The organism is Pseudomonas sp. GM74 (genome assembly GCF_000282455.1).
In the GTDB taxonomy this organism is placed as follows: Bacteria; Pseudomonadota; Gammaproteobacteria; order Pseudomonadales; family Pseudomonadaceae; genus Aquipseudomonas.
Genome location: NZ_AKJG01000083.1, coordinates 1 through 53,934 on the forward strand (window position 1 = coordinate 1; position 53,934 = coordinate 53,934).

Consider the following 53,934-nt stretch of genomic DNA (forward strand, 5'->3'; position numbering starts at 1 on the left):
CCCAGCTGAGCTAATCACCCTTTACCTTCGTTGCGGGGCACATTATGCCACAGGTTTTTATAAAGTGTTGATTTATTTGAAGTTTTTTTCAAAAAAATCTAAAAACCGGTGAAACGATGCAACCTTCAGGAACAACATACAAACTTGGAACAGAAAAAAACCCGCGTTAGCGGGTTTTTCCGTGGTGACCTGGCGTTCAGTGTTCCAGGTTACCGAATATGGCGCAGCGGACGGGACTCGAACCCGCGACCCCCGGCGTGACAGGCCGGTATTCTAACCGACTGAACTACCGCTGCGCGTAACACTGAAAACGAATGGTGGGTGATGACGGGATCGAACCGCCGACATTCTGCTTGTAAGGCAGACGCTCTCCCAGCTGAGCTAATCACCCTTCGCTTCGGTGTGGCGCGCATTCTACGGAGCGACCCAACCTCTGGCAAGCACTTTTTAAAATAATTTTCTCAGCCCTTCCAAAGGCTTAGAGAAAGGTTGGCCTATGGCACGGCGAAGACAATAATGCCCCCCTTTGTATAAAGGAGAGACTCACCCCATGTGGTTCAAAAACCTGCTTATCTATCGCCTGACCCAAGATCTGCCTGTTGATGCCGAGGCGTTGGAAACTGCACTGGCCACCAAACTGGCGCGCCCATGTGCAAGCCAGGAGTTGACCACCTACGGTTTCGTCGCGCCGTTCGGCAAAGGCGAAGATGCGCCACTGGTACACGTCAGCGGTGACTTCCTGCTGGTGTCCGCGCGCAAGGAAGAACGTATTTTGCCGGGCAGCGTCGTGCGTGACGCGGTCAAGGAAAAGGTCGAAGAGATCGAAGCCGAGCAAATGCGCAAGGTCTATAAGAAGGAACGCGATCAGATCAAGGATGAAATCATCCAGGCCTTCCTGCCCCGCGCCTTTATCCGTCGCTCGTCGACCTTCGCCGCCATCGCGCCGAAACAGGGCCTGATCCTGGTCAACTCGGCCAGCCCGAAACGCGCCGAAGACTTGCTGTCCACCCTGCGTGAAGTGATCGGCACCCTGCCGGTGCGCCCGCTGACCGTGAAGATGTCCCCGACCGCGACCATGACCGAGTGGGTCACCACCCAGAAAGCCGCGGACGACTTCTTTGTGCTGGACGAGTGCGAACTGCGCGACACCCACGAAGACGGCGGCATTGTGCGTTGCAAACGCCAGGACCTGACCAGCGAAGAAATCCAGTTGCACCTGAGTACCGGCAAAGTAGTCACTCAACTGTCCCTGGCCTGGCAGGACAAACTGTCGTTCGTCCTCGACGACAAGATGGTGGTCAAGCGCCTGAAGTTCGAAGACCTGCTGCAAGACCAGGCGGAACAGGACGGCGGTGACGAAGCCCTGGGCCAACTGGACGCCAGCTTCACCCTGATGATGCTGACCTTCGGCGACTTCCTGCCGGCACTGGTTGAAGCGCTGGGTGGCGAAGAGACTCCGCAGGGGATCTAAAAACTTGTGATCTCAAACTGTGGGAGCGGGCTTGCCCCGGGCGGCGCTCCGACGAAGGCGGAGTGTCAGTCAGTATCTATGTCGACTGACACTCCGCCTTCGTCGGAGCGCCGCCCGGAGCAAGCCCGCTCCCACATTTGGTTTGTGGTGCTACTTAATAACAAGGATCAAGCCATGCGCGCACTGGCTGCATTGAGTCGTTTTGTCGGCAACACCTTCGCCTACTGGGTACTGATTTTCGCTGTCGTGGCGTTCCTGCAGCCGGCATGGTTCCTCGGCCTCAAAGGCGCCATTGTGCCGCTGTTGGGGCTGGTGATGTTCGGCATGGGCCTGACCCTCAAACTCGAAGACTTCGCCGAAGTCGCTCGCCATCCCTGGCGCGTGGCCCTGGGCGTGGTTGCCCATTTCGTGATCATGCCCGGCGTGGCGTGGTTACTCTGCCAGGTGTTCCACCTGCCACCGGAAATCGCCGTCGGCGTGATACTGGTCGGCTGCTGCCCAAGCGGCACCTCGTCGAACGTGATGACCTGGCTGGCCCGTGGCGACCTGGCGCTGTCGGTGGCCATCGCCGCCGTCACCACCCTCCTCGCCCCCCTGCTGACGCCGGCGCTGATCTGGCTGCTGGCCTCGGCCTGGTTGCCGGTGTCGTTCATGGAGTTGTTCTGGTCGATCCTGCAAGTGGTGCTGTTGCCGATCGTGCTGGGCGTGGTTGCCCAACGGGTACTCGGCGACAAGGTTCGCCACGCCGTGGACGTGTTGCCGCTGGTGTCGGTGGTCAGCATCGTGATCATCGTCACGGCAGTGGTGGCCGCCAGCCAGGCGAAGATTGCCGAGTCGGGCCTGTTGATCATGGCCGTGGTCATGCTGCACAACAGCTTTGGCTACCTGCTGGGTTACTTCACCGGGCGCCTGTTCAAGCTACCTCTGGCCCAGCGCAAGTCCCTGGCCCTGGAAGTCGGCATGCAGAACTCCGGGTTGGGCGCCGCGCTGGCCAGTGCACATTTCTCGCCGCTGGCGGCGGTGCCAAGTGCATTGTTCAGCGTCTGGCACAACATTTCCGGGGCATTGCTCTCCACGTATTTCCGCCGCATGAGCGAGAAACAGGATCGGGAAATGGTGGCGCAACAGGTCAGCGACTGACTGGAAAACTTGATCCCCGGGTTAATGCTGGGCACTATATTGCCCATCGCGAGGACGACCTCGCGGCTCGATCGAGTCATTAATCAGGGGACGACCCCGTCAGACGATGGAGGTCTTCATGTCCTGGATCATTCTGTTTTTCGCCGGCCTGTTCGAAGTGGGCTGGGCCGTCGGCCTCAAGTACACCGACGGTTTCACCCGCCCGCTCCCCACTGTTTTGACCGTTGCGGCCATGGCTATCAGCCTTGGCTTGCTCGGCCTTGCAATGAAGGAACTGCCGCTGGGTACGGCCTATGCGATCTGGACCGGTGTCGGCGCCGTTGGCACAGTGATCGCCGGGATCATTCTGTTTGGCGAGTCGATGGCGCTGGTGAGGCTGGCGAGTGTGGCGTTGATCATTAGCGGGTTGGTTGGGCTCAAGGTCAGCGCTTAGGCCACTGACGCCATCGCGGGCAAGCCCGCTCCCACAGGTTTCGTGTACTCCCACACATATAGAGCACACCATCAATCCTTGTGGGAGCGGGCTTGCTCGCGAAGAGGCCAGCACAGCCACCGGCTATCTAACTGCCCCGCGCAAATCCCCCACCAACGCCTGCAACTTCACCGGCTGCGCCACCTCAACCGCCACCGCCGGCCCGGCAACCAACGTCACCCGTGACCACAACCGGCGAAACAGCCCTTTATTCGGATCGCGGCTGAAGAAACTCCCCCACAACCCCTGCAAGGCCAGCGGAATCACCGGCACCGGCGTCTCTTCGAGAATCCGCGTCAATCCGCCCTTGAACTCGTTGATCTCGCCATCGGCGGTCAATTTACCCTCGGGGAAGATGCACACCAGCTCCCCGTCCTTCAAGTACCGGGCAATACGCGTGAAGGCTTGTTCATATATCTGGATGTCTTCCTGGCGCCCGGCAATCGGAATCGTCCCCGCGGTACGGAAGATGAAATTCAGCACCGGCAGGTTGTAGATCTTGTAGTACATGACAAAGCGAATCGGCCGACGCACCGCGCCGCCAATCAGCAAGGCGTCGACGAATGACACGTGGTTGCACACCAGCAACGCCGCGCCTTCATCGGGGATCAGATCCAGATTGCGGTACTCGACGCGGTACATGGAATGGCTGAGCAGCCAGATCATGAAACGCATGGTGAACTCGGGAACGATCCTGAAGATATAGGCGTTGACACCGATGTTCAGCAGCGACACCACCAGGAACAGCTGCGGAATCGACAGCTTGGCCACACTCAGCAAGACGATCGAGACAATCGCCGACACCACCATGAACAACGCATTGAGGATGTTGTTGGCGGCAATCACCCGCGCCCGTTCGTTTTCCGCGGTACGTGACTGGATCAGCGCGTACAGCGGCACGATGTAGAAACCGCCGAAGACGCCCAGGCCGAGAATGTCGAGCAACACCAGCCAGCTGTGGCCAAAACCGAGGATATCGATCCAGCCATGGCCGGTGGCGCTGTCCGGGATTCCACCGGAATGCCACCACAGCAGCAGACCGAAAACAGTCAGGCCGAACGATCCGAACGGCACCAGGCCAATCTCGACTTTGCGCCCGGAGAGTTTCTCGCATAACAGCGAACCCAATGCGATGCCGACCGAGAACACCGTCAGAATCAGCGTCACCACGGTTTCGTCGCCGTGCATCCACTCCTTGGCATAGGCCGGGATCTGCGTCAGGTAAATCGCCCCGACAAACCAGAACCACGAGTTGCCGACAATCGAGCGTGACACCGCCGGCGTTTGCCCCAGGCCCAGTTTCAACGTGGCCCAGGACTGGCTGAATATGTTCCAGTTCAGGCGCATTTGCGGCGTGGCGGCCGCCGCCCGGGGAATGCTGCGACTGGCCAGGTAACCGAGCACGGCAGTGCCGATGATCGCCACGGATACCACCGGCGCGTAATGCGCCGAAGACATCATGATCCCGGCGCCAATGGTGCCCGCGAGAATCGCGAGGAAGGTACCCATTTCCACCAGGCCATTGCCGCCTACCAGCTCATCTTCATGCAGGGCCTGCGGCAGGATCGAGTACTTCACCGGCCCGAACAGCGCCGAGTGGGTGCCCATGGCGAACAGCGCCACCAGCATCAACCACAGGTGATCGAACATGAAGCCGACGGCGCCGACCGCCATGATGGCGATTTCCCCAAGCTTGATCAGGCGGATCAACGCATCCTTGGCGAACTTTTCCCCGAATTGCCCGGCCAGGGCCGAGAACAGGAAAAACGGCAGGATAAACAGCAGCGCACACAGGTTGACCCAGATCGAGCGGTCACCTTCGATAGTCAGCTTGTACAAAATGGCGAGGATCAACGACTGCTTGAACACATTGTCGTTGAATGCCCCAAGGGACTGGGTAATGAAGAACGGCAGGAAACGCCGGGTACGCAACAAGGTGAACTGTGAGGGGTGACTCATCTTCCATGTGTCCCTGATTATGTAGAGAGTGGCCTGGATACTGTAATTGGAGTATCGAAACTCGATCCAGGCCACACCTTACCTAATCTTTGCCGGTTATTTCTTCAAACCGGCAATGCATGGCGAGACAAACAGTTCGCCACGCCAGGCGCCCAGCACCGTGCGCTTGCCGACGATCAGCCACATCACCGCCAGCAACGCCACCAGCACACAGCCAGACACACTGAAAAACGTCAGGTTCAAGGTACTGGCCAGCTTCAACGTCGCCAGAGAATAGACGCCCAACGGGAAGGTGAAGCCCCACCAGCCCAGATTGAAGGGGATGCCGGCACGCAGGTAACGCACAGTGATCAGCAACGCCATCAGCATCCACCACAGACCGAAGCCCCACAGGGTGATGCCGGCCACCAGGCCCAATCCCGCAGCAATCTCACCGACTCCCGGCAAACCGTTGGCGGCAAAAATCAGCGGTGCATCGCCGCCCAGTACCAGCATGCCCAACGCGCCGGTGCCGATCGGGCCAAGGGCCAGCCAGCTCGAGGCGGCCATGTTTTCGTGGGGCAGTTTATGCAGGGCCATGCGCAGCAACAGGATGGTCAGGATGCTGAAAGCCACCGGCAAGGAAAATGCCCAGAGTACGTAGCTGGTCACCAGCACCACCAGTTGCGAGTGAGCGTCGGCCAAATGCGGCGCCAACAGGCCACCGCTGGCGGCCGCCACTTCTGCCGCAACCACCGGCAACAACCAGACAGCGGTCATCTGGTCGATACTGTGCTCCTGGCGGGTGAACATCATGTAGGGAATCAGCACGCCGCAGGCCAGCGACATCGCTACATCCATCCACCACAGCACCTCGGCGAGGTGGATCACACCTTCGCCCCAGCGTGGCAGGCCGAAGACCAGGAAGCCATTGATGATGGTCGCCAGGCCCATGGGGATGGTACCGAAAAACATCGAGACCGTGGAGTGGCCGAAGATCCGTCGTGCTTCGTCGAAAAACAGCAGCCAACGCGCGGCGTACAACGCCGTAAACAGCAGGAACAACGCGATGTTGAACAGCCACAGGGCTTCGGCAAAGGCGTGCAAGGCAGGTGTGGCGACCGGCAATTGCGCCAGTGCCAGCGCCAGCACACCGGTGCCCATGGTGGCCGCGAACCAGTTGGGGGTGAACTGGCGGATCACTTCGCGTGGGTGCTGCAGGTGACTGAACGGTTTGAATCCGGGCTTGATGCTATTGGCGCATGTCATGGCGAACTCCTGTCCTCTCGTGAGGTAGAGCCCATGTTAGATCCGAATCGAATATCTATATAACGGGTAATATCTCTATATGTTATCTATTACATAGATATTTTATCAGGAGCTGGCCTCCCATGCCCTGCCTGAACGCGAGCGCATCAAACCTGCCAAAGCGCCAAGGGCCAGAATAATCAACACGGCGCCATAACCGTCGACGGTCACCACCAAACCGAGGGTTCGGCTCAGGTTCCCGGCCAGCAGCGATGGCAGGCAGAAAGCGAGATAGCTGAGCGCGTAGTACGTCGACACCAGCCCGGCACGCTCATGGGGCAAGGCCAGCGGCACCAGACTACGCAAGGTGCCAAGAAAACCGGAGCCGAAACCACAGCCTGCGACCAGGGTGCCAAGGAAGAACAGCGGCAGGCTGGCACTGTGCACACCCAGCAAAATCATCACGACACCCGCTGGCATCATGCTGGCGCCCAATAACAATGATTTGCCGGCGGGTCGGTTGCGCATGCTGTAAATCATCAGCGCACCGGTCAACGTCAAGGCGGCAACAGTCGCCCCGCCGATCATGTTCGAGGTCGAGCCTGTGGCCGTGCGCACCAACGAAGGCGCCAGGGAAGCGTAGAAACCGCCAAGGGCCCACAGGGCAGTATTGAGCGGCAGCACCCGCCACAAAGTGGAGCGCGCTTGCAGCGGCACATGCAGAGTCGGTCGCAATGAGGCCCAAACCCCGGCCTGCCGCGAGACGCTTTCCGGCAAGCGCCAGACATACAACGCCTGCATCACAAACAAAGCCAGCAGCAGCCAGTACGTCAGGTGCAACGGCGCCGGGGCGAACTCGGCCAACACACCGCAGCCCAACCCGCCAATGGCCATACCGGTCAACGGAGCAACGCTATTGACCAGCGGCCCCCGTTCGCGGTCGGTATCCAGTAGCGTTGCGCCCAGCACCGCGGTAGCCATGCCGGTGGCAAACCCCTGCAGGACTCGGGCACTGATCAGCCAGGTGACGCTGTCGGCGTGAATGAACAGCAGCATCGCCAGGATATTCAGCACCACCGCCGTGAAAATCACCGGTTTGCGCCCCAGGTAATCGGACAACGAACCGACGGTCAGCAACGCCACCAACAGGCTGAGGGCGTACACGCCAAAAATCAGGGTCAGGGTCGCGGCCGAAAACTGCATCTGCTCCTGATACAGGTGATACAGCGGCGTCGGCGCAGTGGAGGCCGCCAGGAAACTGAGCAAGGTAACGGCGAGAAACCACAGGCTGGCACGATTTGAATGAGAACTGGGCATGGGCGCGCTCCACAAAAGCTAACTTTTTGCTTTTGCGGAGTGTGCTACTGGATCCCTCTTAAAGCAAATTCTTTGTGTTAAGGTCCGAGGCATGGCTTTTACAGGAACCCCAGGATGACAGCTCCCACCTTACGCCCGGGCGGCCGCAGCGCGCGGGTACAAGAGTCGATTCATTCGGCCGTGCGTCAACTCCTCGAGGAGCAGGACCGCGCCAGCGTGACGGTGCCGCAAATTGCGGCGCGGGCGGGCGTCACACCGTCCACCATCTATCGACGCTGGGGCGATGTGTCGGCGCTGCTGGCCGACGTCGCCCTTGCCCGCATGCAGCCCGACAGCGAGCCGGCCAATACCGGTAGCCTTCACGGCGACGTGCGGGCCTGGGCCGAGCAGTATCTGGACGAGATGAGCTCCGAACCCGGTCGCAACATGCTGTGCGACGTGCAGGCGGCGTTGAAGCCGAGTTATTGCGCGACCATCATTGGCGGGCAACTGCAGACGATTCTGGATCGCTATCCGGATCAGCCCAAGCCCAGTGTCGATCGCCTGATCAATCTGATCGCCGCGCCGACGGTGTTTCGCATCCTGTTTGCCGAGGCGCCGCTGGAGGTTGAAGAGTTGCATCGATTGATCGAGATTGCGTTGATTCCGTAATACCGCTATTCGCGAGCAAGCCCGCTCCCACAGGTGATCGCGTTTTTCCTGAATGTGGGAGCGGGCTTGGTCCGGGCGGCGTTCCGACGAAGAGGCCTGTCCAGACACCCGAGACTCAAAGGCCAGCCCCCTGCGACACCCCGTCACGCCACGACCTTGGTCGACACTGACTAACGCTGGCGGTCGTGCGAGACTGTCTGTCCGGGCGCAAGGACCGGGTGTCTTTTGTCTGGAGTCCCCATGTCGCTGTCCACCGGGCTGATTGCCGTCGTCGCCCTGGCCTATATGGCCATCATGTTCGCCATCGCCTTCTATGGCGACCGTCGCAGCGCGCCTTTGCCGCCGCGTGTGCGCGCCTGGGTGTACAGCCTGTCGCTGGCGGTCTATTGCACCAGCTGGACATTCTTCGGCGCCGTGGGCCAGGCCGCCGAACAGCTCTGGTCGTTCCTGCCGATCTACCTCGGGCCGATCCTGTTGCTGGTCGGCGCGCCGTGGGTCCTGCAGAAAATGGTGATGATCAGCAAGCAGGAGAACATCACCTCGATCGCCGACTTCATCGCCGCACGCTATGGCAAATCCCAGTCGCTGGCGGTGGTGGTGGCGCTGATTTGCCTGGTCGGCGTGCTGCCCTATATCGCGTTGCAGCTCAAGGGCATTGTGCTCGGCGTGAACCTGCTGATCGGTGCTGGCGCCGACGCCATGGGCACCCGGGCCCAGGACACGGCGCTGATCGTATCGCTGGTGCTGGCGCTGTTTACCATCGTCTTCGGTACCCGCAACCTCGACGCCACGGAGCACCACCGTGGCATGGTGCTGGCCATTGCCTTCGAATCACTGGTCAAGCTGTTCGCGTTTCTTGCCGTCGGCGCGTTCGTGACCTACGGCCTGTACGACGGCTTCGACGACCTGTTCGACCAGGCCATGCTGGCGCCGCGTCTCGAACAGTACTGGAAGGAAACCATCAACTGGCCGTCGATGGTGGTGCAGACCGGTGTGGCAATGATGGCGATCATTTGCCTGCCACGGCAGTTCCACGTGACCGTTGTCGAGAACATCGATCCCCAGGATCTGCGCCTGGCCAAGTGGGTATTCCCGGCCTACCTCGCCCTTGCTGCCTTGTTTGTCGTGCCGATCGCCCTGGCCGGCCAGATGCTGCTGCCCAGCTCGGTGTTGCCGGACTCGTTCGTCATCAGTCTGCCCCTGGCGCAGTCGCATCCGGCGCTGGCCCTGCTGGCGTTTATCGGTGGCGCATCGGCGGCCACCGGCATGGTGATCGTGGCCAGCGTGGCGCTGTCGACCATGGTGTCCAACGACATGCTGTTGCCATGGCTGCTGCGTCGCAACAACGCCGAGCGCCCGTTCGAAGTGTTCCGCCAGTGGATGCTGTCGGTGCGCCGCGTCAGCATCGTGGTCATTCTGCTGCTGGCCTACGTCAGTTATCGTCTGCTGGGCTCGACCGCCAGCCTGGCGACAATCGGCCAGATTGCCTTCGCCGCCGTGACCCAACTGGCCCCCGCCATGCTCGGTGCGCTGTACTGGAAACAGGCCAACCGCCGCGGTGTTTTCGCCGGCCTCGCCGCAGGCACCTTCCTGTGGTTCTACACCTTGATCCTGCCGATTGCCGCCCTCAGCCTCGGCCTGTCCTTGAGCACATTCCCGGGTCTGGCATGGTTGCACAGCAATCCATTGAACCTGCCGATCACCCCGCTGACCCAGGGCGTGGTGCTGTCGCTGGCAGGCAATTTCACGCTATTCGCCTGGGTTTCGGTTCTGTCGCGCACCCGGGTTTCCGAGCACTGGCAGGCGGGCCGCTTCATCGGCCAGGAAATCAGCGCCCGCCCCAGCGCACGCTCGATGCTGGCGGTGCAGATCGACGACCTGCTGCAACTGGCGGCGCGCTTCGTCGGCGAAGAACGCGCCCGTCAAAGCTTCATCCGTTTTGCCTATCGCCAGGGCAAGGGCTTCAACCCGAACCAGAACGCCGACAGTGAATGGATCGCCCATACCGAACGCTTGCTGGCCGGTGTACTCGGAGCCTCCTCGACCCGCGCGGTGGTAAAGGCCGCCATCGAGGGCCGGGAGATGCAACTGGAGGACGTCGTGCGCATCGCCGACGAAGCCTCGGAGGTGCTGCAGTTCAACCGTGCCTTGTTGCAAGGCGCCATCGAGAACATCACCCAGGGCATCAGCGTGGTCGACCAGTCGCTGAAGCTGGTGGCCTGGAACCGTCGCTATCTGGATTTGTTCAACTACCCGGACGGCCTGATCAGAGTCGGCCGGCCGATTGCCGACATCATTCGCCACAATGCCGAGCGCGGCCTGTGTGGCCCCGGCGAAGCCGAAGTGCACGTCGCTCGCCGCCTGCACTGGATGCGTCAGGGCCGCGCGCACACCTCAGAGCGCCTGTTCCCCAATGGCCGGGTGATCGAGCTGATCGGCAACCCGATGCCGGGCGGCGGCTTCGTCATGAGTTTCACCGACATCACCGCGTTCCGCGAAGCCGAGCAAGCGCTGACCGAAGCCAACGAAGGACTGGAGCGACGGGTCACCGAACGGACCCACGAACTGTCGCAACTCAACGTTGCCCTGACCGAAGCCAAGGGCACCGCCGAGGCGGCCAACCAGTCCAAGACCCGTTTCCTCGCCGCCGTCAGCCATGACTTGATGCAGCCCTTGAATGCGGCGCGGCTGTTCTCCGCCGCCCTCTCCCATCAGGACGACGGGTTGTCCGGCGAAGCACAGAAACTGGTCGAACACCTGGACAGCTCGCTGCGCTCGGCCGAGGACTTGATCAGCGACCTGCTGGACATTTCCCGCCTGGAGAACGGCAAGATCAACCCCAATCGCCAGCCATTCGCCCTCAACGAACTGTTCGATACCCTTGGCACAGAGTTCAAGGCGCTGGCGCGAGAGCAAAAACTGGAGTTCCGGGTTCGCGCAAGCACGTTGCGGGTCGACAGCGACATCAAACTGCTGCGGCGGATCTTGCAGAACTTCCTGACCAACGCCTTCCGCTACGGCAAAGGGCCGGTGCTGCTGGGGGTTCGCCGGCACAAGGATCAACTGTGCCTGGAAGTCTGGGACCGTGGGCCAGGCATCCCGGAAGATAAACTGCAGGTGATTTTCGAAGAGTTCAAGCGCCTCGACAGCCACCAGACACGGGCCGAAAAAGGCCTCGGCCTGGGGCTCGCGATTGCCGACGGGCTATGTCGCGTGCTCGGTCATACCTTGCGCGTACGTTCCTGGTCGGGACGCGGTAGCGTGTTCAGCGTCAGCGTGCCGCTGGCTCGGGCGCAAACCGCAGCACCGGTCAAGGTCACCGAACTCAATGGCAAATTGCTCAATGGCGCGCAGGTGCTGTGCATCGACAACGAGGACAGCATCCTGATCGGCATGAACAGCCTGCTCAGCCGCTGGGGTTGCCAGGTCTGGACCGCGCGCAATCGCGAGGAATGCGCCGCGTTGCTGGGCGAAGGCATGCGCCCGCAATTGGCGCTGGTGGATTACCACCTCGATCATGGCGAGACCGGAACCGATTTGATGGCCTGGTTACGCACGCAAATGGGTGAACCGGTTCCGGGAGTGGTGATCAGCGCCGATGGCCGGCCGGAGACGGTCGACCTGGTACATGCCGCGGGGCTGGATTACCTGGCCAAACCGGTGAAACCGGCGGCGTTGCGGGCGTTGTTGAGCCGGTATTTGCCGTTGTAGTCATTCTGGCTGGTAGTGCTGCATCTGACGCCTTCGCGGGCAAGCCCGCTCCCACAGAGGATTGTGGCGAAGCACAAAAACTGTGAACTTCACTGATTCCTGTGGGAGCGGGCTTGCTCCGGGCGGCGATCCGACGAAGCTTTTGATTGAAAGCTACTCCGGTAACTCTACCAACCCATCGACATCTGTCATCGCCCGCTCCAGCAAATCCGCCGGCAGGCTCTTGCTCGCCCGCGCGCCCAGCAGCTTGAGTTGTTCACTGCGGCTGACCAGGTTGCCGCGCCCCTCTGTCAGCTTGTTTCGGGCCGAACTGTAGGCCTTGTCCAGTTGCTGCAGACGATTGCCGACCTCGTCCAGATCCTGAATGAACAGCACGAACTTGTCGTACAGCCACCCGGCCCGCTCGGCGATTTCCCGGGCATTCTGGCTCTGGCGCTCCTGCTTCCACAGGCTGTCGATCACACGCAGGGTCGCCAGCAAAGTGGTGGGGCTGACGATCACGATGTTGCGGTCAAATGCCTCCTGGAACAGCGTCGGCTCAGCCTGCAACGCAGCAGAAAACGCCGCCTCGATCGGCACGAAGAGCAACACGAAATCCAGGCTGTGCAAGCCATCGAGGCGCTTGTAATCCTTGCCGGCCAGGCCTTTGACGTGATTGCGCAACGACAGCACGTGCTGCTTGATGGCGATCTGGCCGATGGCCTCGTCCTCGGCCGCAACGTATTGCTGATAGGCCGTCAGGCTGACCTTGGAGTCGACCACCACCTGCTTGTCGCCCGGCAGATAAATGATCACGTCCGGCTGGAAGCGCTCGCCGTCCGGCCCCTTGAGATTGACCTGAGTCTGGTACTCGCGCCCCTTCTCCAGACCCGCATGCTCAAGCACGCGCTCTAGAATCAGTTCGCCCCAATTGCCCTGGGTCTTCTGCCCTTTCAAGGCGCGGGTCAGGTTGGTGGCTTCATCGCTCAAGCGCAAATTCAGCTGTTGCAGGCGCTCCAGTTCCCTGGCCAGGGAGAAACGCTCACGGGCCTCGTTCTGATAGCTTTCCTCGACACGTTTCTCGAAAGACTGGATGCGCTCCTTGAGCGGATCGAGCAATTGCCCCAGGCGCTGCTGGCTGGTTTCGGCAAAACGCTGCTCGCGCTCATCGAAAATTTTCCCCGCCAGCTCGGCAAACTGCGCGCGCAACTCGTCCCGAGAACCTTGCAGGTCGTTGAGGCGTTGCTGATGACTGTCCTGCTGCTCACGCAATTCGGCGTTGAGCGACGCGGCCTGGGCATCCAGACGGCGCAATTCGGCTTCTTTGCCGGCGCGTTCGATATTCCACGCATGGGCGGCGTCCCGGGCGTCGTCGCGCTCGATCTGCAGCAGTTCGACTTCACGACGCAGTGCAGCCAGATCGGCCTGTTTGGCGGCGTTGGCCTGGGTCAGGTCTGCCGCCTCATCGCGACTGGATTCCAGCTGGGCATTCAATCCGTCCTGCGCCAGTTGCGCCATGGCCAGGCGCTCCTGGAGCAGCGCGACATCGGCTTGCGTGCTGCTGGCCCGACGCTGCAGTTGCCAGGCCAATACAAGCAACGGCAACGCAGCCGCTGCCAGACCCAGCAATACGCTGGTCAAGTCCATTGCCATAGCCACTCCAGCCATTCAGATAAAGCCTGAAGGTTAACCAAGAGGTCCGGTCTTGGACAGCTCAGTCTTCGATCAGCCCCAGTTCCTGTTGAGCGCGGTGATCGCCTGCCCGAGCGGCCTGACGCAGCAGGTCCTGACCGATCCGGCGGTCTCGGGCATTCCCGCACTCGCGGCACATCAACTGGCCAAGGCGGCTTTGCGCAGCCACCACGCCTTCACGGGCCGGTTGCTTGAGCAAACGTCCGGCGATGTGTTTGACGTTACGGTTTTCGCCCAGATGCGGACTGTCCAACAGCCACTCCGCCACGCGCATGGAAAAGCGCTTGGTAGGGGCAACAGAGGGCGGTGTGGAAGAAGAGGAAACAGGGGCTGAGCGAAACTTCATAAAGCACTGTGGGGCAGATCAGAAGGCGCGCAACTTTACTCTCTTTTTCTTACACGTAAAGCTGAAAATATCCCGGCACGCCCGTCCTAGAGCAAGCGCTCGGGACAATCCACAGAAGCTGTGGATAACTCAGTGGACAACCGCCCTCGAACCCGCTCAAAGCCCTGTGGAATGGGGCTCGCAGTCAAACTGACGATTTTTTCACCAGTAAAAAAAAGCGATGTTTTTCATTGACTTAAATTTTGGTTACAGGCAGCCATTACGCTTGAACGTGAGATGACAGCAGGGTGACAGACCGCGCAACTAATGTGCACAAGTGCCTTTGCGATGGTTATATCGACGCCCTTTTTCGGCGCATTTTTTTGTCGTGCCTGGGGATAAGCCCTGGCAAACCCGATGTCCAGACAGCTGCGCCGCTACAAACGTCGATGACCGGTGGTCGAATTTTGTGCCGAAACAGGGCGTATCAATCCCAGGCCGTGCAGTTTTATACGCTCTTCCACAAGGCAAAACTGCCCGGCCAGGCACCGGCCGGGAAATTCTTTTCGCTATCACACTTCCCTTGGCCAGTTCAATCCGTTAGTATCTGCGGCGTTAGTACCAAGCTGAAAGTCAATTCTGGTCGAACAAATCCCCCCGGTCAGCCTTCCCGACGGAAGCCTCCACCGAACAAGCGGGATCGACCACCTCGATGGTTTCCAGGTAAATCTTGCGCCAACACGACCTTTGAATCGAAAGCAAAGGGTGTTGTTCCGCCTGCCTACTCTGCTCGAACCAACCTGCAAATTGATCAGGATCTTCACCCCGGGCCCAGAACCTTTGCCCTCGATGTGTTGCCTGCCCTCCTAAGTACCTACCTGCCAGCCCAAGCGCGCCAACTTGTCAGCGCTTCAAACTGGCTGCTTTGTTCCAGTCGGGTTCTTCGTTCGATCAATGGTGATCGACGTTACTGGAACGTTTTAACGTTGCACGGTTCTTATCCGTGTCATTTGTAGGAACACCCAATAATGTCTACTCAAATCCAGACTCAGGATGCCATTCGCACCCTAACCAACGCTTTTGCACCAATGAACTGCCTGATCATGGCCGCTCGCAAAGGCTGCTTCAGCTTCACCCTGGTCAACGAACACGGTATCGCTCGTCACAGCGAACGCCTGTACCCCGATCAATACTCCAGCGCCGAGCCGCTGCAGGCCGTGATCGAGCGTACCCGTCAGGCACTGGTTGCCTGACGCGCCAGAAAGGCTGAAAAAACCGAAAGCCCTGCCCGAAAAGCGGGGCTTTTTATTGCCCGATATTTCCTTTTCCTCGAATCACGACTAAGCACGATCCGATATAACGGTTATAACTGGTCGCTGGAAATATTTTAAAAACAGGCCTTTACAGCGCGAATATGACACTACACTTCAACTCAAGCGGCTTGACCCGCTTGCGGCGAGCCTGAGCCGATTCACCGCTGCCAAGCCCCCTTTCAGGTATCGCCGTCCATTTAAGGTTTCGAGGGTTTTATGGGTATCGCTGCCAGCGAACTGTGCCGTTATGTGATTCGTCCGACCTTGATCTACCTCGGACGTCATAGCGCTACTGCCGAATCCCTGCTGCTGGGCATTGCCGCCAGCCAGTCCGCCCTTGGTTCCGCCCTGCATGACCGCCGTGGGCACGGCCTGTACCGCATTGCCGAGCCCCGCCACCAGGCCCTATGGGACCATTACCTGGCCCTTGATCCGGAGCGTGCAAGCCTGGTCCGCGGCCTGGCCAGCCAGCATGCGTTTCTCAGTGGCCCGCACCTCGAATTGACCGTCAACCTGCGTTACGCCACAGCCATCGCCTGGCTGCTGGTGGAAGAACAGAACACCCCCCTCCCCGCCCCTGATGATCTGTTGGGCATGGCCAGGATCTGGCGCCAGACATTTCAGCCCCAAGGGCGTCTGCGTGATTTCACCAGCGCCTGGCAAACCTGTGTTTCACCCCTGAATCAGGTAGCCTGCTGACACCTCTGGATCCAAAGATCGCGCAACACGCCGCGAATCTGGTCGGATTGTCCTACAAAACCGCTCTAAATCAAGGCATACAGCCTATGGCGCCGGGACGAAAATGTTGGTAATTTTCGCCCCGGTGATCACCAGGAGTTCTAATAATGAAAAAAGTAATGCTCAAAACCACCATTAGTCTCGCCGTTGCCATGGCATCCACCCAGATCTTTGCAAGTGGCTTTGCCCTCAACGAACAAAGCATCAGCGGGATGGGGTCAGGTTTTGCCGGGCGATCTTCCTCTGCCGACGACGCATCCACCATTTTTGGCAACCCTGCCGGCATGTCGCGCATCAAGCGCGAACAAGTCACCGGCGGTGTTGCAATGATCGACGCACACACCGACATCAGCCACGCAAGCTCCTCCCCGAACAACCATGGCAGCAATGACGGCGACATGGTTCCGTTCATCGCCGTGCCCATGGGTTACTACGTCAAGCCAATCGACGACCATTGGGCCTTCGGTATTGGCATATACGCCCCGTTCGGCCTGGTAACCGACTACGAAAACGGCTTTGAGGGTCGTTACTTCGGCAGCAAGAGCGAAGTCAAGATCGTCACCGTGCAACCGACTGTCAGCTACGCCTTCAACGACAAGGTTTCCATCGGTTTCGGCCCGACCATCAACCGCATCGACGGCACCCTGGAATCGAACATAACGGCCTTGCCGACCTTAACGAATTTGCCCGATGGTCAAGTCAAGATCAAGGGTGACGACACCGCCCTGGGCTACAACATCGGCGTGCTGGTCCAAGCCACCGACAGCACCCGTGTCGGCCTGACCTACCACTCGAAAGTGAAGTACAAGCTCGAGGGTGACACCAAGGTCAACTACAACCTGCTGAGCCTGGTCGGCCAGAACCCGAGCCAGAAATACGATGCTTCGCTGGATGTGACCACGCCTGAATCGGTGGACTTTTCGGTCACTCACCAGCTCGACGACAAGTGGACTCTTTACGCAGGCAGCACCTGGACCCGCTGGAGCCGCCTGAAAGAAATCACCGTTGAAAACAAAGGTGTTCCGGCTGTTCTGAACGGCCAGTTCGGCACCATCACCGAAGAACAGAACTGGCACGACACCTGGGCTCACGCCATCGGCGCGGCCTACCAGTTGAACAAGCAATGGGTACTGCGTACCGGCCTGTCCGTTGACCAGGCACCGACCAACAACGTCAACCGCTCGCCACGCATCCCGACTGGCGATCGCACGATTTTCAGCGTGGGCGCCGGCTGGAGCCCGACCGACGACCTGACCATCGACCTGGCGTACTCGTACCTGCGCGAGGAATCGGTCAAGGTCAACGGCGACGACCATAACCAGAAATACAACGCCAAGTATGAAAACTACGCGAACGGTTTCGGTCTCGGCGCGACCTACCGCTTCTGATGATTCCCGGCGAGCCTGAACCGCTCGCCACCGGAATCAAAAAAGCCCCGCTCTCTTCACAGAGGCGGGGCTTTTTAGTGGGTGCGGATCAAGGTTGTGAAGCCAGGGCTTGTTCCACCGCTGCAATGAATTCGGGATCATCGGGCCTGGTCAGGCTGGAAAAGTTGGCGATCACCTTACCCTTGCGATCGACCACGTATTTGTAGAAATTCCATTTTGGCGCACTGCTCTGTTCGGCCAGCACCTTGAACAGATGGGTTGCGTCGGCGCCACGTACCGACTGCGGCTCGGTCATAGTGAAAGTCACGCCATAGTTGACGTAACAAACCTTGGCGGTTTCGGCACCGTCCCTGGACTCCTGCTTGAAGTCATTGGACGGAACACCCAGCACTTCCAGCCCCTGTCCTTTGTAACGCTGATTCAGCGCCTCAAGGCTTTTGAACTGCGGGGCGAAACCGCAGAAGCTCGCCGTATTGACCACCACCAGCGGCTTACCTTCATACCGTTGGCACAGGTCGATGGATTCCTTGGCGCGCAGCTTTTGCAGTGATCCTTGCAACAGCTCCGGACACTCGGCCGCGTAGGCCAGCCCGGTAAACGTCAGCAGCCACGCGGGGACTGCAATCGAGCGCATCAGCATGTCGGTGCATCCTTGATAATTCGTCAAAAGCGACGTTACTCGCCCTCGCCGCTCGCTAGCAAGCACCCATGCCCAACTGCATCAGCGCCAGTCCGCCCTGATGCCAGCCCCACCACGACAACGCCAGCAATAAGGCGCAGACGGCGGCAACAGCGATCCGTGGCCAAAGGTTGTTCATATCGCACTCATTTGTGATTGCAGACGCTCTACCGGCCGCTCACGCACCGGCCAGTTGAGGGCAGCGGCCAACAGGCTCAAGAGAATTGCCACTTGCCAGATCAAGTCATAACTCCCGGTTCGGTCATACACCACCCCGCCCAACCAGCCGCCCAGAAACGAGCCGAGTTGATGAAACAGGAAAACAATCCCGCCGAGCATGGACAGGTTTCGTACACCAAACAAGGTCGCCACCGTGCCGTTGGTCAATGGCACCGTCGACAGCCACAAAAAGCCCATGGCCATGCCGAACAAGTAGGCCGTGGTAGTCGTCACCGGCGCCCACAGGAACAATGCAATGACCACCGCCCGCAGCAAATACAGACCGGTGAGCAAACGCGGCTTGGACATGCGCCCGCCGAGCCATCCGGCGGTATAGGTGCCGAAGATGTTGAACAGGCCGATCAGCGCCAGCACCGTGGTGCCGACCGTCGCCGGAAGGTGTTGATCCACCAGATAGGCCGGCAAGTGCACACCGATGAACACCACCTGGAACCCGCACACGAAAAAACCGAACGCCAGCAGCCAGAATCCGGAATGGGAGCAGGCCTCACGCAGCGCTTCCCCAAGGGTCTGTTCGTGGCCCAGGACAGGCAACGGCTTGTCCTTGAGCATGCCCACCAGCGGCACGATCAACGCCACCAGCAAGCCCAGCGCCAGCAGCGCCGCGGACCAGCCAAGCCAGCCGATCAAACCGAGTGTGCCGGGCAGCATTGCGAATTGGCCGAACGAACCGGCCGCGCTGGCAATCCCCATGCCCATGCTGCGTTTTTCCGGCGGCACTGCGCGCCCGACTACCCCCAGGATCACCGAGAACGACGTACCGGACAGTCCGATGCCGATCAGCAGGCCGGCACTCAGGGACAGGGTCAGCGCCGAGTCGGAGAGCCCCATGCAAATCAGCCCGGCCGCGTACAGGACACCACCGATCAGCACCACTTTCGCCGCGCCGAAGCGGTCGGCCAGGGCACCGGTGAACGGCTGAGCCAGGCCCCAGATCAGGTTCTGCAAGGCGATGGCGAAGGCAAAGACTTCACGCCCCCAGCCGAACTCGGCGCTCATCGGCGCCAGAAACAGCCCGAAGCCATGGCGAACGCCCAGCGACAACGCAAGGATCAGCGCACTCCCCAACAGAACCCAACCGCATGTACGCCACATCGATGTCATTGTTGTTCTCCGGTAGCGGGTATATACCCGCTTATGTTCGGAAAAACCGGCTTCACGCCAGTTCGTCCAGCAGCTTCATTAAGGTTTCGCGCTTCTCGGCACCCAGGCGATCGATCAAGCGTTGCTGCGCGGCTTCCCAGGCCGGCAACGCAGCCTTCAGACGCTCCGCCCCGGCCTCGGTCAGCAGGACGATGCGGTTGCGCATGTCCTCGCCCTCGACCAGCGTCACCAGGCCATCACCCTCCAGCACCCGCAAATTGCGCCCCAGGGTGCTGCGATCCAGGCCCATGGCCTCGGCCAGGGTCGAGATGCTCGGCTGATCCAGGCGCTGCAGATTGCACAGCAAAGAATACTGCGCAACGTTGATCCCGAAGCCGTCGAGAGCGCCGTCGTAGTGCCTGCTGACGCCACGGGCGGCGCGACGCAGGTTGATGCATAAACATTGGGAATCGAGCATGGTGCGTGTATATACCCGCGAGTCGGTAAAATCAAGTTGCATGGAAGTGGCAACAGATAGATTGCCATCGCGAGCAAGCTCGCTCCCACAGAGATTTTCGGTGTGCCCACTTTCCTGTCAACAAAAACGAATCCCTAATGAAATAGCTACCCCCTCACACCCTGAAGTCTCAGAGGTGCCACACCCCAGGGCTCACAAAAAATGCCCTGGCGTTATCCTCCAGACTCTCCAGATGATACCCGCCCTCCTGCACAATCAGGCATGGCAACCCCAGGCTGCGAATCCGCTCACCGAGCACGCCGAACCCTTCGCGGGTCACCGCCACCTTGCTTTGCGGGTCCAGCTCGAAAATATCGAAGCCCAGGGACAGCACCAGCACCTCGGCGCCAAAGTCCGTCACCGCCTTCAGCGCTACCTCCAATTGCTCAAGGAAGTCCGCCTCGCTGGCGCCATGGGCCATCGGCAGGTTGAGGTTGAAACCCTCGCCCGCCCCGACACCGCGCTCATCGGAAAAACCTGCGACGCCCGGATAGAAGTTGGTCGGATCGCCGTGCACCGAGACGTAGAGCACGTCATCGCGGTCGTAGAAGATCTCCTGGATCCCTTGCCCGTGATGCATGTCGGTATCCAGCACCGCTACCCGAGAAAAACCGCCGCGTAATACCTGCGCCGCCACCGCCGCATTGTTCACATAGCAGAAACCACCCGCCGCTTCGGCCCGGGCGTGGTGACCCGGCGGACGACACAGGGCATAGGCTGCCGGCTCGCCATCGAGCAACGCCCGGGCACCGGCGATGGCGCTTTGCGCCGACCAGTAGGCCGAACGCCAGGTCCGCTCGCCCACCGGGCAGCTGCCATCGGCCAGATAGCGCGCCGCTTGCGCGAGAATCCCGCGCAGGGCATTGGGTTCGCGGACAAAGATGTTCGACATCACCTCGTCGCCCCAGTCCTCGGGAATCTCTTTCCAGTGCTGGTGGGCCTCCTGCAAAAACGTGAGGTACGGCGCACCGTGCACCGCCAACAGTGGATCAAGCCCGGCATCGGCCGGTTGCTCGACCTTGAAACCCAATGCGTGAGACGCCTGCACCAGACGCTGCGCGCGCTCCGGCACTTCCTGCGGCGTGCGCATCTGACCACGGGAGTAGTAACTGCGTGGATGGTGGAGCAATTGTTCGGGGTGGAAAAAACTGCGCATGGGGTTATTTCCTGTCAGTTAACGTAAATCTTGAAGGCGGACGCATTCTCACAGTGTCCTGCGTTCAGTCGATTTTTTCGGCGCGGGCCAACACCGCGTTGAGCAGCACATCCGTGCCCTGGCGCACGTCTTCAGGCAGCACGTCTTCGGCTTCGTTGTGGCTCAGGCCGCCCACGCACGGGATGAACACCATGGCCGTCGGGCAGTACCGCGCCAGGTGGATCGCGTCATGCCCGGCGCCGCTGACAATCGATTGCTGAGCGTAGCCCAAGGCGTCTACGGCCTGTTGCACCGCCGCCACGCAGTCGGCGTCGAACGGCGTCGCCGGGCTGATCCAGTGCGGGGTGATCGCCAGTTTCAAACCGCGAGCGTCGGCTATCACCTGAAGTCGTGCACGGACCTGTTGCTCCATCGCCTCGATGGTTTCATCCCGGTGATGACGCAGGTCGACGGTGAAGTTCACCAGCCCCGCAATGGTGTTGCGTGACGACTTGTTGATGCTCAACTCGCCGACCGTGGTCAGACCTTCGGGGGCAAAGTCCGTCGCCAGGCCTTCGATGGCCTGGATCATCTGCGCCACGCCGTACAAGGCATCCTTGCGCAGCGGCATAGGCGTGGTGCCGGCGTGGGCCGCCATGCCTTCGACCCGTACGTCAAGCCAGCGAATCGCCTGGCCGCCGCTAACCACGCCGATGCTCTTGGCGTTGTCTTCGAGGATCGGCCCTTGCTCGATGTGGGCTTCAAAGTACGCATCCACCGCGCCGCCCAGCGGACGCTCGCCGGCATAACCGGTACGTTGCAGCGCCTCGGCGACGCTGATGCCATCGATGTCACGCATCGCCAGCGCGGCGTCCAGCGCCATGATGCCGGTGAACACCGCCGAGCCGAACATCGCCGGGGTGAAGCGTGCGCCTTCTTCGTTGGTCCACACCGCCACTTCCAGCGGCTTGCGGGTCTGGATGCCCAGATCGTTCAGGCAACGCACCACCTCCAGGCCGGCGAGCACGCCATACACACCATCAAACCGTCCGCCTTCGGGCTGGGTGTCGAGGTGGCTGCCCATCATCACCGGGGCAGCGTCAGGATCGGTGCCGGCGCGACGGGCGAACAGGTTGCCGATGGCATCCACGCTCAGGGTCATGCCGGCTTCGCGGCACCAGTGGGCAAACAGTTCGCGACCGGCCTTGTCCTCGTCGCTCAGGGCCAGGCGGCAGCTGCCACCACGGGCGGTAGCGCCGATTTCGGCCATCGCCATCAGACTCGCCCAGAGGCGTTCGCCATTGATCTTCAACATGTGTTTCTCCAGGAAAACTCAGGGGTCAGGCCTTGGCCAGTTCGATGCGTTCGGCGCTGGCATGGCGACGGGCAAGGGCCAGCACACACAGCAGCGAAGTCGCGGCGATCAGGCTGTAGAACACCGCCATCGGCCACCACTGGCCGGCGAACCTGTGCGCCAGCAGCGTGCCGATCAACGGCGTCAGTCCACCGGCCAGCGCACCGCAAATCTGGTACGCCAGGGAAATAGCCGTGTAGCGCACGCGGGTCTCGAACATGCCGCTGACATAACCGGCGATCACCGCATAGAACGACGCCATGCACACCACCGCCAAGGCAATGCCGAGGATGATCAGCGGCGCCTGGGCCGAACTGACCAGCACGAACATCGGGTACGGCGAAGCCATGGCCAGCAGCGACACCAGGCACAGGAAGCGGGTCGCGCCTAACTTCTCGGCGACCCAGGCCGCCAGCGGTTGAATGCAGAACTGGATGATCGCGACGACGAACAGGCACTCAAGGATCAACGAGCGTGGAAGTTCGAGTTGCTGGGTGGTGTAGGCGATCATGAAGGTGTTGGTGAAATACACCCCGGCAATCCCCAGGGTATTGGCGCCGATGCACAACAGCAGAGGACGCCACGCAGTGCGCAGCACCTCCATGACCGGCGCCTGCTCCTTGCGCTGGCTTTTGCTGGCCTGCTCGCGGCTGGCAAGAAACTCCGGCGACTCATTGACCCCCAGACGAATCGCCAGGCCCACCAGCAGCAACAGCGAACTGGCCAGGAACGGCAAGCGCCAGCCCCAGCTCATCAGGTCTTCTTCCGGTAAACGGGTGACAGCGCTGAAGGCCAGCAGTGACAGGATCAAACCCGCCGGGCTACCCAGTTGCGCAAACGAGGCGAAGAAATTGCGCCGGCCTTTCGGCGCATGCTCGCCGGCCATCAACACCGCCCCGCCCCACTCGCCACCCACGGCGATACCCTGGACGATGCGCAGCAGAATCAGCAGCACCGGCGCAGCGGCGCCGATTTGCGCGTAGGTCGGCAGCAGGCCGATGCACACCGTGACCACGCCCATCATCAACAAGGTGATGATCAGCGACTTCTTGCGACCGATGCGGTCACCGATATGACCGAAGACAATCCCACCCAACGGCCGTGCAAAAAAGCCCACGGCGAAGGTGCCGAAAGCGGCCATGGTGCTGAACAGCTTGTCGTCGGAGGGGAAGAACAGCGCGCCGAACACCAGCGCGGCGGCGGTGGCATAGATGTAAAAGTCGTACCACTCGATCATGGTGCCAATGAAGGCAGCGGCTGCCGCACGGCGTGGCTGGGACGAAGCGGGAGGCTTCATGGGGGGACTCCTTTGGTTATTTTTCTGGGCAGGAGAGAAACGGCAAATCCGCGGCGCTCTGGCGGCGCCGGTCTGGGGATGATTTTTCGTTTCAGGACCATGATTAGTCAATTTTCTATTTATTATTCGAAGTATTACTAGAACTTATAATAGAGAGCGGCATCCATCTGTGAACTTCGACAAGCTGGGGACGAAATGCAAAGACTGAAAATGCGGCGTCCAAAAAACGCTGGCAAAAAAAAGGCCGCCCCAAAGGCGGCCAGGAAAACAGGTGTTTATTCAAAGCAGGAGCTGGCGATTGCGCGCGAGTTATCGTACTGGCCTTTCGATTTCAATTTTATGTTCAGCGCACGGATCAACCGGCTCTTTCCAAAGCGGAAAACAGGCTGACGAATTCCAATGAAAGCTTATGGCGTGGCGCCAGATGGATCATAGGCACCGACGCTTCATGGGACTCACGCATTTTGACCGTGCTGCTCAAATAATCCGGCAACACGGGCAAGCCTTCTGCCACCAACTCGTCGATCAGCATCTGGTGCAAACTGGCTCGCGCCACAAATTGGTTGACCACCACTCCCTCCACAATCAACGACTCATTATGGTCAGCTCGCAACTCGGCCACTTGCGCGATGACGCTGTAGAGCGCCTGACGGGAAAAGCTGTCGCAATCGAATGGAATCAGCACGCGGTCGGCGGCGATCAATGCGCTGAAGGTATAGAAATTCAGGGACGGAGGCGTATCGATGTAAATGCGTTCGTAATCTTCGGAAAGCTCCACCAACAAGCGGCGCAGCTTATTGATCTTGAATTTCGACTCAAGCTTTGACTGCAGGTCGGCAAGCTCGCGGCTAGCGGTGACCAGGTGCAGATTGTCGTAGCGAGTATCCGTGATGGCCACCCGATTCTTTTTGCTGGCCGGACCGCTGGATAAGGTTTGCTTGAAGAAATCGGCAATCCCCACAGGGATATCATCGCCTGTCAGCCCTGTCAGGTAGTGGGTCGAGTTAGCCTGGGGATCGAGATCCACCAGCAGCGTCCTGTAGCCTTCAGCAGCACTGACAGCCGCGAGATTGCAGGCGATGCTTGATTTGCCAACGCCTCCTTTTTGATTGAACACAGCTCGACGCATGGGGGAGTTAACCTGAAAAAGATCTCCCTCGATCATAGGATTGAAACATTTCAGTAATATTTCTAAGCGACAATTTTGTTTCATTTTTAAGACAGCAACTGCCATTCCCTGACTGCGTCATCCGACATGCAGTCAACGATAGGCGTGCCTGTACTTATGGCATTACAAGGAGGTCGACAATGCAATGTTCACTGGATGAAATACGCCACCAGATCCTGGACGCACAACCCGTGTTGAAACGACTCGATATCGAGATGGAAGGGATTCAGTTTGATCCGCTGGTGCCTTCAAGCGTCACTGCTGCCTACGCCAAGGTAGATCGGGTGATTGAGCATCTGTTGGCCCGGTTCAAGGCAAACCCCATCCTTGGGCCGTTAACGACAGAGCTGAAGTCCCAATATCTTGATGGCATTCGAGCGAAGGTAGCGCATGCCAGGAATGGCAAGTAGCCTGGAACTTCGTCGGCAGCGACCGGTTGAATCCGGTCAGTCTGGAAGGACCGACTTTTTCAGCAGAATCGAGCAAAAGCTAACCCTCAGCGGCCCGGTGTCGCTTGGGACTCTTCAAAATGATGCCGTAACAATGGCATCTCTCGCTAATAGCCAGCGTAGACACGTTCTCGCCGATAGAAACCCTCCTTGGCAGCGCTATAAGTAGCTAGCTATTTGTTAATAAAAGTCTGAAGTATTCATTTGAACTTTCGGATTCTTTCAGTCTGCGGCCTGTGCCTAACATCGACTCCACAGCGAACCAGCCTATTGGCCTGGCGCCGTCGAAGTGCTTTTGCAGCAGGCCCTGGGATTTTTGAGGATCACCGATGAAGCTGGAAATTTTCCGCACGCTGTGGGGTTACACCGCCAGCAAGGCTCAAGCGCTCGAGGAGTTGCTGCACGCGGGCTTCGATGGCATGGAAGCACGCCTGCCACTGGACGCCCGTGAACGGGCCGAGTTCGCCGCCTTTCTCCAGGCCAATCGCCTGGGCTATATCAGCACGGTCTTCACTGCGTACGACGTGTTGCCGGATCAATCGGCAACCCCTGCCGTGCACCTCAATGACCTCGACCAGAAACTCGCCTGGGCCGCCGAGCTCGGCCCACGCTTCGTCAACGTGCTGGCGGGCAACGATCGCTGGTCCTTGCCACAGCAAGTGGAGTTTTTCGGTCAGGCGCTGGATCTGGCGCGCAAGCACGGCCAGGTCTGCAGTTTCGAAACCCACCGCTCGCGTTCGCTGTTCAACCCCTGGGTAACCCTGGAGTTGATCCGGCAATTGCCCGAGCTGTTGTTCACCAGTGACATCAGCCATTGGGTGGTGACCTGCGAGCGCCTGTTGAATGACCCGGCCGATGACCTCAGTGCTTTCATCGAGCGGGTTCACCATATCCAGGCCCGGGTCGGTTATGACCAGGGCCCGCAGGTTCCGCACCCGGCGGCTCCCGAATATGCAAGGGAACTGGCCTTCCATCAGCAGCACTGGGAAAGCATCTGGCGCTCGCAGCAAGCCCGCGGTTACCAGGTCAGCACCCTGACCCCGGAATTCGGCGCCGACGGCTACCTGCATCATTTGCCCTTCACCAATGTCCCGGTCGCCGACCTGTGGTCATTGAACGTGTGGATGGGCCAGACCGAGCGTGAACACTTCGACCGTTTCAGCCATTCAAGCCATCCTTAGGGAGCCGATGCGTCATGCCTGACAACAAAAACAACAGCGCAAGCACTGACACACACAAAGCCAACTTCAACAGCATACCGGTGGTCAACATCGCCGGTCTGTTCAGCTTTGAACTGGAACACCGCCTGGCCGTGGCCGAACAATTGGGGCGCGCCGCCAGCGAAGTCGGGTTTCTCTATATCACCAACCACGGTATCGACCCGCAACTGATCGCCAACCTGCGCAAGGCGGCCAAGGACTTTTTCGACCAGCCCCTGGACGCCAAGATGCGCCACTACATCGGCACCTCGCAAACCCACAAGGGCTTTGTGCCCGAAGGCGAAGAGGTCTACTCCAAGGGCAAGCCGGACCACAAGGAAGCCTTCGACGTCGGCTTCGAAGTCCCGGCCGACGACCCGCTGGTGCTGGCCAACACCCCCTTGCTGGGGCCCAACGACTGGCCGCAACTGGCAGGTTTCAAGGCCTCGGTGCAGGCCTACTATGAAGCGATCTTCGCCCTGGGCCGGCGCCTGTTCAGCGGCTTCGCCCTGACCCTGGGGCTGCAAGAAAACTATTTCGACAGCCTGGTTACCCGTCCGCCGTCCAAGCTGCGCCTGATCCACTACCCCTTCGACGGCGCAGCCCATGACGCACCGGGTCTTGGCGCCCATACTGATTACGAGTGCTTCACCATCCTTTTGGCCGACAAACCGGGCCTTGAGGTGATGAACAATCTTGGCCAATGGATCGATGCACCACCGATTGCCGATGCCTTTGTGGTCAACATCGGCGACATGCTGGAAGTGATGACGGCAGGCGCTTTCGTTGCCACCGCGCACCGGGTGCGCAGCGTGAAGGAGGAGCGTTATTCCTTCCCGCTGTTTTATGCCTGCGACTATCACACCCAGATCAGACCGCTGCCCGGTTTCGCCCAGGCAGGCAACGACTACGAAGAAATCACCATCGGCGAACACATGTATGGCCAGGCGTTGCAGACCTATCAGTATCTGCGCCAGAGGGTGGCCAACGGGGACGTTCAACTGCCAGGCAAGGCACGCAAGCCCGCCAGTTTCGGACATTTGAAAAATCAGGCCCAACCGTCCTGATTGAAGTTTTCAGCTAAACCCCTACCTACGCCGGAGTCAGCACATCATGACAAACAACAAGAAAAACCTTTTGAGCCTGGCTGTATTGGCAGCCGGCATGTTCGGTGCCTCGGTGAGCATGGCCGCGACAGACTCGTTCAAGGTCGGCATGGAGATCACCTACCCTCCCTTCGAGTCCTATGACAAGGACAAAAACGTGGTGGGTTCGGACCCCGAACTGGCAACGTCGCTGGCCAAGCACATGAACGCCAAGGTCGAGTTCGTCGACACCAAGTTCCCGAGCCTGATCCTGGGGCTGAACTCCGGCAAGTACGACGCGATCATTTCCGGCATGTACATCACACCGGAGCGCCAGACCCAGGCCCAGACCATCGCCTACGCCAACACCGGTGCCGCGGTCATGGTACCCAAGGGCAGCGAGATCAATGCGAAAAAACCTGAAGACCTGTGCGGCCTGAAACTGGGCCTGGAACAGGGCACCACCTGGGTCAAGGAATTCAAGAAGCTCTCCGACGAATACTGCGTGCCGAACAACAAAGGCGCGATCACCGTCAGCGAGTACCCCTCGGCCCCCGAAGTGACCCAGGCCCTGCTGTCCAAGAACATCCAGGCCCAGGTTGAAATCGCCGGCGCGGCAAAAATGATCGCGGAAAAGACCAACGGCCGGGTGGTGATCACCACCGAGCATCCGATTTATCAGCAAACCCTGGGCATCTTCGTCAAGAAAGGTAACGACGAAACCTTCCAGGCCGTGCAAAAGGCCTTCGAGGAGAGCAAAAAGAGCGGTGAATACGCCGCGATTCTCCAGAAATATGGCCTGGAAGAACCGACTGCCAACTAAGAACCTGTCCTTTTAGTCTGGTCATCTGCCTCCCCTGCACCGGGGCGGCAGATCGAGGTGCCCCATGCAATTCGATTGGTCGTATTTCTTATCCCTGTTCTCCCTGCCGGACTTCTGGAAGGCCTGCGTCACGGTGGTCCAGCTCAGCGCCCTGGCCTGGTTCATCGGCATGCTGCTGGGTTTTGTCCTGGCCACGGCCAAGCTGTCCCAAACGCCCTTGCTGCGCATTCCCGCTGCGGTCTACATCTGGTTCTTCCGCAGCATCCCGTTGCTGGTGCTGGTGGTCTTCGTCTACAACCTGCCGCAATTGTTTCCCGGCAGCGGACCGATTCTGTCCAACCCCTTCTACGCAGGGTTGCTGGCCCTGGTGGTCACTGAGGCGGCGTACATGGCGGAAATCCATCGCGGTGGCCTGATCTCCGTGGCCAAGGGCCAGAAGGAAGCCGGGCGCGCGCTGGGTGTCGGCCTGCTAGGCATGCAACGCCTTATCGTGATCCCCCAGGCCTTCCGTATTTCGCTGCCCACGCTGATCAATGAATACATCACGGTGGTCAAGCTGACCTCACTGGTCTCGGTCATCTCCCTGACCGAAATCCTCACCGTCGGCCAACGCCTCTATGCCACCAACTTCCTGGTCATGGAGACCCTGGCGGCGGTAGGCGTCTATTACGTGTTGATCGTCACCGTGTTCGGTTATTTCCTGCAGCGCCTGGAGCGCTACCTGGACCTGAACTTCCGCAAGCCGCACACACTCGACGCGGCCACCATCGCCAGGTTCAAGGCCAGCGCCGAAGCCTTGCCCGACACTGCGCGCAAAGCCGCCGGCAACAACACGACGCCCATCCTGCAACTGAAGAACATCCAGAAGAGCTATGGCACCCACAAGGTGCTGATGGGTATCGACCTGAATGTCGAATACGGCCAGGTGGTCTCGATCATCGGGCCATCCGGCTCCGGCAAGACGTCGCTGATCCGCACGGTCAACGGCCTGGAAACCATCGATACCGGCGACATCCTGTTGTTCGGCGAAAAATTCATCGAAGCATCGGACAAACCCAACAGCACCCGCCTGCGCAAAGGCGTGCGGCACATCGGCATGGTGTTCCAGAACTTCAATCTGTTCCCGCACCGCACCATTCTCGACAACGTCACCCTGGCACCCCGTTACCACGGCCAACCGGGCGAACTGAGTGAACATCGTGCCTATGCGCTACTGGACAAGGTCGGCCTGCTGGCCCATGCCCACAAGTACCCGCACCAGCTCTCCGGCGGGCAGCAACAGCGTGTAGCGATCGCTCGGGCCCTGGCGATGGAGCCGCAGATCATGCTGTTCGACGAGCCGACCTCGGCCCTGGACCCGGAACTGGTCAACGACGTGCTGAACGTGATCCGCGACCTGGCCAAAGAGGGCATGACCATGCTGATCGTGACCCACGAAATGGACTTTGCCATGTCGATATCCGACCGGGTCGTATTCATGGAAAACGGTAATATCCAACTGGATGCCGCACCGCAAACCATACGATGCGATGCCGAAGGGGAACGAGTGCGGCGCTTCATGGGCATCAGTACCCGATCGCCCAACCTGTCTGCAACGCTGGATCATGCATGAGCAGGCAACCACTTTCTTCGAGCTTCCTTCATTCAGGAAAACACGCATGAATCTTGGAATAGCAGGACGCTGGGCGCTGGTATGCGCCGCCAGCAAAGGTCTGGGCAAAGCCTGCGCACAGGCACTGGTTAACGAAGGCGTGAACGTGGTGATCACCGCGCGCGGCGAACAGACGCTCAATGAAACAGCCCGTCAGCTCAGGGCGATAAACCCTGAAGTGACGGTCATTGCCGTCGCCGGAGACATTTCGACGCCCGAGGGTCGGGTGGCAGCGCTCAAGGCCCATGAGCATTTCGATATTTTGATCAACAACGCTGGTGGCCCTCCCCCCGGGGATTTCCGCGAATGGAATCGCGACGCCTGGCTCAAGGCGCTGGATGCCAACATGCTGACCCCTATAGAGTTGATCAAGGCAACGGTCGACGGTATGGCGGCACGTGGATTTGGTCGAATCATCAACATCACGTCGAGTGCCGTGAAGTCCCCTATCGAAAGCCTGGGCTTGTCCAACGGCGCGCGCAGTGGTCTGACGGGGTTTGTCGCGGGGCTTGCCCGGCAAGAAAACATTGCCAGTCGCAATGTGACGATCAACAACCTGCAACCGGGCTCCTTCGACACCGATCGACTGCGTGACAACCTGGTCGCTGCTGCCCAGGAGTCAGGGCAAGACAGCGAGGAATTCCTTGACCAATGCCGTAGCGAAATTCCCGCCAAACGCTTCGGCTCAGCCGAGGAGTTCGGTGCGCTGTGTGCCTTCGTATGCAGCAGCCATGCGGGCTACCTGACCGGGCAGAACCTGTTGATTGATGGAGGGGCCGTTCGCTCCAGCCAATAATTGGCCGCCAACCGGATCGGCACCCCATGGCGGTGCCGGACGGCCTGTTGCAGGCCGTCACTCCCACATCGGGTTAATCAGGGTTTGCGCGCAATGATCACCTGACTTTTCGCCACCACCGCATCCAGCGCCTGCTTGATCTGCGCGCCCCGTGGCGAGCCCAAAATAGCCTGCCAGGTATCCGCCCAGTGGTTGAGCAACGGATGGTCCGGGTTGCTGAAATCGACCTTGGCTTCCCAGAACAGCAGCATCCACATCGACCAGTAGAATCCGTACTGGCTGTGGCTGATCACCTCCAGGCCGGCATCACTGACCATGGCCTTGAACTGCTCTTCGCTGATGATGCGGATGTGGTTGGGCTTCTGGAAATACTCCGCTGCCGCAATGTCTTTCTGCAGGTCTTCGGAGCTGGGGTGCGGGACGCTCAGCAGGTACAACGCGCCCGGTTTGCCGACGCGCACCAGTTCAGCGAGGAACTGCGCCGGATCGTCCACGTGCTCGATGACCTCGGTCGACACCACCCGGGTGGCGGTCCCATCGGCAATCGGCAGCGGGTTGCAGTCGGTGACATGACATTCGACGTCGCGAGCTGGTGTATCGCCCAAGCGCTGACGGGTCGCCTCGACCTTGGCCGCGTCGATATCGGCGATGATGATCTTCGCCCCGCGCATCCCGCAGAAATGCACGTTTCCGCCGTCTCCACAGCCGACATCGAGCAGCGTGTCCTCGGGGGTCACCGGGAAACCGGTGAACAGTTCGCCGGTCTGCTGATTGAACCAGCCGCTGAGCATCGCATCGTGCAGGCCGAGCATGTAGGGGTCGACTTTCTCCGCCACTAGCGCCGCGGACGGTGTCTCTGGCTGTACAGGCGCGGGCGTGCCCGCCGTGAGTTTCTTCAAAAGGCTCAGCATGAGGTGGCTCCAGAGGATGGGACGGCTGTTCGGGAGGTGCCCAGGCGTTTGACCAGCGAAGCGCCGCGGTTGCGCATGGGCATTTCAATGAAGCGATAGTTGAGTTCGCTCAGCAGCACGATCAGGCCGCCAGCCATCAGCAACATCAGAATCGGATGGCCAGCCGGACTGGGCAGCCCGGCAGCCTGTAATCGGAAAATGAATTCACGAACCAGCAAGTAGGCCGGGATATGGATCAGGTAAATCCCGTAGGAACGACTGCCGACCCACGTCATCAGGTTTTTGAACACGCCGCGCGACAACAGGTAATCGCGGTTGTAAGAAGCGATCCAGACCAGCAGCGCGCACAGCACCGCAATCACGCCGATCCGGTAAGAAGTGAAGGTGAATCGATCCGTTGCCATGAAGCTGAGCAGCAGCGACACCGTGATCAGTGCGGCAACACCCGCCCATGGACGACGCAAGAATTTTGGCTCCCAGCGCAGGTACGACGGTTGCGTACTCCACATCGCCAACAGCACGCCAAGGGCCAGCGCGTCGGTGCGCACCACCATCAGGATCGGTGTGCGCAAGGTGAACAATTGAACTGCCACCAACGCCAGCAACGCCCACACCAGGTGCTTGCGAAACAGCACGATCATCAGCGGAAACAGCAGATAGAACTGCTCTTCCAGCGACAGGCTCCAGTACACGAAACTGGTGCCATATTCGTAATGATAAAAACTGTCGGCAAAGCGAAAGTTGGCGTACTGGGCGATGCCGGCCAGGGTCGCCTGAAGGTTCGCGTGCAGGGTACCGAACGCACCGGAGCGGTTGAGAAAAAGGCACGCCAGCAACATCAGCGCCAGCCATAACCAGGCCGAAGGCAGCAAACGAAAGGCCCGGCGCAACCAGAAATTGCGCGTCTGTTGCCAATATTCCTGACGCGTTGTGCAGCGGCGCATGGCCGGGATCAGGCTACGGGCAATGACGAAACCCGAGATCGCGAAAAACAGATCCACGCCCCACCACGGCTGGCTGTACAGCGTGATGGCCTGCAACACCGGCACCGCCGCCGCGAACAGGCTGTCCTGCAGGTGATGAAACAGCACGCCAAGCACCGCAATGCCGCGTAGCAACTCGATATCCATGATCCGGTTTTCGTTGCTCATGCGCCCCCCTGGACATGAGGTTTGCGGGCAATGATCACCTGGCTCTTGGGCATGAACCGGTCCAGCATCTGCTTGATGGCCAACCCGTCGGGCTGGGCCAGCAAGTCCTGCCAGGTTTTCGCCCAGCTTTCCATCAACGGTGGATACGGCGCCTGAATCCGGTCGCGAACCGCGCCGCCCAATTCACGCCCGGCAGCCCGCTCGCTGGCCCAGAAAAAAATCATGCCCATGACCCAGAAAAACCCGGTGGCCTGGCGATGCTCGATGACCAGGCCCGCGTCTTCCACCAGCGCGGCGAATCGCTCGGGGCTGAAAATCTGCACGTGATTGGGTGATTGAAAATAGCTGGCCGGAGCGATGCCTTTCTGCAAATGCTCGCCCACCGGGGACGGCACGCTCAGCAGGTACAGAGCGCCGGGGCGGCCCATACGCACCAGTTCGGCCATGAAGGGTTCTGGCTGATCGATGTGTTCGAGCACTTCCATGCACACGACTTTGCTGGCGCACCCATCGGCCAATGGCAGCGGCAAGCTGTTACTGACCAGTCCCAGGTTCGGTTTGTCCGATTGCGCCGCCACTTGCCGGGCAAGCTCGCTGACCTTGTCGTGCTCACTGTCGGTGAAGATCACCGAAGCGCCCTGGCGGACCGCGAACAAGGTCGCCACCCCTTCACCGCAACCGACATCCAGCAAGGTGTCGTCGGCGGTGATGGCAAACCCTTTGAGCAATTCGCCGCTGTCACCCGAAAACCAGCCGTCATGCATTGCATCGTGCAAGCCCACCTCTCTTGGCGACACACGGGATTGCTCGACCGGTGACGGCGCGGGCCGGGGCTCGGGTTTCGTCTCTGGAAAGAAACGTCTGACCAATGCGCGAATCATGCCTCAGGGGTTTCCACGACACGGTTCTCGAACAGGCGCTCAAAAAATACGCCGAGCCTCTGCTCGGCAGTGGCCTGACTGCAGAATTTCCTGAGGCTGGCCACTGCGTGCACGGACATCTGTGCATAACGCCCGGGATCACCCTTGGCCACGTCATAGCTCGATTGGTAAGCCCTGCACAACGACGCCCAATTGGTGACGTAACGCAAGGTACGAAACGCTCTGCGCGGGTCATGAGGCCAGGCCGTCAGCTCATCGGTGGAGTCAATCAGGAATGCATTATCGGCATCCAGATAATCGATCATCGCCGTGGTTCGTGGCGCCACCGCCGGTTTGCCACAGGACATGAACTCCATCAGTGGAAGACATTGGCCTTCGCCGTAGGACGTGTTGACCACGTAACTCGTGGCTTGCACCAGTTGCTCATAGTCCGCGTCAGCCAGATAGCCGTAAATCAGCACGACCCGGCAGCGGTAAGACTGGTTTTTGTACAAGTGGTGAAGGATGTCGGTCAGCGCTTCCTCGGCATCGTGGTGCGTCAGTTTGAGCACCAGCGTTGCGTCGTCCACCTCGCGAAACGTCACGCAAAAGGCGCTGAGCATGTCTTCCCAATTCTTGCGCCCGTCACCGGGGTTGAACACCGAGGTGTAAATCACGCCGTCGAGGATCAACTCGTGTTCACTCGGCGGGGCCTTGAAATCAATACCCGTACCTTCGCGAGTGGCCACGGGGCCGAAGGCTCGCAAGTCGAGTTCGCGGCTGTCGGCCAGCAACCCCTTGAGCTTCAACCGCACCTGGCTGGCCAGGGGCTGACGTTGCAAGTGGGCGCCGCGTTCGGAAAACCGGTCCCATACCGGGGCCGGTACCGCGATGATCGGATAGTCGACGCCCATCGCCTCGCGCACCGCATTCACGGTGTAGCTGGAATGTGTAATCGCCGCACCTGCTGCCTGCAACACCGTGCGCCAGTCATTGAGCGGGTCACCGGCAAAGGGTTCGTTGGGGATGGTGCTGAATTCCCACGCGAACACCGGCAGCGTCGGGCAGGTGAAATTGACCGGCGTGCGATGGGGCGGTGAGAACGACAGGAACACGCACGCTTCACCACGGGATAAACAGTCCATGTACAAGGCATCGACTTCGGCCTGCGGGTCGCTGACTTCTACCACTCGCCCCAGTCGCTCCAGCACGGGTCGGTACTCCTTGAGCACGAAGTAATAGCTGTACTCCGAGCGGCCAAGGTTCTGGGCAATGGTGTGCTGGTTGGTTTCCGAATGAATGATGATCAGCATGAGGCGGTATCCGTCACGGTTGCTGTCGGCAAAGCCTGTGGCGCCAGCCCGAAAAAATCCGCCAAGCGTTTGTGCACCGGGGCGAATGCGCAGTAATCACGCATGCGCTCGACGGCGGCGAGGGACATGCGCTGATACTCCAGCGGTTGTTCCTTGGCCAGGCGGTAGCTGTTTTCGTAAGCGGTTTTCAGCGAACCCCAATCCGGCCGGTAACGCAGGGTGCGGTAGATGATGCGAGTGTCCTGCGGCCAGATGGTCAGCTCTTCGCTGGACTTGACCACAAACGCCACACGCTCATCGATGTAGTCCTCCATGGCCGTGTGATCCGGGGCAATCACCGGTTTACCGCTGGCCATGAACTCCATCAACGGCAGGCACAGCCCTTCGCAGCGCGAGGCATTGACGTAATAACTGACGGCTTCGTACAGCCGGGCGTATTGCGGGTCGTCCAGGTAGCCGTGCATGACCACCACCCGACAGGCGAACGGCGAAAGCTGTGCGAGCAACGTCATCAGTTCGTCGTGGTAGGACGACAGATCGCTTTGGGTAATCTTCAGCACCAGTGTCGCGTCAGACGTTTCACGAAACGCCCAGCAGAATGCGGTGATCAGTTGATGCCAGTTCTTGCGACCGTCACGCGGGTTGAACACGGTGACGTACACCACACCGTCAACCTGTGTTTCGACCTGGGCGGTGGTGTCCGGCCACTGTCGCGGTTCTGGCTCGGGTACTGCAACCGTCTGCGGGCCTGCGATGGCCGGCAACCAGCCAGCGAGACGCTCATGGGCGGCATCCGACAACAAGTCGCGTATTCCTTCCCAATACCACTGACTTAGAAAATGCGTGCGATGCACCGGGACCGGTAGCGATTTACCTTTGTCCAGGCGCCACATATGCAGGTAATGCCGAGCAATCACCAAGCGACGCTTGAGCGTCAGCGGCGGAGGCTTCAATGCCTCCAGCTCGGCCTCGAGCGCCGCCAGTTCCTCGGCGGTCGGCACGACGGGAATCAGTGCATCGGCGCTCAGCCCGAGTGTGCGCGTATCGAAGATGCAACCCTTGATGCCCAGGGTCGAGCCGGCGCTGATCGGGACGCTGGTGTGGCGACTACGAATGTCGGCGAAGTTTTCCCACAACGGCGTCGGCAACACCAACACCGGAAAGTCTTCGCCCATGGTCCGACGAATCGCCCGGGCGGTATGGCTGGAGAGTGTGATCACCCGGCCCTGGCGCGCCAGCATTTGCGTCCAGTCCTGGCGCGGGTCGTTGTCCCATTGTTCATCGGGAATCGAATCAAACTCCCAGGCCACTACGCAGATCGTCGGGCACTCAAGGTCGTTCGGGGTTTTCTGTGGCGGCGTAAACGACAGGAACAGACTGTCTTCGCCGGCGGCCAATAATTGTCTGTAGAGGGGATCGACCTCGGCGGTGGAGGACACCACATGCACTCGCCCAAGGCTTTCGAGTACAGGGCGATACGCCTTGAGCACGAAGTAGTAACTGTACTCGGGACGGCCGAGACTCTGGCTGATGGAGCTGTCGTTGACGTCGGAGTAAAGAATAAAATTCATGGTATCCCACGGTGACGCCGCCATCCCGGCAGCCTCACGCCATGACGGGGAGAACACGGTTCGAGTCAGTGATTACTGGCGCTCGTCCATCGTCTTGCTGCCCGTCTTCGTTCTTGTTTTAGTGGTCAGTTTCTCGCAGTTTCGAAGCGACGCTGCCGAACCCCGGATAATCGTGACGATGGGCATTCTAACCACATCCGTTGAGGATTCGTGAACCGCCCGACGAGAATAAATCAGGCTACGCTGACGAGAACTGACCGGTCACGATTGGACCTGTTGAAATTGCCGAGCAAATGGCACAGATTGACCACCAAACAACTACAACAAACATTTCATCTGTCTTTGCGAGCGATCCTGTTGGTTCGTAAGACCTTTCCATCAAGCCAATCTGGAATGGATGAAATGTATGACCGGGGGGTCGCTGTTGAAAAAGCGTCTGTTTGTCACGGGCCTGACTGGATTCACAGGGCAACACATCCAATCGCGTTTGCAGGCCGATACCTCGGAATGGGAACTTCTGCCTGTTCCTTGCCGCTACGATCTCGCCGCGCCGGACAGCCTCGAAGGCTTGTGGCCGGAATTGCCCGATGCGGTAATTCACCTGGCTGGCCAGACTTTCGTCCCGGACGCCTTTCGTGATCCGGCGCACACCCTGAACGTCAATCTGCTGGGCACCCTGAACCTGCTGCAAGCTCTCAAGGCCCGCGGCTTCACCGGCACGTTCCTGTACGTCAGCTCCGGTGATGTCTATGGCCAGGTCACTGAAGCCGATTTGCCCATCACTGAAATACAGCCTCCCTGCCCGCGCAATCCATACGCTGTGAGCAAACTGTCAGCCGAGTTCCTGAGCCTGCAATGGGGCCTGAGCGAGGACTTGCCCGTACTGGTCGCCCGCCCGTTCAACCACATCGGCACCGGGCAGAAAGACAGCTTCGTCATCGCCAGCGCAGCACGTCAGATCTGCCGGATCAAGCAAGGCCTGCAAGGGCCACAACTGGAGGTCGGGGACATCGATGTCACCCGCGATTTCCTTGATGTCGGGGACGTGGTCTCGGCCTACCTGGCCTTGCTGGAAAAAGGTACACCGGGACAGGTCTACAACATTTGCTCAGGGCGCGAGCAGAGCATTCGCAGTCTGATCGAACAACTGGCGGATCTTGCCCAGGTCGACCTGCAACTGGTCCAGGACCCTGCACGGCTTCGCCGCGCGGATCAGCGGCGTGTGTGTGGCAGCCCTGTGAGGCTGGCCCAGACCACCGGATGGAAATCTGAAATCACAACACAACAATCCCTGCGGGCGATCCTGTCCGACTGGGAGAAGCGAGTACGACAAGAATGACTAAAAGTGCATTGATCACAGGTATCACCGGCCAGGATGGCGCGTATCTGGCCAAACTGCTGCTCGACAAGGGCTACAAGGTCCACGGCCTGGTGGCGCGCCGCAGCAGCGACTCGCGCTGGCGCTTGCGCGAGATGGGGGTCGAGGCGGACATCGTCTACCTGGAAGGCGACATGGCCGATGCCTGTTCAGTGCAGCGCGCGGTGATCAAGTCGGCGCCGGACGAGATCTACAACCTTGCCGCGCAAAGCTTTGTCGCGGCCTCCTGGGATCAACCGGTGACCACCGGCATCGTCGACGGCCTGGGCGTGACCCACCTGCTCGAAGCGATCCGTCAGTTCAGCCCGCACACGCGCTTCTACCAGGCGTCCACCAGCGAAATGTTCGGCCTGATCCAGGCCGAGCAGCAAGACGAGAACACCCCCTTCTATCCGCGCAGCCCTTATGGCGTGGCCAAGCTGTACGGCCACTGGATCACCGTGAACTACCGCGAAAGTTTCAACCTGCACGCCAGCAGCGGCATTCTGTTCAACCATGAATCACCGCTGCGCGGCATCGAGTTCGTGACGCGCAAAGTCACCGACGCCGCCGCCCGCATCAAGCAGGGCAAGCAGCAGGAACTGCGTCTGGGCAACATCGACGCCAAGCGCGACTGGGGCTTTGCCGGGGACTACGTCGAAGCCATGTGGCTGATGCTGCAACAGGACAAGCCCGACGACTTCGTGGTGGCCACCGGTGTGACCACCACCGTGCGCGAGATGTGCCGGATCGCCTTCGATCATGTGGGCCTGAACTACCGCGACTACGTGAAGATCGACCCGGCGTTCTTCCGCCCGGCCGAAGTCGAAGTGCTGCTCGGCAACCCGGCCAAGGCCCAGCGTGTACTGGGCTGGAAACCAAAAACCGATCTGGATGCCTTGATCCGCATGATGATGGATGCGGACATGAAACGCGTCGCCAAGGAGTAGGCCATGCTGATTCCCGTGATTCTCTCCGGTGGTGCCGGGACAAGGTTGTGGCCGGTGTCGCGTGAAGACCATCCCAAACCGTTCATGTCATTGCCCGACGGCCAGTCGCTGCTGGGTAAGGCCTATCGGCGTGCCGCGCAACTGATCGCCGGCTGGGGAGATATCGTCACGGTGACCAACCGCGAGTACTACTTCCAGAGCAAGGATCACTTTCGGGACGCGCACCTGGGCCGTCATCGCGGGCACTTCCTGTTGGAGCCGACGGGTCGCAACACGGCGCCGGCCATTGCCGCCGCCGCCCTCTCCCTCCAGGCCCTGCATGGCGACGATGCGATCATGCTGGTCATGCCCGCCGACCATCTGATCGTCAATGTCGACGCACTGAAGGACGCGGTCGAGCATGCCGTGACATTGGCCAGGTGCGGTCACCTGGTGACCTTCGGTGTCGTGCCGACCGCTGCGCAAACCGGTTTTGGCTACATTGAAACCGGCACATCGCTGGACGACAAAGGCGCTGCCCGCGTGCGGCGCTTCGTCGAAAAACCCGACCTGCAAACCGCGACTCATTTCCTGGAAAGCGGCAACTTCCTGTGGAACTCCGGGATGTTCTGCTTCTCGGTCGCCAGCGTACTGGCCGAACTGCAAACCCATGCTCCCGATTTGCTGGAGCAGACGCGAACCTGCATGGCCGCCAGTGCCGCGGTGGAAAACGCGGGGTGTTTGCAACAGGAACTGTCGCCGGCCCTGTTCGGCGAAATCATGGACATTTCCATCGACTACGCGTTGATGGAGCGCTCCGACAAGGTAGTCGTCGTGCCGGCCCGTTTCGACTGGAGCGACATCGGTTCCTGGGGTGCGGTGGCCGCGCTGGTACCGGCGGATGCACAAAACAACCGCACCGTCGGCGAGTCGATTTTTATCGACAGCCATAACAACTTCGTCCACAGCGAAGACCGTCTGGTCGCGACCGTGGGCGTGGACAACCTGATCATCGTCGACACCGCCGACGCGGTGCTGGTGGCCCACGCCGACCGCGCCCAGGATGTGCGCCGGGTGGCCAGGCAACTCAAGGATAAAGAGCACGAAGCCTATCGCCTGCACCGTACGGTCAGCCGGCCATGGGGCACCTACACCGTGCTCGAGGAAGGCCCGCGCTTCAAGATCAAACGCATCGTGGTCAAGCCTGGCGCCAAGTTGTCACTGCAAATGCACCACCATCGCAATGAACACTGGGTGGTGGTCGAAGGCATGGCCAAGGTCACCAACAATGGCACAGGCACTCGCCTGGTGGCCAAGAACGAATCGACCTTCATTGCCGCGGGTCACAAGCATCGCCTGGAAAATCCCGGTGTGATCGACCTTGTGATCATCGAAGTGCAAAGCGGCGAATACCTGGGAGAGGACGACATTGTCCGCTTCGAAGATCAATACGGCAGGACGGTTTGAATGCTGCTTTCCCTTTACCGCACGCTGAGCAGCTATCGAGGGTTCATCCTCGGTAGCGTCCAGCGGGAGTTTCAGGCGCGTTATCGCAATTCGTTGTTCGGTGCCCTCTGGACCGTGCTCAATCCGCTGTCGATGATCATTGTCTACACCGTGATTTTTTCCCAGATCATGCGCGCGCGTTTGCCAGGGGTAGATGACGGCATGGCCTACAGCATCTACCTCTGCGCCGGGTTGCTGACTTGGGGCTTGTTCGCGGAAATCACCGTGCGCAGCCAGAACATGTTTCTGGATAACGCCAATCTGCTGAAAAAAATCAGCTTTCCACGGATCTGCCTGCCGGTGATCGTGCTGTTGAATGCCGGTATCAACTTCGCAATCATCATCGGCCTGTTCCTCGGCTTTCTGTTGATCACCGGTCGACTGCCGGGCCTGGCGCTGTTTGCGCTCATTCCTCTGCTGGCGTTACAGGTGATGTTCTGTGCCGGGTTGGGGATGATTCTTGGCGTACTGAATGTGTTTTTTCGCGATGTCGGGCAATTTTTCGCCATCTGCCTGCAATTCTGGTTCTGGCTGACGCCAATCGTTTACCCGATGAGCATCCTGCCCGATTGGGTGCAGCGCTTGCTGCAACTCAACCCCCTGACCAACCTGATCACCAGCTACCAGAACATCTTCCTGTATGGCCAATGGCCCGTCTGGAGTTCGCTGCTGCCGATCCTGGTCGCCAGCGTTTTGTTTCTCGTCATCGGGCTGCGGCTGTTTCGGCAGAGGGTCGGTGAAATGGTGGATGAACTCTGATGGGGCACATACGCGTCACCGGCCTGGGCAAGGCCTATAAACAATACCCTACCCGGTGGAGTCGACTGGTCGAATGGCTGGTCCCGTTCTCGCCGATCCGTCATCGCCAGCATTGGGTGCTACAAGGCGTGACCTTCCAGATTGCCCCCGGAGAATCGGTGGGTATCGTCGGGGTCAACGGCGCCGGCAAAAGCACCTTGTTGAAGATGATCACCGGTACCACCCAACCCACCTGCGGCACCATTGAGCTCGAAGGCCGCGTCGCCGCCCTGCTGGAATTGGGCATGGGTTTTCATGCGGACTTTACCGGCCGGCAGAATGCGGTCATGGCAGGGCAACTGCTGGGCATGCAGGTCGAAGAAATAGAAGCATTGATGCCGGAAATCGAACGCTTCGCGGAAATAGGCGACGCCATCGACCACCCGGTGCGCACTTATTCCAGCGGTATGCAAATGCGTCTGGCGTTCAGTGTGGCCACCGCGCGGCGCCCGGACATTTTGATCGTCGATGAAGCACTGTCGGTGGGGGATGCCTACTTCCAGCACAAAAGTTTCGACCGCATCCGCAGTTTTCGCAAAGCCGGTACCACGCTGTTGATCGTCTCCCATGACCGCTCGGCGATTCAGTCGATCTGCGACTCGGCGATCCTCCTGGAAAACGGCCACATGGCCATGCACGACACCCCCGAATCCGTCATGGATTACTACAACGCCCTGCTCGCCGAGCGTGAAGGACAGACCGTGCGCCAGGAAGCCCTCGCAGGCGGCCAGGTCAGTACCATTTCGGGAACGGGTGAAGCCAGGATCCTGACCGTGCGCTTGCTCGACATACATGAACGCTCCATCGACGCCGCCGAAGTCGGCCAGCCGGTCGTGCTGGAGGTGAATGTCGAGGTTCGCCAGGACATCGAACGGCTGGTATTGGGCTTCATGATCAAGGATCGCCTGGGCCAGGCCATGTACGGCATCAACACCCATCGCCAGGATCAGGCGCTGACTGACTTGCGGGCTGGCGAGCGCGTGACCTATCGCTTTGCTTTCGTCATGGGGCTGGGCAAGGGTAACTATTCCGTGGCGTTGAGCCTGTCACGCCTGGATTCACATCTGGACCGCAACTTCGAGTGGCGCGATTACGGGTTGGTGTTCCATGTGATCAACAACCGCCAGGAAGATTTTGTCGGCTGCTCGTGGCTGGCCGCGAAGACCACCGTCACGCGCTCGAGCGCGCCGGTGACCTCGGGGAGCACGCCATGACGCGTCTTTTGGTGGAATGCACGCACGTATTCCAGCACCCCAAGGTCAATTCGGGTATTCAGCGGGTGGTGCGCAACGTCGTCAACCAGCTACCGGAGTCGGTCGGCGATGTTGAATGCATCCCGGTTGTGATGCTTAAGGGCAAACTCTATCGGGTACTGCAACTCGGCGCGCTGAACATTCCGTTTTTCGATGCCTTGATGATCTTTGGTGGACGACTTGGGCGCTTGGCTCACCGCTTCTGGCAATTGCATCAGCGCTTGCACAATCGAAGCAACTCGCGAGTGATCAAGCGTTTGCTGCACGTGGCCTACCGGGTGACAGCGGTCACCTGTTTCAGCCTTCCGCTACGTGCGATCGAGGGCATCAACCAGTATCAACTGCCCAAACGTTGCACGCCGCTTCAGCACCAACCGGGGGATCAACTGGTGCTGCTGGACTCGTCCTGGCACACCGATTTCTTCCCGTTTGCCGAACGCCTCAAACGTGAAGGCGTGGGCATCGTTTCGGTGATTTACGACCTGATTCCCGTGACGCATCCGCAGTTTTACGACACGCGGTTAGTGCAGGTTTTCAACGAGTGGTTCGACTGGATCACCCAAACCGCCGATGGCTACGTGGCCATTTCCGCCACGGTGCGCGATCAGGTGCGTGATGAATTGCAGCGCCGCCTGGGTCCTGCCAAGGCCAGTGAATTGTGGTTCGACTATTTCCACCTCGGCTGCGAACTGGACCTGAGCGAAGTCACGGCCGTCGTCGAGCCGCGCCTGACGCATATTTTCAAAACGCCGGAACCCGTGTTTTTGATGGTCAGTACCATCGAGCCGCGCAAGAACCACGACTACCTGCTGGACGCCTTCGAACGGGCCTGGGCGGCAGGCTCCAATGCCCGGCTGTGCATTGCCGGGCGAATCGGCTGGAAATGCGATGCACTGCTGACCCGGGTCCGTAATCACCCGCAGTTGAACCAACAACTGTTCATGTTCAACGACCTGAGCGACACCAGCCTCGAACATGCCTACACCCACGCCAGCTCACTGGTGTTTCCGTCTTTTGTGGAAGGCTTTGGCCTGCCGCTGGTAGAAGCCATGCAGCGTGGACTGCCAGCCATGGGCAGCGACATTGCGGTCTTTCGCGAAATCGGCGGCGAGTTCATGGCGTACTTCGATCTGGCCGAACCACAAAGCCTGGCTGACCTGGTCATTCGTTTCGAGAGCAGCGGTCAATTCCCGGCCACTCGTGACGTCGCGGACTGGCGCTGGATCGGCTGGCGTGAAGCCAGTGCGCAATTGGCCGAACACACCCTGCGCAATCTTTCGGACGTGCCGCTCGTACAAGAGAGGCAATATGCGCATTGCCCTTAACGCCCGCATCCTCCAGGCGCCGCGCACCGGCATCGGCCACTACGTCGTCGAACTGGCGAACGCCCTGGCGAGTGAACCGGATATTGAACTGGCGCTGTTTCATGGCTGGGGCTGGAGTACTGTGCTGCCTGAGGCGGCCATGCCCGGTTATTCCCGACTGACACCATTGCTGCGGCAGATTCCGGGGGCCTATCAGGCCCGACGGTGGCTGGAGCAGAAACGCTTCGATCAAGGCCGCGGGCAGGCCATCGACCTCTACCACGAACCGAGTTTATGGCCGCTGTCATTCGACGGCCCGACAGTCATCACCCTGCATGACCTGACTCACCTGCACTATCCCGAAACGCAGCCACCGGCGCGCTTGCGAGAAATCGAACGGCGCGTGACCGGCGGCGTGCGACAGGCAAGCCTGATTCTGACCGACTCGCAGTCCATTGCTGACGAAGCCCAGGCCCATTTCGGGTTACCGGCCGAGCGATTTGTCGTCGCCCCACTCGGTGTAGCCGCGCGTTTTCACCCGCGGTCCCCCGAGGCTATGGACGCCGTACTCAAGACCCATGGCGTCGAAGCGCGGGAATACTTCCTCTGTGTCGGCACCCTGGAACCGCGCAAGAATTTGTCCCTCGCCCTGCGCGCCCACGCCCGATTGCCGGAATCAGTCCGTCAGCGTTTTCCATTGCTGATCGTCGGCATGGCCGGCTGGCAGCGCGAGCAGTTCAGCGAAGAATTGCACCAGGCCCTGGCCTGCGGTTGTGTCTGTTTGCTGGGCTATCTGCCTGACGAGCACGTTGCGCAGCTGTTGGCCGGTGCCCGGGCATTGATTTTTCCGTCGCTTTACGAAGGTTTTGGCTTGCCGGTGCTGGAGGCCATGGCCTGCGGCACACCGGTCATTCTGACCAGACGTTCGGCCATGCCCGAAGTCGCAGGCTCTGCGGGTAACTATGTTGAACCGGATGAAACAGACGGCTTGCGCGATGCAATGAGTCGTCTGATCGAGGATCTAGCGCATTGGCAGGCATGCCGAGAAGCCGGATTGCTACAGGCAAGGCTTTTTACCTGGGAGCGCTGCGCGCAAGTGACGGCCAACGCTTACCGCCAGGCTCTGGGAGGTTGAATGCGAGTTCTTCATTTTTTCAAGACGTACCTGCCTGACTCGGTCGGCGGGATCGAACAAGTGATTTTCCAATTGTGCGAAAGCGGTGCCCTGCACGGCGTTGAAGGCAAGGTGCTGACACTCAGCGCCGATCCGACACCGCCGGTGATGCAGATCGCTCAACATGAAGTCCATCGAGCCAGGCTCGACATTCAGTTCGCCTCCACAGGGTTTTCCTGGAGCGTCTACAAACAGTTTTGCGAGCTGGCAGCCGAGGCCGACGTGGTCAATTACCACTTTCCATGGCCGTTCATGGACCTGGTGCATTTCGCCAGCGGCCTGAACAAGCCCAGCGTGGTGACGTACCACTCGGACATCATCCGTCAGAAACAGCTGCTCAAACTTTACCGGCCGCTGATGAATCGCTTTCTGCACAGCGCCGACCGGATCATCGTTGCATCGCCTAATTACCTGCACACCAGTGATGTGTTGCAACAGTTTCAACACAAGACCCGAGTGATCCCCTATGGATTGAACAAGACCGGTTACCCACAGCCGGACAGCGATCGAACGGCCCACTGGCGGCAAAAGCTTGGCGATAAGTTCTTTCTGTTTGTGGGTGTGATGCGCTACTACAAAGGTTTGCACATCCTGCTCGACGCCCTGAAGGACCTGGATTACCCGACAGTGATTGTCGGTGCCGGCCCGCTGGAACTAGAGCTGCATGCCCAGGCGGCCGCCTTGGGTTTGCGCAATATTCACTTCCTCGGGCGTCTGGGAGACGAGGACAAGGTAGCGCTGCTGCAACTGAGCTACGCCATCGTGTTCCCGTCGCACCTGCGCTCCGAAGCCTTTGGCATTTCGCTGCTGGAAGGCGCGATGTATGGCAAACCGATGATCTCCAGTGAAATTGGCACTGGCACCAGTTACATCAACATCCATAACGAGACCGGGCTGGTGGTGCCACCGAGTAATCCTTTGGCGTTTCGCGAGGCGATGCGCACGCTTTGGGAAAGCCCGGTGCTGGCGGCGCAAATGGGCGAGAAGGCACAGGCCCGTTATCAGAATCTGTTCACGGCGGACGAAATGGGTCGCAAATGGGCAACGTTGTATGAGGAACTGCTGGAAGAAAAAACCCTCGCCTACGCATGAGGCCTTCCGGCAGATCCGAGTTACCCCTGCTGCTGCGTTGCAACAGTGTTACGATCGGGCAACTGTAGATTTTCCATGGCTTGCGCACTACGTGTGCAAGCCATGGACTGTCCCTATTGGCCCCTGACTTCCTGCTGACCGCCTATGCAACGCCTGCTCAATGACCGCCTGGACTGGAACCTGCTGCGCACCTTTCGGGTGATTGGTCAGGAGCAGAGCATCAGCCGCGCCGCCGCCCGCCTGCACCTGACGCAACCGGCAGTGAGCCAGGCACTCAAGCGTCTGGAAGAACAACTGGGCCGCCAACTGATTGCCCGTCGCGGGCCACGTTTTGTCCTGACCGAAGTCGGCGAGCAGATCTTCGCCCTGGCCGGGGAAATCTACGGGCAAATGTCCCAGGTCAGCAGCGTGCTGGAACAACCGGCCGACGAAGTGATCGGCAAGGTGCGGTTGCTGATCATCAGCCGGATTTTCTCCGAGCGCTTTGATGACTTCCTCGCCGACTTCCATCGCCAATACCCGCGAGTGGACCTGGAAGTCGACGTGATGCGCAGTTCCGACATCGTCAGCGCCCTCCAGGAAAAAACCGCGACCCTTGGCCTGAGCCTCAATCGGCGTCCGCAGCCACGCCTGGAGCAGCGCTTGTTCCTGCGTCAGCGCTATGCGTTTTTCTGCGGCAAGCACCATGGAATGTTCGGCCAACAGGACGTCGCCGAAGGGGATCTGCAACGGGAGAACTTCGTCAGTTTCACCAGCGACCAGATCGGCGGCATGCTCTCGCCGTTGACGATTTTCCGCGATCAGCAGGGTTTCAGTGGCCGCATCGTCGCGTCCTCACCGAGCCTGGAGGAAGTCCGGCGACTGGTCATCGCCGGCTTCGGTATCGGCTGTCTGCCCGAACACGTGGTGGCGGCCGACGTTGACGCCGGATTGCTCTGGCGCCTGCCGCCCCACGAAGGGATTGCCGATGTAGACATTCATTTGCTGTGGAACCGCGAACAGCGCATGAGCCGTGCCGAGACAATCTTTCTTGAAAGCCTGCAACAACGGCTGACGAACTAAACGCGCAAGACCTGCGTCACCGGTTCACCGGCCAGCAAACGTTCGAGCAGTCGCGGCTCGGCGCGATCCGAGGCCAGCGCCTGCTCGATGACAGCCTCCGCCGATGCCGTGTCGAGAAACAACACGCCGTTGTCGCCGCCAGCACGTCACCCGGCCTGATTTGCGCCAGGGCCCGGTTGACGGCGATGGCATCGGCGCCCGCCAGTTTCAGGGTCAACGCGCGGCCAACGACTTTCACATTGGGCACCATGGCCCGCAGTTGCGGGTCGGCAAAACCCTCTTCGAGAAAATGCCCCAGGGTCGGAAAGCTCACCGCCTTGAGCCGTTCGATCAGTTGCGAATCATCCATGTTGCGACTCCCCGGCAATCAGTTCGGCAACGCAGTCGATCTCCAGCGATACGCCCCCACAGCGCACCCGGGTGCCGGGTGCGCCGGACTTTTCTGCGGACGATAGATCGCTCATCACTGTCTCCAGGAATTCATCAAGAACTCGTTATTTAATTGTTTTGACTGGCAGTAAAACGGATGAGGCGAAGGTTGTTGTTATGGCTCACCCAACCGGGCGGGCGAGTTCGCAGGGCATTTTCTATTGGTTGGATAGCGCTGGGCTCAATAACCCAGTAATCGGTCGGCACAGTTCAATAACGGTTCACCGTTATTCAATCGACGGAAGTTTTCCGCCACTTGTTCGGCAATACAGTCATGGGAAGCCGCCGAAGCCATGTGCGGGGTGATGGTGACACCGGGCATTGTCCAGAGCCGGTGATCGACCAGCAGAGGTTCCTGTTCGAAGACATCCAGCAAGGCGCCGCGCAACTGCCCGTTCGCCAGGGCCTGTTCGAGGTCATCGATGTTCAAATGACCGCCCCGGCCGCAGTTGACCAGTGCCGCGCCGCGGGCGAGCCGCTCGAAAGTGGTCCGTTCGAGAATCCCGCGGGTTTCGCGGGTGAGGGGCAACAGGTTGATCAGCAACTCGACACCGTCGAGAAACGGATGCAACGCATCAGCCCCGGCGAACGTGCGCACACCCGGCAAGTCCTTGTTGCGCCGTGCCCAGCCACGCACGTCGTAACCGGCTGCGACCAGATCCAGAGCAATCGCGCTGCCCAGCGATCCGAGCCCCATTACTCCGACCTTGAACTGCCCCGCCGCCCGTTGCAGCGGCCGCTCCCAGCGTTGCTCCCGCTGTTGCGACAACACCTGATCGAAACCGCGGTGATAGTGAATCACGGCCCAGCGCACGTATTCGGTCATGCCCTGGCGATGACCCGGGTCGACCACACGGCAAACCGGCAGGTCCGGGCACGACGGGTCGTGATCGAGGTGATCGATACCGGCGGCCACCGAATGGACCACCTGCAGGTTCGGCAATGCACCGAGACTGCCCGGCAAGGGAAACCAGCACGCCGCCATCTGTGCATCCGCCGCCCGGGAATCCTCGGCCAGCACGGCGATAAGCTGCGGCGCACTGCGGGCAAACGCCGCCTGCAATTGCTTGAGCAGCAGGGTGTCGCGGGACAACAGGACCACGGTATTGATGACGATGCTCATGACAAATAAGACTCGCGCTGGGATTCGATCAGGGTCAAAGCGGCCTCCCAGGCCAGGTCGATGATGTTGTCCTGCTCATCACGGTCAAACTGTTCGGCGGTGTGCGCGCAGACTTCCGGCGACGGGTAATGCAGTGCCGAACCACCGGCCAGTGCCTGCACCTGGGCCTGACAGGCGCGTTCCAGGAAGTGGATTTCCTGGAAGGCCTGGGCCACGCCCGAACCACCCACCAGCAAACCGTGGTTGCGCAGGATCATCGCCCGGTGCGGACCGAGGTCGGCGATCAAGCGCTCGCGCTCATCCAGCGACAGCGCGATGCCCTCGTAGGTGTGATAGGCCAGCTTGCCGTAGAACTTCAGCGCGTGCTGACTGATCGGCAGCAAGCCCTGCTTCTGCGCCGCGACCGCCATGCCGGCCGCCGTGTGGGTGTGGATCACACAGTTCAGGTCCGGACGCGCCATGTGGATCGCCGAGTGAATCACAAAGCCGGCGGCGTTGACCCGATGGCCGGCGTACTCCGGGTCGACCACCCGCCCTTCCTGATCGATGCGCACCAGGTCCGAGGCGCGCATGCGGTCGAAGATCACCCCGTAGCGGTTGATCAGGAAATGGTGTTCAGGCCCGGGAATCCGCAGCGTGATGTGGGTGTCGATCAGGTCAGTCATGCGAAAGTGCGCGACCAGTCGATACAGCGCCGCCAGTTCGCAACGGGCTTGCCATTCAACCGGGTCGATGTGTGCAGGTTTACTCACGAATACACCTCTTTGACAGCGTGGGTGACGACCGGGTTGGCGCGCAGGCGGGCCAGGCCGCAAACACCGATCAGGGACAGGGCCGAGAGCAGGGTGAAGAACACCGCCAGCGGCAACCATTGTCCGGAAAACTTGCTGGCCAGCAGCGTACCGATCAGCGGCGTGGTGCCCCCGGCCACGGCGCAAGCCAATTGGTAGGCGATGGAAATGCCCGAGTAGCGCAGGTGCACCGGGAAGGCTTGGGTCATGTAGCCGGCGATCACCGCGTACAGCGCCGAGAGAATCACCACCGCCAGGGCAATGCCGGCAGTCATGAACACAATGTTCTGCGTGCCTACCAGCAGGAACATCGGATATGGCGTGACCATGCACAGCAGCGCGACCCATTTGAGAAAACGACCTTCGCCGATACGTTCGGCGATCAGCGCCGAGAGCGGTTGTGAGAGCAACTGGATGACGGTCACCAGAAACAGGCAATCGAGAATCGTCGAACGGGCAATGCCCTGGTATTGGGTGACGTAGGTGATCATGAAGGTGTTGGTGAAGAAGAACCCGGCCGAGCCGATGGTCACGGCGGCAGCGGCGAACAGGATCTGCCGCCAGCAGGTGCGGATCACGTCCATCACCGGGTATTTGGCGGTTTCGTTGTTGTCCCTGGCCTTGGCGAATTCCGGCGATTCGTGAACCCCGGAGCGGATCAACAGGCCGACCATCATCAACACGCCGCTGGCGAGGAACGGCAAGCGCCAACCCCACGCGAGGAACTCGCCAGGCTCAAGGGACGTCACCAGACGGAAAGCGATCAGTGCCAGCAACAATCCGGCCGGGCTGCCCAGTTGCGCGAACGAGGCATAGAAGGTCTTACGCTTGGCCGGCGCATGCTCGCTGGCCATCAACACCGCCCCACCCCACTCGCCACCGACCGAAATGCCCTGAATGACACGCAGTACGATCAGGCCAATGGGCGCCCAGATGCCGGCGCTGGCATAGCTGGGCAACATACCGATGCCGGCGGTGGCAATGCCCATCAAGGCCATGGTCACCAACAGCATTTTCTTGCGCCCCAGGCGATCCCCCAGATGACCGAACACCATCCCGGCCATGGGCCGCGCAATGAAGCCGACCGCGAAACTACCGAACGCTGCGAGGGTGCTCATGACCGGGTCGCTGCTGGGGAAGAACACTTGCCCAAGGACCAGCGCCGCCGCGGTGGCGTAGATGTAGAAGTCGTAGAACTCGATGGTCGTGCCAATGAAGGCTGCGGCCGCGGCTCGGCGCGGTTGGGGAGTAGTGTGCATGCAAGGACCCTGTGTACTTATAGTTTTTGGGCAGGTGTTAAGGCTGATAACGGTTGCGCTCTGTGGCGCTTGTGGGCTTTATCGCTTCCATGCCAGGATTAGTCAATTTTCAAATCCTTATCTTTACTATTAGCACTGCTACTGCATGAGGTTATATGCCTTCCACTTCCAACCCGTGGGTCGGCCGGCGCTTTCTCAATGACCGCCTCGACTGGAACCTGCTGCGCACCTATCTGGTCATCGGCCAGGAAGGCAGCATGAGCCGTGCCGCCGCGCGACTGCACATCACCCAATCGGCGGTCAGCCAGGCGCTGAAGCGACTGGAAGAACAACTGGAATGCGTGTTGATTGCCCGTAGCGGGCGACGCTTTGACCTGACGGAAACCGGGGAAGAAGTCCTGCGAATAGCGGCGGATATCTATGGGGACATTTCACGCCTGGGGACGGTAGTGGAGAGCCGTCACGACGACGTGGTGGGCAAGATCCGCATCCTCACCGTCAGCGGCGTGCAGGCGCGGCATTACGATGATTTCCTCGCGGACTTCCATGAAACCCACCCGAAAATCGAGCTGGAAGTCGAGGTCATGGGCAGTTCGAACATCATCAGTTCGCTGCTGCAAAAGACCGCAACCATCGGCGTCGGCCTGTGCCGCTTGCCACAGCCGCGACTGGAACAACGGGTACTGTTTCGAGAGACCTATGCTTACTTTTGTGGTCAGCGTCATCGATTGTTCGGGCAAGAGAACCTGACCCTGGAACAACTGGCGGCGGAAAACTTCGTCAGCTTCACCAGTGATCAATTGGGCGGCAATCTTTCACCCCTGACGCTGTTCCGCGACCAGCAAGGTTTCACCGGCAAGATCGTCGCCTCATCCACCAGTTTCGAAGAAATTTACCGCCTGATCTGCGCAGGTTACGGCATTGGCGCGTTGCCCACCCATCTGGTGCGCCGGGATGTAGAGCAAGGTCTGCTCTGGCGCTTGCCGCCGGAGGATGGCGTGGTGGATTTCGATATCCAGCTGTTGTGGAATCGCGAACAGAAGATGAGCCAAGCCGAAACCGTGTTCCTCGAGAGTTTCCAGCACATGCTCAGCATCCGAGAGCCTGTGCTGTAAAGCCACGATGATTCAGACGTGAGGATCGCCTGGTGCCTTGCTCGGAGTTGCGTACTGCGGTTTGAGGTGGCCGTCCTGATCGAGTAGCCAGGCGTCCATGATCTGCCGCACCACGGGGCCGGCCACGCGACCACCGGCCTCGCCGTTTTCGATCATCACCGAAATCACGATCTTCGGGTGCTCGGCCGGGGCGAAACCGACGAACAAGGCATTGTCGCGGTTACGTTCGCGGGTTTTCTCCCGGTTGTAACGCTCACCCTGCTTGATCGCCACCACTTGTGCGGTACCGCTCTTGCCGGCTATACGGTACTGCGCTCCCGCCGCTGCGGCCCGGGCAATCCCGCGGGCGTCGTGCATCACCATCTGCATGCCATGGTTGACCTGCTCCCAGTCGCGAGGATCCTTGAGCAGAATGTTCGGCATCGGATGCTCATCCACCGGCGCGACACCGTCTACGGTTTTGGCCAGGTGCGGGCGATTCCACACGCCTTTGTTGGCAATCAATGCCGTCGCCTGGGCCAACTGCAGCGGCGTGACCTGCATGTAGCCCTGACCGATGCCGAGAATCACCGTCTCGCCCGGAAACCAGGCCTGACGACGGGTGGCACGTTTCCAGGCTTGGGATGGCATCAGGCCGGGGGATTCTTCATTCATATCCAGGGAGACTTTCTCACCCAATCCGAACATGGCCATGTAGTCGTGCAGGCGATCGATACCGAGCTTGTGTGCCAGGTCATAGAAGTAGGTGTCGTTGGATCGCATGATCGCCGCATCCATATCCACCCAGCCGTCGCCGCTGTGGTTCCAGTTGCGGTACTTGTGATCGAAATCCGGAAGTTGGTAATAACCGGGGTCGAACACACGGGTCTGTGGCGTGACGACACCGGCATCAAGGCCGGCGATCGCCACTTCAGGCTTGATGGTCGAACCCGGCGCATAGAGACCGCGCAACACACGGTTGAACAGCGGTCGGTCGATGGAGTCCCGTAGCGTGGAGTACTCCCTGGAGCTGATGCCGGTGACGAACAGGTTCGGATCGAAACTCGGGTTGCTGACCATGGCCAGCACTTCACCGGTCGACGGATCCAGCGCGACCACCGAACCACGGCGATCGCCCAGGGCTTGCTCGGCGGCTTCCTGAAGCTTGACGTCGAGGCTCAGGACAATGTTTTCGCCGGGCACCGGGTCAGTGTGCTTGAGCACTCGCAGCACGCGCCCCTGGGCATTGGTTTCGACTTCTTCATAACCGACATGGCCGTGCAGTTGCGTCTCGTAGAATTTTTCGATCCCGGTCTTGCCGATGGATTGGGTGCCTCGGTACTCGACCGTATCCAGAGCCTTTGACTCTTTCTCGTTGATACGTCCGACGTAGCCGACCGAATGAGCGAAGTGCTCGCCCAATGGATAGTGCCGAACGAACTGCGGCTCGACATCCAGGCCCGGCAAGCGGAACTCGTTGACGGCGAGTACGGCGATCTGTTCTTCGCTCAGCTCATAGAACAGCGTCACGGGTACGAAGGGGTGACGTGCCTGCTTCATCGCCTTGTCGAACAGCGAGCGATCTTCAGCGGACAAGTGCAGGAGATTGACCACCTCGTCCAGCTCTTCGCTGACATTGGATGCACGTTCGCGGGTGATGGTCAGGTTGAAGCTGGGGCGGTTGTCAGCGAGGAGTACGCCGTTGCGGTCATAGATCAACCCGCGGGTAGGCGTAATCGGCAGGACATGTACGCGATTGTTTTCGGAGATGGTCGAGTGATAGTCGAACTCGACGACCTGCAGGACATACAGGCGTACCACCAGAGCACAGGTAATGGCGGCAACGAACAAGGCGCAGGCCATGAGTCTTTTGTTGACCAGGCGTGTTTCTTTTTCGTGGTCCTTGATCGGTATCGGTTCAGGCACTTGTGCAGCAGCTCTTTGAAAAGAATGCCGATCCGTGAGCGCAGACTCAGTCCATTAAAAATGAGCTGCACCTTACCAAAACCGTGGAGTCAGGTTTGTGTGATTTTTTTTACAATTGACCTTGAATGGGCCGCTCGTGTTTTTTCGCGCACAAAAACAAAACCCCAACTGC

The 53,934-nt window shown here is 59.9% G+C and carries 47 protein-coding genes, 2 tRNA genes and 1 pseudogene; 24 read left to right on the forward strand and 26 right to left on the reverse strand.

Annotated features, from left to right (window positions below; genetic code table 11):
• Positions 1-219 precede the first annotated feature (219 nt).
• Positions 220-296, reverse strand: a tRNA-Asp gene (locus tag PMI34_RS11210).
• A gap of 19 nt (positions 297-315) precedes the next feature.
• Positions 316-391 (reverse strand) — tRNA-Val (locus PMI34_RS11205).
• Positions 392-550: 159 nt separating this feature from the next.
• On the opposite strand from PMI34_RS11205, the gene rdgC reads away from it, so the two are divergent.
• The 3 genes from rdgC (at position 551) to sugE (ending at position 3,044) form a co-directional block, all read left to right on the forward strand.
• Entirely contained in the window at positions 551-1,471 is a 921-nt protein-coding gene (gene rdgC, locus PMI34_RS11200; protein WP_007969735.1) for a recombination-associated protein RdgC, read from the forward strand.
• Positions 1,472-1,645: 174 nt separating this feature from the next.
• On the forward strand, positions 1,646-2,611 hold the full coding sequence (locus tag PMI34_RS11195) for a bile acid:sodium symporter family protein (RefSeq protein ID WP_008051031.1): 966 nt from the start codon (positions 1,646-1,648) through the stop codon (positions 2,609-2,611).
• A 118-nt stretch (positions 2,612-2,729) separates the two neighbouring features.
• The gene (sugE, locus tag PMI34_RS11190) at positions 2,730-3,044 is read left to right on the forward strand and encodes a quaternary ammonium compound efflux SMR transporter SugE (protein ID WP_007977599.1); all 315 of its coding nucleotides are present in this window, start codon (positions 2,730-2,732) and stop codon (positions 3,042-3,044) included.
• Between the two features lie 123 nt (positions 3,045-3,167).
• Here the strand turns inward: sugE and PMI34_RS11185 are convergent, their stop codons facing one another.
• The 3 genes from PMI34_RS11185 to PMI34_RS11175 all read right to left on the reverse strand — a co-directional run bounded on the left by PMI34_RS11185 (position 3,168) and on the right by PMI34_RS11175 (position 7,586).
• Positions 3,168-5,042 carry an MFS transporter gene (locus PMI34_RS11185; protein WP_008051032.1) on the reverse strand — a complete coding sequence of 625 codons (1,875 nt, stop codon included), beginning with the start codon at positions 5,040-5,042 and terminating at the stop codon, positions 3,168-3,170.
• 96 nt (positions 5,043-5,138) lie between these two features.
• Positions 5,139-6,290: a TDT family transporter gene (locus tag PMI34_RS11180; RefSeq protein ID WP_008051033.1), complete on the reverse strand. Its 1,152-nt coding sequence runs from the start codon at positions 6,288-6,290 to the stop codon at positions 5,139-5,141.
• Between the two features lie 105 nt (positions 6,291-6,395).
• Positions 6,396-7,586 carry an MFS transporter gene (locus PMI34_RS11175; RefSeq protein ID WP_008051034.1) on the reverse strand — a complete coding sequence of 397 codons (1,191 nt, stop codon included), beginning with the start codon at positions 7,584-7,586 and terminating at the stop codon, positions 6,396-6,398.
• A 114-nt stretch (positions 7,587-7,700) separates the two neighbouring features.
• On the opposite strand from PMI34_RS11175, the gene PMI34_RS11170 reads away from it, so the two are divergent.
• Both PMI34_RS11170 and PMI34_RS11165 read left to right on the forward strand, forming a co-directional pair.
• Complete coding sequence (locus tag PMI34_RS11170) at positions 7,701-8,237, forward strand: TetR/AcrR family transcriptional regulator (protein ID WP_008051041.1); 537 nt, start codon at positions 7,701-7,703, stop codon at positions 8,235-8,237.
• A 240-nt stretch (positions 8,238-8,477) separates the two neighbouring features.
• A complete protein-coding gene (locus PMI34_RS11165) occupies positions 8,478-11,948 on the forward strand; it encodes a hybrid sensor histidine kinase/response regulator (RefSeq protein ID WP_008051043.1) in 3,471 nt (1,156 codons plus the stop codon).
• Positions 11,949-12,101: 153 nt separating this feature from the next.
• On the opposite strand, the gene rmuC is transcribed toward PMI34_RS11165, so the two are convergent.
• Positions 12,102-13,466: a DNA recombination protein RmuC gene (gene rmuC, locus PMI34_RS11160; RefSeq protein WP_177318811.1), complete on the reverse strand. Its 1,365-nt coding sequence runs from the start codon at positions 13,464-13,466 to the stop codon at positions 12,102-12,104.
• A gap of 175 nt (positions 13,467-13,641) precedes the next feature.
• Positions 13,642-13,965: a hypothetical protein gene (locus tag PMI34_RS11155; protein ID WP_079246787.1), complete on the reverse strand. Its 324-nt coding sequence runs from the start codon at positions 13,963-13,965 to the stop codon at positions 13,642-13,644.
• Positions 13,966-14,972: 1,007 nt separating this feature from the next.
• Between PMI34_RS11155 and PMI34_RS11150 the strand changes: the two genes are divergently transcribed.
• The 3 genes from PMI34_RS11150 to PMI34_RS11140 all read left to right on the forward strand — a co-directional run bounded on the left by PMI34_RS11150 (position 14,973) and on the right by PMI34_RS11140 (position 17,383).
• A complete protein-coding gene (locus PMI34_RS11150) occupies positions 14,973-15,197 on the forward strand; it encodes a hypothetical protein (protein ID WP_008051046.1) in 225 nt (74 codons plus the stop codon).
• Between the two features lie 276 nt (positions 15,198-15,473).
• Positions 15,474-15,956: a hypothetical protein gene (locus PMI34_RS11145; protein WP_008051047.1), complete on the forward strand. Its 483-nt coding sequence runs from the start codon at positions 15,474-15,476 to the stop codon at positions 15,954-15,956.
• Between the two features lie 146 nt (positions 15,957-16,102).
• Positions 16,103-17,383, forward strand: coding sequence for an OmpP1/FadL family transporter (locus PMI34_RS11140; protein ID WP_008051050.1), 1,281 nt, complete (start codon positions 16,103-16,105; stop codon positions 17,381-17,383).
• Between the two features lie 88 nt (positions 17,384-17,471).
• On the opposite strand, the gene PMI34_RS11135 is transcribed toward PMI34_RS11140, so the two are convergent.
• The 8 genes from PMI34_RS11135 to PMI34_RS11105 form a co-directional block, all read right to left on the reverse strand.
• A complete protein-coding gene (locus PMI34_RS11135; protein WP_008051052.1) occupies positions 17,472-18,023 on the reverse strand; it encodes a glutathione peroxidase in 552 nt (183 codons plus the stop codon).
• A gap of 55 nt (positions 18,024-18,078) precedes the next feature.
• The gene (locus PMI34_RS29535) at positions 18,079-18,201 is read right to left on the reverse strand and encodes a hypothetical protein (RefSeq protein ID WP_008051054.1); all 123 of its coding nucleotides are present in this window, start codon (positions 18,199-18,201) and stop codon (positions 18,079-18,081) included.
• Complete coding sequence (locus PMI34_RS11130; protein ID WP_008051056.1) at positions 18,198-19,406, reverse strand: MFS transporter; 1,209 nt, start codon at positions 19,404-19,406, stop codon at positions 18,198-18,200. Before PMI34_RS11130 ends, PMI34_RS29535 begins: the two co-directional genes overlap by 4 nt.
• 52 nt (positions 19,407-19,458) lie before the next feature.
• Complete coding sequence (locus PMI34_RS11125) at positions 19,459-19,863, reverse strand: MarR family winged helix-turn-helix transcriptional regulator (protein WP_032829730.1); 405 nt, start codon at positions 19,861-19,863, stop codon at positions 19,459-19,461.
• A 169-nt stretch (positions 19,864-20,032) separates the two neighbouring features.
• Positions 20,033-21,058, reverse strand: a complete 1,026-nt coding sequence (locus PMI34_RS11120; RefSeq protein WP_008051059.1) for a histone deacetylase family protein — start codon at positions 21,056-21,058, stop codon at positions 20,033-20,035.
• A 64-nt stretch (positions 21,059-21,122) separates the two neighbouring features.
• Positions 21,123-22,352 carry a Zn-dependent hydrolase gene (locus PMI34_RS11115; protein WP_008051061.1) on the reverse strand — a complete coding sequence of 410 codons (1,230 nt, stop codon included), beginning with the start codon at positions 22,350-22,352 and terminating at the stop codon, positions 21,123-21,125.
• Between the two features lie 25 nt (positions 22,353-22,377).
• Positions 22,378-23,688, reverse strand: a complete 1,311-nt coding sequence (locus PMI34_RS11110; protein ID WP_008051063.1) for an MFS transporter — start codon at positions 23,686-23,688, stop codon at positions 22,378-22,380.
• A 355-nt stretch (positions 23,689-24,043) separates the two neighbouring features.
• Complete coding sequence (locus PMI34_RS11105; RefSeq protein WP_008051065.1) at positions 24,044-24,817, reverse strand: ParA family protein; 774 nt, start codon at positions 24,815-24,817, stop codon at positions 24,044-24,046.
• Positions 24,818-24,996: 179 nt separating this feature from the next.
• Here PMI34_RS11105 and PMI34_RS11100 point away from each other — a divergent pair, with 179 nt between their 5' ends.
• The 6 genes from PMI34_RS11100 (at position 24,997) to PMI34_RS11075 (ending at position 30,859) form a co-directional block, all read left to right on the forward strand.
• Positions 24,997-25,266 (forward strand): hypothetical protein, encoded by a 270-nt coding sequence (locus PMI34_RS11100; protein ID WP_008051067.1) that lies wholly within the window; start codon positions 24,997-24,999, stop codon positions 25,264-25,266.
• A 368-nt stretch (positions 25,267-25,634) separates the two neighbouring features.
• Positions 25,635-26,486 carry a sugar phosphate isomerase/epimerase family protein gene (locus PMI34_RS11095; RefSeq protein WP_008051069.1) on the forward strand — a complete coding sequence of 284 codons (852 nt, stop codon included), beginning with the start codon at positions 25,635-25,637 and terminating at the stop codon, positions 26,484-26,486.
• Between the two features lie 14 nt (positions 26,487-26,500).
• A complete protein-coding gene (locus PMI34_RS11090; protein WP_008051071.1) occupies positions 26,501-27,571 on the forward strand; it encodes an isopenicillin N synthase family dioxygenase in 1,071 nt (356 codons plus the stop codon).
• A 46-nt stretch (positions 27,572-27,617) separates the two neighbouring features.
• Entirely contained in the window at positions 27,618-28,412 is a 795-nt protein-coding gene (locus PMI34_RS11085; protein WP_008051072.1) for an ABC transporter substrate-binding protein, read from the forward strand.
• 64 nt (positions 28,413-28,476) lie between these two features.
• Entirely contained in the window at positions 28,477-30,024 is a 1,548-nt protein-coding gene (locus PMI34_RS11080; protein ID WP_008051074.1) for an amino acid ABC transporter permease/ATP-binding protein, read from the forward strand.
• A 46-nt stretch (positions 30,025-30,070) separates the two neighbouring features.
• A complete protein-coding gene (locus PMI34_RS11075; protein ID WP_008051076.1) occupies positions 30,071-30,859 on the forward strand; it encodes an SDR family oxidoreductase in 789 nt (262 codons plus the stop codon).
• 77 nt (positions 30,860-30,936) lie between these two features.
• On the opposite strand, the gene PMI34_RS11070 is transcribed toward PMI34_RS11075, so the two are convergent.
• From PMI34_RS11070 to PMI34_RS11050, 5 genes are read right to left on the reverse strand one after another with little or no spacing between them, the layout of a single operon-like run.
• Complete coding sequence (locus PMI34_RS11070; RefSeq protein WP_008051077.1) at positions 30,937-31,770, reverse strand: class I SAM-dependent methyltransferase; 834 nt, start codon at positions 31,768-31,770, stop codon at positions 30,937-30,939.
• Positions 31,764-32,921, reverse strand: coding sequence for an acyltransferase family protein (locus PMI34_RS11065; protein ID WP_008051078.1), 1,158 nt, complete (start codon positions 32,919-32,921; stop codon positions 31,764-31,766). The genes PMI34_RS11070 and PMI34_RS11065 overlap by 7 nt, the downstream gene beginning before the upstream one ends.
• Positions 32,918-33,802 (reverse strand): class I SAM-dependent methyltransferase, encoded by an 885-nt coding sequence (locus PMI34_RS11060; protein WP_008051080.1) that lies wholly within the window; start codon positions 33,800-33,802, stop codon positions 32,918-32,920. The genes PMI34_RS11065 and PMI34_RS11060 overlap by 4 nt, the downstream gene beginning before the upstream one ends.
• Positions 33,799-35,094, reverse strand: coding sequence for a glycosyltransferase (locus PMI34_RS11055; RefSeq protein ID WP_008051082.1), 1,296 nt, complete (start codon positions 35,092-35,094; stop codon positions 33,799-33,801). Before PMI34_RS11055 ends, PMI34_RS11060 begins: the two co-directional genes overlap by 4 nt.
• Positions 35,088-36,665, reverse strand: a complete 1,578-nt coding sequence (locus PMI34_RS11050) for a glycosyltransferase (RefSeq protein WP_032829731.1) — start codon at positions 36,663-36,665, stop codon at positions 35,088-35,090. The genes PMI34_RS11055 and PMI34_RS11050 overlap by 7 nt, the downstream gene beginning before the upstream one ends.
• A gap of 424 nt (positions 36,666-37,089) precedes the next feature.
• On the opposite strand from PMI34_RS11050, the gene PMI34_RS11045 reads away from it, so the two are divergent.
• The 9 genes from PMI34_RS11045 (at position 37,090) to PMI34_RS11005 (ending at position 47,140) form a co-directional block, all read left to right on the forward strand.
• Positions 37,090-38,004, forward strand: a complete 915-nt coding sequence (locus PMI34_RS11045; protein ID WP_032829733.1) for a GDP-mannose 4,6-dehydratase — start codon at positions 37,090-37,092, stop codon at positions 38,002-38,004.
• Positions 38,001-38,972 (forward strand): GDP-mannose 4,6-dehydratase, encoded by a 972-nt coding sequence (gmd, locus tag PMI34_RS11040; protein WP_008051090.1) that lies wholly within the window; start codon positions 38,001-38,003, stop codon positions 38,970-38,972. Before PMI34_RS11045 ends, gmd begins: the two co-directional genes overlap by 4 nt.
• Before the next feature lie 3 nt (positions 38,973-38,975).
• On the forward strand, positions 38,976-40,418 hold the full coding sequence (locus tag PMI34_RS11035) for a mannose-1-phosphate guanylyltransferase/mannose-6-phosphate isomerase (RefSeq protein ID WP_008051091.1): 1,443 nt from the start codon (positions 38,976-38,978) through the stop codon (positions 40,416-40,418).
• Positions 40,419-41,216, forward strand: a complete 798-nt coding sequence (locus PMI34_RS11030) for an ABC transporter permease (protein WP_008051093.1) — start codon at positions 40,419-40,421, stop codon at positions 41,214-41,216.
• Complete coding sequence (locus tag PMI34_RS11025; RefSeq protein ID WP_008051095.1) at positions 41,216-42,469, forward strand: ABC transporter ATP-binding protein; 1,254 nt, start codon at positions 41,216-41,218, stop codon at positions 42,467-42,469. The genes PMI34_RS11030 and PMI34_RS11025 overlap by 1 nt, the downstream gene beginning before the upstream one ends.
• A complete protein-coding gene (locus PMI34_RS11020; protein WP_008051097.1) occupies positions 42,466-43,833 on the forward strand; it encodes a glycosyltransferase family 4 protein in 1,368 nt (455 codons plus the stop codon). Before PMI34_RS11025 ends, PMI34_RS11020 begins: the two co-directional genes overlap by 4 nt.
• The gene (locus tag PMI34_RS11015; protein ID WP_008051099.1) at positions 43,817-44,947 is read left to right on the forward strand and encodes a glycosyltransferase family 4 protein; all 1,131 of its coding nucleotides are present in this window, start codon (positions 43,817-43,819) and stop codon (positions 44,945-44,947) included. The genes PMI34_RS11020 and PMI34_RS11015 overlap by 17 nt, the downstream gene beginning before the upstream one ends.
• Entirely contained in the window at positions 44,948-46,078 is a 1,131-nt protein-coding gene (locus PMI34_RS11010; RefSeq protein WP_008051100.1) for a glycosyltransferase family 4 protein, read from the forward strand.
• Between the two features lie 144 nt (positions 46,079-46,222).
• Positions 46,223-47,140 carry a LysR family transcriptional regulator gene (locus PMI34_RS11005; protein WP_008051102.1) on the forward strand — a complete coding sequence of 306 codons (918 nt, stop codon included), beginning with the start codon at positions 46,223-46,225 and terminating at the stop codon, positions 47,138-47,140.
• Here the strand turns inward: PMI34_RS11005 and PMI34_RS11000 are convergent.
• The 5 genes and pseudogenes from PMI34_RS11000 to PMI34_RS10985 form a co-directional block, all read right to left on the reverse strand.
• A pseudogene (locus PMI34_RS11000) lies at positions 47,137-47,489 on the reverse strand (hypothetical protein). The gene PMI34_RS11005 and the pseudogene PMI34_RS11000 sit on opposite strands and share 4 nt — an antisense overlap.
• A complete protein-coding gene (locus PMI34_RS29540) occupies positions 47,482-47,604 on the reverse strand; it encodes a hypothetical protein (RefSeq protein WP_008051106.1) in 123 nt (40 codons plus the stop codon). The pseudogene PMI34_RS11000 and the gene PMI34_RS29540 overlap by 8 nt, the downstream one beginning before the upstream one ends.
• Positions 47,605-47,750: 146 nt before the next feature.
• On the reverse strand, positions 47,751-48,692 hold the full coding sequence (locus PMI34_RS10995) for a 2-hydroxyacid dehydrogenase (protein ID WP_008051108.1): 942 nt from the start codon (positions 48,690-48,692) through the stop codon (positions 47,751-47,753).
• Positions 48,689-49,444: a class II aldolase/adducin family protein gene (locus PMI34_RS10990; protein ID WP_007988289.1), complete on the reverse strand. Its 756-nt coding sequence runs from the start codon at positions 49,442-49,444 to the stop codon at positions 48,689-48,691. The genes PMI34_RS10995 and PMI34_RS10990 overlap by 4 nt, the downstream gene beginning before the upstream one ends.
• Positions 49,441-50,742 carry an MFS transporter gene (locus tag PMI34_RS10985; RefSeq protein WP_008051111.1) on the reverse strand — a complete coding sequence of 434 codons (1,302 nt, stop codon included), beginning with the start codon at positions 50,740-50,742 and terminating at the stop codon, positions 49,441-49,443. The genes PMI34_RS10990 and PMI34_RS10985 overlap by 4 nt, the downstream gene beginning before the upstream one ends.
• Positions 50,743-50,897: 155 nt before the next feature.
• Here PMI34_RS10985 and PMI34_RS10980 point away from each other — a divergent pair, with 155 nt between their 5' ends.
• Positions 50,898-51,857 carry a LysR family transcriptional regulator gene (locus PMI34_RS10980; protein WP_008051112.1) on the forward strand — a complete coding sequence of 320 codons (960 nt, stop codon included), beginning with the start codon at positions 50,898-50,900 and terminating at the stop codon, positions 51,855-51,857.
• Positions 51,858-51,869: 12 nt separating this feature from the next.
• Here PMI34_RS10980 and mrdA read toward each other — a convergent pair whose 3' ends face one another.
• Entirely contained in the window at positions 51,870-53,762 is a 1,893-nt protein-coding gene (mrdA, locus tag PMI34_RS10975) for a penicillin-binding protein 2 (protein ID WP_008051113.1), read from the reverse strand.
• Positions 53,763-53,934: the final 172 nt, after the last annotated feature.

Bases quoted from the DNA above. Each gene is read 5' to 3' on its own strand.
- rdgC (WP_007969735.1), top strand. From the start codon at position 551: ATGTGGTTCAAAAACCTGCTTATCTATCGCCTGACCCAAGATCTGCCT.
- PMI34_RS11195 (WP_008051031.1), top strand. From the start codon at position 1,646: ATGCGCGCACTGGCTGCATTGAGTCGTTTTGTCGGCAACACCTTCGCC.
- sugE (WP_007977599.1), top strand. From the start codon at position 2,730: ATGTCCTGGATCATTCTGTTTTTCGCCGGCCTGTTCGAAGTGGGCTGG.
- PMI34_RS11185 (WP_008051032.1), bottom strand. From the start codon at position 5,042: ATGAGTCACCCCTCACAGTTCACCTTGTTGCGTACCCGGCGTTTCCTG.
- PMI34_RS11180 (WP_008051033.1), bottom strand. From the start codon at position 6,290: ATGACATGCGCCAATAGCATCAAGCCCGGATTCAAACCGTTCAGTCAC.
- PMI34_RS11175 (WP_008051034.1), bottom strand. From the start codon at position 7,586: ATGCCCAGTTCTCATTCAAATCGTGCCAGCCTGTGGTTTCTCGCCGTT.
- PMI34_RS11170 (WP_008051041.1), top strand. From the start codon at position 7,701: ATGACAGCTCCCACCTTACGCCCGGGCGGCCGCAGCGCGCGGGTACAA.
- PMI34_RS11165 (WP_008051043.1), top strand. From the start codon at position 8,478: ATGTCGCTGTCCACCGGGCTGATTGCCGTCGTCGCCCTGGCCTATATG.
- PMI34_RS11155 (WP_079246787.1), bottom strand. From the start codon at position 13,965: ATGAAGTTTCGCTCAGCCCCTGTTTCCTCTTCTTCCACACCGCCCTCT.
- PMI34_RS11150 (WP_008051046.1), top strand. From the start codon at position 14,973: ATGTCTACTCAAATCCAGACTCAGGATGCCATTCGCACCCTAACCAAC.
- PMI34_RS11145 (WP_008051047.1), top strand. From the start codon at position 15,474: ATGGGTATCGCTGCCAGCGAACTGTGCCGTTATGTGATTCGTCCGACC.
- PMI34_RS11140 (WP_008051050.1), top strand. From the start codon at position 16,103: ATGAAAAAAGTAATGCTCAAAACCACCATTAGTCTCGCCGTTGCCATG.
- PMI34_RS11135 (WP_008051052.1), bottom strand. From the start codon at position 18,023: ATGCTGATGCGCTCGATTGCAGTCCCCGCGTGGCTGCTGACGTTTACC.
- PMI34_RS29535 (WP_008051054.1), bottom strand. From the start codon at position 18,201: ATGAACAACCTTTGGCCACGGATCGCTGTTGCCGCCGTCTGCGCCTTA.
- PMI34_RS11130 (WP_008051056.1), bottom strand. From the start codon at position 19,406: ATGACATCGATGTGGCGTACATGCGGTTGGGTTCTGTTGGGGAGTGCG.
- PMI34_RS11125 (WP_032829730.1), bottom strand. From the start codon at position 19,863: ATGCTCGATTCCCAATGTTTATGCATCAACCTGCGTCGCGCCGCCCGT.
- PMI34_RS11120 (WP_008051059.1), bottom strand. From the start codon at position 21,058: ATGCGCAGTTTTTTCCACCCCGAACAATTGCTCCACCATCCACGCAGT.
- PMI34_RS11115 (WP_008051061.1), bottom strand. From the start codon at position 22,352: ATGTTGAAGATCAATGGCGAACGCCTCTGGGCGAGTCTGATGGCGATG.
- PMI34_RS11110 (WP_008051063.1), bottom strand. From the start codon at position 23,688: ATGAAGCCTCCCGCTTCGTCCCAGCCACGCCGTGCGGCAGCCGCTGCC.
- PMI34_RS11105 (WP_008051065.1), bottom strand. From the start codon at position 24,817: ATGCGTCGAGCTGTGTTCAATCAAAAAGGAGGCGTTGGCAAATCAAGC.
- PMI34_RS11100 (WP_008051067.1), top strand. From the start codon at position 24,997: ATGCAATGTTCACTGGATGAAATACGCCACCAGATCCTGGACGCACAA.
- PMI34_RS11095 (WP_008051069.1), top strand. From the start codon at position 25,635: ATGAAGCTGGAAATTTTCCGCACGCTGTGGGGTTACACCGCCAGCAAG.
- PMI34_RS11090 (WP_008051071.1), top strand. From the start codon at position 26,501: ATGCCTGACAACAAAAACAACAGCGCAAGCACTGACACACACAAAGCC.
- PMI34_RS11085 (WP_008051072.1), top strand. From the start codon at position 27,618: ATGACAAACAACAAGAAAAACCTTTTGAGCCTGGCTGTATTGGCAGCC.
- PMI34_RS11080 (WP_008051074.1), top strand. From the start codon at position 28,477: ATGCAATTCGATTGGTCGTATTTCTTATCCCTGTTCTCCCTGCCGGAC.
- PMI34_RS11075 (WP_008051076.1), top strand. From the start codon at position 30,071: ATGAATCTTGGAATAGCAGGACGCTGGGCGCTGGTATGCGCCGCCAGC.
- PMI34_RS11070 (WP_008051077.1), bottom strand. From the start codon at position 31,770: ATGCTGAGCCTTTTGAAGAAACTCACGGCGGGCACGCCCGCGCCTGTA.
- PMI34_RS11065 (WP_008051078.1), bottom strand. From the start codon at position 32,921: ATGAGCAACGAAAACCGGATCATGGATATCGAGTTGCTACGCGGCATT.
- PMI34_RS11060 (WP_008051080.1), bottom strand. From the start codon at position 33,802: ATGATTCGCGCATTGGTCAGACGTTTCTTTCCAGAGACGAAACCCGAG.
- PMI34_RS11055 (WP_008051082.1), bottom strand. From the start codon at position 35,094: ATGCTGATCATCATTCATTCGGAAACCAACCAGCACACCATTGCCCAG.
- PMI34_RS11050 (WP_032829731.1), bottom strand. From the start codon at position 36,665: ATGAATTTTATTCTTTACTCCGACGTCAACGACAGCTCCATCAGCCAG.
- gmd (WP_008051090.1), top strand. From the start codon at position 38,001: ATGACTAAAAGTGCATTGATCACAGGTATCACCGGCCAGGATGGCGCG.
- PMI34_RS11035 (WP_008051091.1), top strand. From the start codon at position 38,976: ATGCTGATTCCCGTGATTCTCTCCGGTGGTGCCGGGACAAGGTTGTGG.
- PMI34_RS11030 (WP_008051093.1), top strand. From the start codon at position 40,419: ATGCTGCTTTCCCTTTACCGCACGCTGAGCAGCTATCGAGGGTTCATC.
- PMI34_RS11025 (WP_008051095.1), top strand. From the start codon at position 41,216: ATGGGGCACATACGCGTCACCGGCCTGGGCAAGGCCTATAAACAATAC.
- PMI34_RS11020 (WP_008051097.1), top strand. From the start codon at position 42,466: ATGACGCGTCTTTTGGTGGAATGCACGCACGTATTCCAGCACCCCAAG.
- PMI34_RS11015 (WP_008051099.1), top strand. From the start codon at position 43,817: ATGCGCATTGCCCTTAACGCCCGCATCCTCCAGGCGCCGCGCACCGGC.
- PMI34_RS11010 (WP_008051100.1), top strand. From the start codon at position 44,948: ATGCGAGTTCTTCATTTTTTCAAGACGTACCTGCCTGACTCGGTCGGC.
- PMI34_RS11005 (WP_008051102.1), top strand. From the start codon at position 46,223: ATGCAACGCCTGCTCAATGACCGCCTGGACTGGAACCTGCTGCGCACC.
- PMI34_RS29540 (WP_008051106.1), bottom strand. From the start codon at position 47,604: ATGAGCGATCTATCGTCCGCAGAAAAGTCCGGCGCACCCGGCACCCGG.
- PMI34_RS10995 (WP_008051108.1), bottom strand. From the start codon at position 48,692: ATGAGCATCGTCATCAATACCGTGGTCCTGTTGTCCCGCGACACCCTG.
- PMI34_RS10985 (WP_008051111.1), bottom strand. From the start codon at position 50,742: ATGCACACTACTCCCCAACCGCGCCGAGCCGCGGCCGCAGCCTTCATT.
- PMI34_RS10980 (WP_008051112.1), top strand. From the start codon at position 50,898: ATGCCTTCCACTTCCAACCCGTGGGTCGGCCGGCGCTTTCTCAATGAC.